Raw genomic sequence first — 41001 nt, forward strand, 5'->3', positions numbered from 1 at the left:
AAAACTATCTTTACATCTGTATCTACTATATCTTCTACTTCTATTTTTTCATTACTTACAAATGTTATTTCATATTCATATACTTTATTTACTCCACTTCTCCCTTCTAATGAATAGATTGAATAATTCCCATCTGTATTTTCATATAAATCATTACTATCTTTTAAATAATAGTTATTTGTTTTATAGTTTAATAGTTCTAATCTCGCTTTTATCTCTTGGGTTTGTTTATTATTATTTATTAAGTCTATTTGGAATTTATTCATGGAAAGCTCTTTATAAGATTTATATATTTAATATTTCAAATTAGAAAATTAAATAATTAAGAATATTAGTACAAAATAATTTATAAAGATATTAAATTTGAGATTTTTTTTGATAATTCAAAAAATTTAGCTTAAATCGATGATATTATTTATATCTTAACCCAAAGCTTTGCTTTGAGTTATCTTTTGTGATTATCGTAGTGTTTTGGTTTATAATGTGGTTGTGGTGGTCTATGATGGCTTGGCTTGTAGTTTGGTCTTGGTGCAAAATGATATGGCCTATAATATCCTCTATCATAAAATCCACCAACATAATTTATTGAAATTTGTGGATTTGCCCTATAATATGGGTCATTATAGTAGTAATTATTTACAACTGTATTGCTTCTTTCATACCCACCATCATAATAACCATTATTATATTGAACACTATTTGGGTTTCCATAATAGTTATTTGAAACATAGTTTTCATTTGCTCTTGTGCTATTTGCTACAACAGCCCCTAATATTCCACCAGCAACTTTTGCAGCATCTTTTCCACTTCCATGACCAATTTGGTTTCCAATAGCAACACCTAAAGTTGCACCTATTACAGTATCCAATCCTATTGAGTTATTATTTGCAAAAAGTAAAGAGCTTGAAATTAAAAATATTGATACAACTTTTTTCATAAACTATCCTTTAAAATTATAATTATGAAAGATTAGCTTTGATTTGTGAAAGTATTGTGTAAATTTATTTTAACTTTCCAAATAAATTATACTCTTCCCAGTAACTATCCAAAGCTTCTCTTAAAGCTTCATCACTTAATTTTGTCTTTTTCTTCAAACCAAATCTTTTTATAAGAGATTCAGACATCAAACTTTTTTCTAATGTTGGATTTTTTATAAATTGAAACATAGCCTCTTTTACATCATTTTCACTACTATATTCAAGTAAATATCTATAAAAATATTTATCAATACTAACAGGAATTTTATTGTGACAAGCTACACAATTTTTTTCATATATATTTTTTTGATTTGAAAATGAGAAACTAAATATTAAACATAAAAAAACTACTACTCTTGCCATTTTATTTTTATCCTTGTTCCTACATCTACTTTTGATATAACATCTATTTTAAAATCATACTCTTTTGCTATCATAGATACTATATTTAGCCCTATTCCAAAGCCACCTACACTTTTATCAAATCTTTTGTATCGTGTAAATAAGCTTTTTAAGTTCTCTTTACTAAGCCCTTTTCCGCTATCTTCTATAACTAAAAGCTTCTCTTTCAAACTAACTTTTATAAAACCTTGGAATTTATTATATTTTATTGCATTTGATAAAATATTATCTATTAATTTTGCTATCTTTTTTGCATCACAAACTATTTTAATATCATCTTTTATATCCAAAATGAACTCTATTTTCTTACTACTTGCTATTGATTTAAAAAAATCAACTCTTTGGTTTAAAATCAAAGATAAATTAAGCTCTTCATTATTTGAGATTATTTGATTATTTAAAGATATAAATGTCAAATCTTCATAGATATTTGATATAGTTTTAGCCCCTATTTCTATACGATTTATCTTTTTTGCTAATTTTTCATCTATACTATTTTTATCAATCATCTGTATATTTGACAAAATTGCAGCAACAGGAGTGTTAAGTTCGTGTGTTGTATCTTTTATAAATCTATCAAGCATTAAAATAGACTCTCTCATAGGTCTTAAAAATAGCTTTGCAATAAAATAGCCAATAAAAAGTAGAATAAAAAATGATAATAAAAACCAAAAAATTATTCTATATTTAATTTTAATAAACCAGATATTATCATCTTTTATTTCAACTATCACATATTTACTTCCCAAATAAAAGGCCTCTGGTTCTTTTATTAGATGAATATATCCATCTTTTAAATAGATAACTTCATCAAGTTTCACATCTCTCATATTTAAAGTTGAAAAAATCATCTTTTTTGAGCTATCGAAAATTGCTGAATTAAACTTTTCATCTCTTGGATAAATATCCGATTTATCAATATTTATATGTAATTCTTTTAAGTTTAATATTTGATGATTTGAGTAATTTTGTAAGGTTTGTCTTTTATCTTGAAGCATTAAATCTTTTTTAAATTGATAATATAAAAAAGAGATAACACCAAGTATAACTAAAACTAAAATTGAGTAGATTAAAGAAAACCCAATAATAGTTCTAGTTTCACTCTTGGATAAATCTATACCCGAGTTTTTTAAGGCTAACAATTGTATCTTTTCCTAAAATTTTTCTAAGATTTTTTATATAAGTTCTCAAAGAGTTATCACTATACTCTTCATCATAATCCCAAACAAAATCATAAATTCTATCGTGAGTTAAAAGTTCATTTGGGTGTTGTAAAAATAGTTTTAAAAGTTTTAGCTCTTTTAGATTTAATTTAATCTCTTCATTATCGCATTTTAGCTCACTTGAAATTGCATTAAAAGTGATATTTGGAGCAAGATGAATTAGTTCATTTTTCTTTGCAAACTCTTTTTTTATAAGTGTTTGAACTCTTAATTGAAGCTCTTTTAACTCAAATGGTTTTCTAATATAATCATCACAACCACTTAAAAACCCCTCTTCCAAAGAGTCCATTGAGTTTAATGATGTGATAAATATAGCAGGAGTTGTTTTTCCATTTTCTCTTGCTTCTTTTAAAACTTCAAAACCATTTTTATTTGGAACATTTACATCTAATAAAAATAAATCAAAAGTTTGCTCATAAATTTTGCTTATAGCATCTTCTCCATCATAAACACAAACTACATCAAAACCTTCATCTGTAAAATATTCAGCAACTGTTTCGCTTAAATTATAATCATCTTCAAGCAATAAAATTTTACTCTTCATCTTCAATTATCTTTCTTTCTGGAATCTCTTGTAATCTCTTTTCATATTGAATTTTCTCATTTAAAGTCATTTTTGGAACTCTAAATTCAAGCTCTTTTTGAAAAGCAACTCTATCTTTCTCATCAACGAAACCAATAATTTCAATTAGTTCTTGAGTACTCATTTGGCTAAAATTCTCTTTTGCAAAAGCCAAACCAAATAATAAAAAAATAACTAAAAAACCTTTTATCATAAAACCCACTTTTTTATTTTAATAGTATAAAAGAACTGTATAATAATTGTTTATTGTAGCAAAAAAACAAAATTATTAAAAGTGATTGATTTAAATCAATGAATTATTTAATTTTTTTGTTCTAATTTGTATTTAAATTAGAAATTTAATTAATCTTTAACATCAAATAAATTATTATTCTATATCTTAGCCTTAAAATACTATTATGGAGCTAATTTGAAGAATATTAAAAAATTATTTTTTATACTTATATCTATTGCTTTTATTGAAACATCTATATTTATTTTTTTAAATAATTTAAATTTACAAAAAGAAAATAGTGTAAAAGAAAAATATATAAATAGATTAAATACCCATATAAAGGCTATTTTAAACTCAAATGAAAGTATATCTTCTATTATTATAAATGAAATTATAAGTAAAAAAGAGATACAAAATATTTTAAATAATATAAATAGTGAAGATGAAAATGTACAAAATCAAACTAGAGAAATATTATTAGAAATAATCACACCAACATTTCATAGATTAGTTTTAGAAGGTTTTAATCAATTACATTTTCATAATAAACAAGGGAATAGTTTTTTAAGATTTTATGGGAAAGATACTTTTGGAGATAATGTAATAAATCTAAGAAATAGTATAAAAGAAGTACATAAGACAAAAAAACCTCAATTTGGTTTTGAAGCTGGACTAATGCAAAACGGTTTTAGAAATGTATTTCCAATTTTAATAGATAATAATTTTATAGGAACTATTGAACTTTCAAACTCTTTTGATAATATTCATCATACTTTACATAAAAATTTTCCATTTGAGTATAAATTTATAATTTTAAAAAGCTATTTAAATTCAAATATGGATGAAGCTCAAATTAAGAAAAATTACATAACTTCACTTATTAATGATAATTTTTATGAAGAAAAATTTAGTGATTGTAATATAAAAATAATAGATAAAAATATTTTAGATAAGATTAATACCAAAATGAAATTTGATATAAAAAATAGATTAAATAATTTTGAAGAGTTTGTTACAAATATCAAATTAGAAAATAATAACTATATATTAAGTTTTCTACCATTAGAAAGTTTTGATAAAACTACAAATATTTATATAGTTTCATATTTAAAAGACAATGAAATTGCTGAAATAAAAAATAATTTATATATAAACTTCTTTATAGTAAATTTAATTATTATCTCTTTAATAATTTTATATCTTTTAAGAATAAATTTTCTTGAGAAAAATATTTTTATAAAAAAGGCTTATACAGATGCTTTAACAAATCTTTTAAATAGAGCAAAATTTAATTTTGATATAAATGAAATAATAAATAATAGAAAATTAGAAAAATATAGCATAATCATGTATGACATTGATTTTTTTAAAAGAGTTAATGATAACTATGGTCATGATATTGGTGATATTGTTTTAAAAGAGTTCTCAAATATCACAAAAAATAGTTTAAGAAGTGATGATTTAGTTTATAGATGGGGAGGAGAAGAGTTTATTGCTCTTATTAAATCTACTTCAAAAGATGATTTATTTAAAATAGCTGAAAAGATTAGAGTTAATGTTGAAAATTATAATTTTACAGGTATAAAAAATATCACTAGTAGTTTTGGAATTACAATAGCATCTAAAAATGATTCTATAGATAGTTTAGTAAAAAAAGCTGATGATGCTTTATATAGAGCAAAACAAACTGGAAGAAATAAAGTTGTTTTCTACGAAGATTTATAAATTTAAAAAGTTTTAAAACTTTTTAAATTTTCTTGCTTTTTACAAAAACTTTAGTTATTAAAACTCCAAGAGGAACTATACTAAGCCCAATAATAAAGCTAAGAGGAAGAAGAAGTTTATTATTATTTAAAGCAAAAAAGCCAAAAATCAAAAATCCATATCCTAAAACTCTATAAATAGATACAAATCCCCCTGCACTAAAAACTGTATTTTTCAAAGAGTTTTGTTTTACTTTTCTCTTCTCATCATTTATTATCTCTTTTATCTTTTCAGGTGTTAGTTGTTCTTCTGGTATCTCTTCATATTCACTATATAAATCATAAGGATCATCTATTTCATCGATTTTATCTCGTTCATCTGCACTTATTTTGTTCTCTTCAATATTTTGTAATCTATTTTGAATATTTCTTTTATATGACAAAAAAGAAGCAAGAGTTACAAAAAGTGAAGAGAAAAATGCAACTTGAAGATTTAAAACCCAAATAGAGTTTTGGAAAACAAATCCATAAATAGTAAGGCAAAGGTTTAAAACTATAAAAACCTTTGCAAAAGATAAAATATCTCTATTTATCATCGTCTTCATCATCAAATGACTTATCCCCATATTTTGCTCTATGGGCATATCGTGGGTCATTTTCCATTCCGTCATAAACTTTTTGGGCTCTTTTATATGCTCTATATACATTTAGCCCTGCTGCTACAATTCCCCAAAAAATTCCAAGCCAAAGTGTCCATGTATAACCTGTAAGATGTTTAAGACCTAAGCCAATTGCTACTCCAATAACAATAGCAGCAACCATAGAGATACCAACAGATAAGCTATCAAGTGCTTCTATTTTATCTCTATGTTTTGGTTTTTTTTCTAACTCTTCCATATAAGCCCTACTTTATATATGAGCAACAGTAATCTGTAAGCTCTAAAACTTTTATATCAAAACTTGAATTAGCAGGAACATCAAAAGAAGTTCCTGCTTCATATCTTTGCCAAGTGTCGCTATGCTTTAATCTAACTTCAACAATACCTGATATTATCTCCATATTTTCAGCCTCAACTGTACCAAAAACATACTCTCCAACATTCATAATTCCTAAGCTTTTTTTCTCACCATTTTCAATAAAAGTTCTACTTGTAACATTTCCATCAAAATAGATATTCGCTTTTTTTACTAATTCTACATTTTTGTAATTTTGCATCTTTTTTCCTATAAATTTTTCATAACTTCTTTAGCTGCTTTTAGACAAGCATCTATATCTTTGTTTGTAATTTTTGTGCAAATAAATCCTGCTTCATATTGGCTACAAGCAAAATAGAAACCTCTTTTAAGCATTTCATGGTGAAAAGTTGCAAATCTTTTAAAATCACAGTTTCCAACCTCTTTGAAGTTTTTTGGCTCATTTTCACAAAAGAAAAACCCAAACATACTTCCTCTTGAGTTTGTTTGAAAACCAATGTTGTTTTCATCTGCAATTTTTTTAAGACCGTTTAATAATCTTTTAGCTTTTTTATTTAAATCATCATAAATCTTTGGATTTTTCTTTAATTTTCTAAGACTTTCTAAACCTGCTGCCATAGCAACTGGATTTCCACTTAGAGTTCCTGCTTGATAGATTTTTCCCTCAGGTGAAAGATGACTCATAATCTCTTTTCTTGCTGCAAAAGCACCTACTGGCATTCCTGCACCTATTACTTTTCCAAAAGTTAAAATATCAGCTTTTATATCCAAAATCCCACTTGCACCTTTTAAAGATGCTCTAAATCCACTCATAACTTCATCAAAAATCAATAATGCTCCGTATTTATCACAAAGCTCTCTACAAGCTTTTAAAAACTCATTTGAAGCAGGTACAAGTCCCATATTTCCAGCAATTGGCTCAATAATAATACAAGCAATATCATTTGACTCTTCAAAACATTTTTCAAGTTGTTCAATATTATTGTATTCGCAAAGTAGTGTGTGTTTTGTTAAATCAGCTGGAACTCCTGGGCTACTAGGACTTCCAAAAGTTGCCATTCCGCTTCCTGCTTGAACAAGTAGTGAATCACTATGTCCATGATAACAACCCTCAAATTTAATAATATCATTTTTGTTTGTAACACCCCTTGCAAGTCTTATCGCACTCATAGTAGCTTCTGTTCCAGAACTTACAAATCGCACCTTATCGATATTATCAAACATCTCTACAATCTCAGAGGCAAGTTTTGTTTCAAGATTTGTAGGAGCTCCAAAACTTAAGCCTTTTTTTGCAGTTTTAATTACAGCTTTTTCAATATCTCTATCACAATGTCCAAAAATCAGTGGTCCCCAACTTTGTACAAAATCCACATATTTGTTTCCATCAATATCGTAAATATATGCACCTTTTCCTTTTTCTATAAAAGGAGGTGTTCCACCAACACTTTTAAATGCTCGAACTGGTGAATCAACTCCACCTGGAATTACTTCACAAGCTTTTTCATAAGCTTTAATAGACTTTTTAAACATTAATTTTCCTAATAATAATTTATTATTTATTGTACAATAAGATATATTAGCAATACTTTATCTACTTACTAATCACTATTTTAAATATTTTTACTATAATTCGAACTATGAAAAATATAGTTTTAGCATCTTTAGTATCATTGTTAATCCATCTTCTTTTTTTCTTAAATTTTAAATATGAAAAAAATGAACAACAAAATGAAGAGAAAAAGTTTGAAAAAACAGATATTAAATTTGTAAAACTTGAAGAGAAAAAAGTAGAAGTTCCTGTAGAAAAACCAAAAGAAGAGCCTATTTCAAAACCAACTCCACCACCAACTAAAAAAGAGATACAAAAACCTATTATTAAAGAAGAAAAAGTTGTTAAAAAAGTAGAAAAACCAAAAGTTTTAGAAACTCCTAAAAAACCAGTAAAAAAAGAGATTGAAAAAGCAAAAGAGTTTCAAAACAAAGTTTTAAAAGAGCAAGTTGTAACAGATAAACCAAACATTCAAGATAAAACTTTAGAAAATTTTTTATCTCAAAAAGAGCCTGTAAATAAAGAGGTATTAACTGAGTTAGAAAAACTTTATGGAAAAGAGTTTGATACTTTTACAAAGGTTCAAAAAGCATATTTGGAAAAAAATTTAAATAATTTTCAAATAATTACTCAAAGAGTTTTAAATCGTATGGGTTATCCAAAACTAGCTGCAAAACTTCAAATTGGTGGGGTTAATATTGTTGAGTTTATGTTTCATCCAGATGGAAGTATCACAGGGCTTAAAATCACTAATTCATCTGGATATACAATACTTGATGATTATAGTTTAGAGTTAATAGAAATAGCCTATAAAGACTATCCAAAACCTACAGAAAAAACAAAAATTAAGTTTCAAGTTTTTTATAGAATCTTTTAAAATAGCTACAATTTCCTATCATAGCTATACAAATCCATATATCTAAAAGCTATTAAATTTTCCAATATAGCAATAGTTACAACAAAATTTATAAAAGAGCTTCCACCATAAGAAAATAGTGGCAAAGGAATACCAACAACAGGGGCAAAACCAATAACCATTAAAATATTTACACTCATATTTAAAAAAATAAGTAAGGCTAAACCACTTGCAAAAACTTTGACTACAAAATCTTCTTTAAAAAAATAATTTATAGACAAAAGATGAAATATCAAAAGAGAGTATATTACTATCAAAGTAATAGCTCCCAAAAACCCATATCTTTCAACTAAATAAGCAAAGATAAAATCGCTAGTTGAAATTGGCAAAAATTTTAGTTGAGTTTGTGTAGCTTCATTGCTATCTTTACCTGTAAGCCCACCTGAACCAATGGCAATAACACTTTGCTGAACATGATAACTAGGTTTTTCAGCAACAATAAAATCATGAATTCTCTTTTTTTGATAATCTTTAATCCCATAACTATAAATAAAAGGAGAACTAACTCCTAAAAAAATAATAATTGTAGCCCAAATTTTCCAATTTACTCCAACTAAAAAAAGTATTCCATAACCAACTAAAAGTAAAACTAATGCTGTTCCTAAATCTGGCTCTTTTGCAATCAATACAAAAGGTAATAAAATATAAAAAGAAAAATATAAAAAATCTTTAAATCCATAGCCATTTTCAGGTGGTTGTCTTACTTGGATTAAATAACCTAACATTAAAATAAAAATAGGTTTTATAAGTTCTGAGGGCTGAATTGTGGCATGAACAAATGGCAATTCTATCCATCTTTTAGCACCCAATTTTGAAACACCAAAAAGTTCAACAGCTACAAGCAAAATAATTCCAATCCAATATAAAAATGGAATAATTCTAAGTCTTCTTCTAATTGGTAAAAAAAATACAATTATAAAAACTATCAAAGAGAGTGAATAGTACATTAGCTGTTTATTAGCTAGTAATTCGTTTGTTTCACTAATTAAATGATATGATAATAGTATCAAAGGTAAAACAAACATTATTAACAAAAAGTCAAAGTGTGAAATAATTCTTTTATCTAGTAAATGCATAACAAAAGAGTATCATAATATGTATAAATATTTTATTGCAACAAATATAGAAAGACTTGATAAATTTCTAGCTTTAAATATAGAAGCATCAAGAAATCAAATAGAGCAATTAATCAAAAAAGAGTTTGTAAAAGTTGATGAAAAAATCGTAAATAAAACTGGCTTTAAATTAAAAGAAAATCAAAAAATTGAGGTTTTTTTACCACAAAAAGAGCTTTCAAATACAAAAGATGAAGAGTTTATAAAAGAGTCTTTAAAAGATAAAAATGTAGAGATAATTTATGAAGATGATGATATTTTAGTCTTAAATAAACCTTATAATTTAACTGTTCACGATGCTCCTAGTGTAAAAGATGCAACTTTAGTTGATTGGCTAAAACTAAAAAATATTTCACTATCTACAATAAGTGGCGAAGAAAGACATGGAATTGTCCATAGACTTGATAAAGGAACAAGTGGTTTAATAGTAATTGCAAAAACAAATGAAGCACACACCTCTTTAGCAAAGCAGTTAGAAGACAAAAGTATGGGAAGATATTATCTAGCTCTTATTGATATGCCGTTAAAAGATAATTTAATTGTGGAAAAACCAATAGCAAGAAACCCAAATAATAGATTAAAAATGGATATTATAGAAAATGGAAGATATGCAAAATCTGCATTTTATAAAATATTTTTAAGTGATAATGAAAAATATGAGCTAATATCTTGTAAACTTTTTACAGGTAGAACTCATCAAATTAGAGTTCATCTAAACTCACTAAATAGGCATATTATAGGAGATACTTTATATGGATTTAAGGGCGAATTAAATAAAATAAATAGATTTTTTTTGCACGCATATATCTTATATCTTACTCATCCAACAAAAAATATAAAGATGAGCTTTTGTGCAAATTTACCAGATGATATGAGTAATTTTTTAAAAACTAATTTTTCTAAGGATTTTATAGATGAAAAAATTGATACAAGCAACATCATTAACAACTTTTCTAATCTTAGCTAGTGGTGGTTGTAGTAACCCATTAGCCTCATTAAACAGCCCAACTACACCAACTGTAAACCAATCAGTTCCAACTGTAAACTACTCTTCAATCAAATCTCTACCTGATATGATTTCAATTGGTTTTGAGTGGCAAAAAGTAGATGATCCAAGAGTTGTTGGATATAACTTTTATAGAACAGAGATAAGTAAAGGTGAAACAACTTTAAAACTTATAGCAAAAATTGATAGTAAACATGCAACTCACTATGTTGATAAAGGCTTAGAGCCAAAAACAAAATATGCTTATCAAATATCTTCAAGATTAAGCGATGGAAGTGAATCACCTACAACTGATGCCTATATAGCTGAAACTCTACCAAGAATTAAACCAGTAGCTTTTGCTCAAGCTGTTTCAAATCTTCCAAAAAAAGTAAAACTTCTTTGGGAGCCACATCCTGATCAAAGAGTAAGTTATTATAGAATTGAGAAATATAACACAACTTTAAATGAATGGATATATTTAACAACAATAAATCAAAGATTATCAGCTGAATATATTGATACTGGACTTAGTAATGCAACAGCTCATAAATATAGAGTAAAATCATTTACTTTTGATGATGTAGAATCTGCCCCAACAAAAGTTTTAGAAGCAACAACAAAACCAGCTCCAAAACCTGTAACTGGGGTAAAGGCTTCAAATAATATTCCAAAAAAAGTATTTTTAACTTGGAATGCTTCAGCAACTTCTGATGTAGTTCAATATGAGATTCATAGAAGCTCTTATGAGTCATTTGGTTATAAAAAAGTAGGAACAGTTCAAGCCCTAGAATATACAGATAATATCGATTCAGATGGGAAAACTTACTACTATAAAATAATTCCTATTGATAAAGATGGCTTAGAAGGTGATTTTGATTACACTCCTACAAAAGGAGAGAGCTTAGGAAAACCTGCGAAACCTACACTATCTCAAGCAACACTACAAGGTGGAGTTGCTGTTTTAAATTGGTCTAGTGTTTCAAAAGCAGTTTCATACACTGTTGTAAAAAAGACTAAACAAAATTTCTTTCAATACAAAACAACAAAATTTGACAATATAAGTGGAACAAGCTTTCAAGATAGTGATATTATAGATGGAGTAGAGTATAAATATAGTGTTAAATCTGTAGATGAGTTTGGATTAGCTTCTGATGAATCAAACGAAATAAGTTTAACAAAAAAATAATTATACAAGAGAAAGAATGCCACATATACTATTTGAAAAAAAAGAGTTAATATCTACACCCTCATCTATTGATGGTGTAGATTTTGAGTTTATAGCAAAATCCTTAAATTTTATATCAAATGATAGAAAAATTGAGTACAAAGTTGCAACAAAATATAAAGAAAAAGAGTTTTTATTAGCAATTAAAGAAAAAGATGAAAACTATATTATAAAGTCAGATAAAGTTACAAGACTTTCACCTGTTGGATTGATAAAAGATGGTTTAAATGCCTATGTAAAAGAAAATGGTGCAAAAGTTCTATTTTCAAATACAAATAGTTTTAAACAAGATAACAATGAAGAAGAGAAGCATAAATATTTAAAAGATATTAACTATTTTGTAGATGAGTTTAAGACACAAAAAGAGATAAATATAGAGATTGGTTTTGGAAGTGGAAGACATCTTTTATATCAAGCAAAACAAAATCCAAATATTCAGTTTATTGGGCTTGAAATTCACTATCCATCAATTGAACAACTTTTAAAACAACTTGAACTTCAAAATATAACAAATGTTTTGGTTGTAAATTATGATGCAAGACTTTTTATGGAGTTTATAGAATCAAATCAAGTTGGAAAAATCTTTGTTCATTTTCCTGTTCCTTGGGATAAAAAACCACATAGAAGAATTTACTCAAATGAGTTTGTAAATGAGGCTTTAAGGGTTTTAAAAATTGGTGGAACACTAGAGCTTAGAAGTGATAGTAGAAACTATTTTGATTTTTGTTTAGGATTACTTACAAACTTACCAAAAGGAAAAATAAGTATTGATATAAACAAAGATTTAGAGGTTTCTAGTAAATATGAAGATAGATGGAAAAAACAGGGGAAAAATATCTATGATTTAGTTTTAACTTCGCATGAATTTGATGAAAATATAGATTTATCTTATGATTTTTCTTTTGAGAATAGTTTAGATTTAAAAGAGATTATCACAAAAATTCCACAAAAAGCAGTTATATTTAATAACTTTTTTGTACATATTGAAGAGTTGTATGAAATAATAGGAAAAAATAACTCATATTTAATAAAAGTAACTATGGGGAATTTTGATAGACCAGTTACAAAATACATTATAATACAAGAGAAAAAAGCATCATATTATCAAGGAAACCCGCTTCCTACAAGCTCAAATATAGATGCACATAAAAAATTAAAAGAGATTTTATTTAAATGATTGAAGCGACAAATATCTATTTAACTTATGATGACAATAAATATATTATAAAAAAAGGAAATTTCTCTATAAAACCAAAAGAGTTTATCTTTATTGGTGGAAACTCTGGAAGTGGAAAATCTACACTTTTAAAATCTTTTTATGGAGAAATTCCTATAAAACACGGAAATTTAAAAATAGCAGGACAAGAAGTTTTTGGAATTGGTGGAAAAAAATTAAGACTTCTTAGAAAAAATATTGGAATAATTTTTCAAGATTATAAACTTGTAAATGAGTTTACAATTGAAGAAAATATTATGATTCCACTAAAAATAAATGGTTACTCAAACGAAGTTTCAAAAGAACAAGCAAATAAACTTTTAGCTCATGTAAGACTTAGCCACAGAGCTGGTTATTATCCAAATGAACTAAGTGGTGGAGAGCAACAAAGAGTTGCAGTTGCAAGAGCTTTGGCACATAATCCAAAAATTATTATTGCCGATGAACCAACTGGAAACCTAGATGATTATTCAGCTGATTTAGTATGGAATTTATTAAAAGGTGCAAATGAACAGTTAGGAATTACTGTTGTAGTTGTAACACACCGAGTTCCTAGAAATTTAGGTATAAAATTTAGACAATTATCAATAGATGATGGGATTATTTATGAAGTCTCTTAAAAATATTTTTGCATTCTTAATTCCACTATTATCAATGTTAATAGCATTTTCAATATATTTATTAATAAATAATGTAGTTACAAACTATCAAAGTAAGATTTCAAAAGATTACTCAATAATAGTAGTTTCATCTTCTGTTTTAACTAAAGAAGCTATGCCAAAATTAGCTGGTATAAATATAGATTCTATTGTAGCTTTACCAAATGATAAGATTATTGAAAATATAAAAACAAATCTTTCAGATAACTCTATTGAGTTATTAAAACAAAAACTACCAAATTTTTACCAAATACACTTGGAAATTTTTCCAACAAGTAGTGAATTAGAAGAGATAAAAAATATTCTTTTAAAAAATAAAGATATAAAAAAAGTAGAAGTTTTTTATAAAAATCATAATCAAATCTATCTACTTTTACTATTAATAAATAGTGTATCTTTTATATTATTTTTTATTATTACAATATTCGCAATAATTATTATTGCAAAACAGATAAAACTTTGGTTTCACGAACATAATATTAAAATATCTATTTTAAGGCTTCATGGAGCTTCAATAATTTATAGTGCTACTTCTATTTTAAATTATGCAATGCTTAGTGCTTTTTTATCTTTTATTATTAGCTCTATTTTCTTGATTTATGTTTCAAATAATATAGGTGTTTTGTTTCCTCAAGAGTTGCAAGAGATTGTTGATATAAAAATAAATTTATCTATAGAGATTATTAAACTATTTTTACTATCATTTTGTATCTCAATTTTTACCATTTTTGGTGTTTTATTAAAGTATAAGATTAGCAATGATTAGAATATTTTTTACACTAATTTTCTCTTTTTATTTGTTACAAGCATCAACTATTGATAAAAAAATACAACAAAATAAAAAACAGCTAGATAGTACAAAAAAAGAAGAAGAGACAAAAAGTATAAAAATCAAAGAACTTGCTGATAAAATAGAGTCTCAAAATAGTAATATTTCAAATCTTGAAAGAGATATAAAACAGGTAAATAGTGATATTGATGAGCATCAAAAACTACTTGAAGAGTCAAAAAATAAGCTAACAGAATTAAAATCTAAATCAAATAAACTAATACAAGAAAAAACTACAAGTGAAAGCCAAATTGTAGATACTATTGTAGAAGAATTTTCTATTTCAATTGCTTTAAAACTAGCTTCAGAGGACTCTTTACAAGAGTTAATAGATAATGAAATATATACTCTTTTAGCACAACACTCTAAGGATAAGATTTCTAAAATCAATAATAATTATAATGTAATTACAAATGATTCAACAACAAACCAAAAAGATATAGAAAAAATTTCATCTTACATAAATGATAGACAAAAAACAAAAGATAAATTAACAAGCTTAAAGAAACAGCACTCTAGCTCTTTAGGAGATTTAGAAAAACAACACAAAGCTTATCAAGAAGAGTTGAATAAAGTGGTAAAAAACCAAGAAAGTATTAAAGATCTTCTTTCTCAACTAAATATTTTAAAAGCAGAAGAGATAAAAAAAGCTGAAGAGTTAGCCAAAGCAAAAGAGGAAGCAGAGAGAAAAAGAAAACTTGAAGCTTTAATGAAAAGCAAAAAAAATGAACCAACAAAAGAAGAAGATTCTACTGTTAGCGAAACTAAACCAGAAGTTCAAACAGCAGAAACTAGAAACCAAAAGTTTGCAAAAAATTTAAATCTTGATGTAAAAAAAGTTGGTTCATCAACAGATGGTATTAAAATTACAAAATACAAAGGTTCAAAAACAATAGCTCCTTTAAAATCTTTTAAAGTTGAAAAAAATTTTGGTACATATTATGACCCTGTTTATAAAATAAAATTATTTAATGAATCTATTGTTTTAAGAAGTACAGAACCTCAAGCAAAAGTAGTATCAGTTTTAAGTGGTAAAGTTGTTTATGCAAAGAAAAATGTTGGAATGCTAGATAATGTTGTAATCATTCAACACGAAGGTGGGCTTCATACAATATACTCTCACTTAGATGATATAGCCCCTACTTTAGTTGTTGGAAAATGGGTTCAACAAGGCTCTGTTGTTGGAAGGGTAAATGAGAGTTTATCTTTTCAAGTTACAAAAGATTCAGCACATATAGACCCAAAAGATTTGTTTAAGATATGATTTTAAAAAAAATTATTATAAAAGACCAAAAAGAGCTTTATAGACATAAGAACTATCTTCTTTCTTTGGATTTAGAGTTTGATAGTGTAAAAAAAGAGTACTCAAACAATAGTGAATTAGAGCTAAATATAGAACTTGAATTAATCGATTTTCTAAAACATCATGAGTTTAAATTTAGCTTTGTAGAAGATGAAATAAATGATTCTAATAAAATTATTTTAGCTTCATACAAAACAGTAAATATAGATGAAAATAGCATTTTTATAATAGAAAAAAAAAGCAATAAAAAACTATATCTAATTCATAAAGATGAAGATAAAATTTTAATTATAGATTTAGTAAATGAACTTGTAAAATCATATAAAAGTAGCAGAGAAACAAACAAATTATCTATTGAAACACTTAGAATTTTGGCTTCAAATCAAGATGATTTTAAAGAACTTTTTTCAATATTTTCTATCTTAGAAAATCAAAATAAAGAGGATTTATTACTTCTTGATAGATTAAAAAAATTTAAATATTTTTGTATTTCTAAAGTAAAAGAGCAACAAAAAGATATGTTTTTATGCAACTGTGTAACTGGTTTTTTCCCAGAAACTAGCTTTTATATAAAAGGTGATAGGATTTTTTCTGATTATACAGGATTTTTACTACCTTTTGATTTAGAATTTAAAGTTTGGAAATATCTATATCATAATAGAAATTTTATTGGTATTTACAAAGAGCCAAGCTTACAAGAGCTATTTTTTGGAAGAAAAATCTATACTTTAGATGAGTTCTCTCAAAAAGTTAAAAGATTAATAGTAAATGCAAGATTTACACAAAATAATCTAATCCAAATTACACTATCAAATGGAATTACAACACAAAAAGTTTCAAAAGAGTTTACAAAAGAAGAACTTCTAAAAAGAGTTATTGAAGCTAGAGATTAAGCACTTAATTTATAAAAGAGCTTTGAACTCTTTTTCTATTTGTCTATAATTTGGCGAGTATTTTTCAACCAATCTCCAAAAATCTTTTGAGTGATTTTTATGTTTAATATGAGCTAGTTCGTGAACAACTATATACTCCATAATATACATTGGATATTTCATAAGTAAAATATTAAAATTCAACTCATTTTTATAATTACAAGATCCCCAAGTTCTTTTATTTTTTCTATATGAAATTTTTGTAGGAAATAGTTGCATAAGATTTGAGTATTTTTCTACTAATAGGGGAATTATTTTTTGAATTTCATTCTTATAAAAATTGTCTAAATTTTTTATTTTAAAATTTTTCAATTCTTTTTTTTCACCTAAATATAAAAAGAATCCTTCCTCAATTGTTTTATTTTCAACTCTTTTTATATTTTCTAAAATCCACTCTTTTTTTCTATTAATTAAATCTTTTGCATCATAAATTGTGAAATATCTATTTGCTTTTATTTGCAATAAATTTTTAGATAGGATTCTCAAATAACAGTGTTTTATATGCTTTTTATTTTGTAATTCAACACTTATTACATTTTCATTTAAACTAATTTGAAAATTCAAAAAAAAACCTTTAAGTAAATTTTAGATAAAATCCGCACGATTATACCATAAGTGTAATGATAATTAAATTTTAGGAAGACTATTATGAAAATTGCAGATAGAATGGAGAAACTAGCTCCTTCACTTACTTTATCTATAACAGCTTTAGCAAATGATTTAAAAGCTCAAGGTAAAGATATTCTAAGTTTTAGTGCAGGTGAACCTGATTTTGATACGCCACAAGTTGTAAAAGATGCAGCTATTAAAGCAATTAATGAAGGAAAAACTAAATACACAGCTGTTGAAGGTATTAAGCAAACTAAGCAAGCAATTATCAATAAATTAAAGAAAGACCACAATTTAGATTATAAGTTAGATGGTATTGTAATAAGTAATGGAGCAAAACATTCACTATTCAATTTAGCACAAGCATTAATTGATGAAGGTGATGAAGTAATTATCCCAAGTCCATATTGGGTTACTTACCCAGAATTAGTTGTTTATAGTGGAGGAATTCCTGTATTTATTGAAACAGATGAACATACAGATTTTAAAATTACTGCTAAACAATTAAAAGAAGCAATTACTCCTAAAACAAAAATATTAATGTTAAACTCTCCTTCTAATCCAACTGGCTCAGTTTATTCAAAAGAAGAGTTATTAGAATTAGCAGAAGTTTTAAAAGGAACTAATATCATCGTTTTATCTGATGAAATGTATGAAAAACTAATCTACAAAGGTAAAAAATTTACTGCTACTGCTGAAGTTTCAGAAGATATGTATAATAGAACTGTAACTATAAATGGTCTTAGTAAATCTGTTGCAATGACTGGTTGGAGATTTGGATATGTTGCATGTCCAGATGCAAAATTAGCAAAAGCTATGTCAAAACTTCAAGGTCAAGTAACTTCAAATATAAACTCTATGACTCAATATGCAGCTATTGTAGCTCTAGAGGGTGATGCTGATAAAGATATCGAAATGATGAGAATCGAATTTGAAAAAAGAAAAGATTATGCAGTAAAAGCAATAAACGATATTGAAAAATTATCATGTTTTGATCCAGATGGTGCTTTTTATTTATTCATCAACATTAAAAAGTTTTCAAATGATTCTATGAAATTCTGTGCTGATTTACTAGAAAGTAAAGGAGTAGCACTTGTTCCTGGCCTTGCTTTTGGAATGGAAGGATATGTTAGACTATCTTTTGCCACAAGCATGGAAAATATTAAAGATGGAATAAACAGAATTAAAGATTTTGTAGAAAATAATTAATATGTCTCCTCAAAAAAAAGCAACCGTTGTATCTTCTACCGTTGCAGCAATTCTTACTATTATAAAATTAGCAGTAGGGCTATTTAGTGGCTCTGTTGCTGTTTTAGCCTCTGCCATTGATTCAATTTTAGATATGTTTGTATCAATTTTCAACTATTTTGCTATTTCAAAATCAGAGAAACCAGCTGATAAAACTTTTAACTATGGTAAAGGAAAGATTGAAGCTTTAGCATCTGTAATTGAAGGAACAATTATTTCAATGTCAGGGCTTTTTTTATTATATCAAGCATTTTCAAAATATAAAAATGGAGAAGTATCAAGCTACCTAGAAATTTCAATTTATGTAATGATAGCTTCTTTAGTAATTACAATTGGACTTGTTTTATACTTAAACTACATAGCTAAAAAAACTCATAGCATGGTAATAAAAGCTGATGCTCTTCATTACAAAACAGATGTTTTCAGTAGTATTGCAGTTTTATTGTCACTTTTATTAGTGTCTTTAACAGGATATGAACTTTTCGATGTAATAATTGGTAGTTTAATAGCCTTATATATCATCTATTCAGCTTATAATTTAATTCATAGTGGAATCATGGTATTACTTGATAGAGCGTTGGATGAAGAAATGGTAATAAATATTATTTCAATATTTATGAGTCATAAAGATGTTCATAGTTTTCATCATCTAAAAACTAGAGAAGCTGCAAATAAGATTTTTGTAGAAGCTCATTTAGTTTTTTCGGATACATCAATCTCTTTAGTAAAAGCACATAAAATTAGTGATTTAATTGAAGATGAAATAGAAAAATTAAATGACAAAAAAGAGTGGCATATTACAATACATTTAGATCCTTATGACGATTCAAAAGTTCAAAGTAAATAAGTTTTAATACTTTTTATTTTGAATTACCTCTTCAAATAAACAATCCACATTATTATTTTATATATTTATAAAACATAATTAATATACATCGACTAATAATAGAAAACTTTACAAATAAAAAAGCCCAAGATTAAAAATCTTGGGCTTCAAATTCTTTTAATATATAGAAATTATCTAGAAGTTAAAAGAGTTGTTAAGTGGTCTGCAGTTACTTGATGGAAGTTTAAGTATTTATAAACTCCATCTTTGTTGCTCTCATTGATTTTTTTAGCAACAATATCTAAATACTCTTGAACATTTGGAAGTCTTCCTAAAAGTGCAGCAACAGCAGCAACTTCAGCAGAACCTAAATAAACTTTAGAATCTTTTCCAAGTCTGTTATCAAAGTTTCTAGTACTTGTACTAAATACAGTTGAACCAACACCAACTTGTGCTTGGTTACCCATACATAAAGAACACCCTGGAATTTCTATTCTAGCACCTGCAGCTGCAAATGTTGCATAGTATCCCTCTTGAGTTAATTGTGCTTCGTCCATTTTAGTTGGTGGTGCAACCCATAGTTTTGCTTTAGCAACACCCTCACCTTTTAATACTTCTCCTAAAGCTCTAAATAATCCAATATTTGTCATACAAGAACCTACGAATACTTCATCAATATTTTTTGGTCTGTTATCATCAGCTAAGATTTCAGATAAAGTAGCAACATCATCTGGATCATTTGGACAAGCTAAAATTGGTTCTTTAATTTCATCTAAGTTAATTTCAATTGTAGCTAAATATTCAGCATCTGCATCTGGCTCTAATAATTGAGGGTTTTTAATCCACTCTTTCATTTTATCAGCTCTTCTTTGAAGAGTTTTAGAATCTTCATAACCTTCTTCAATCATTTTTTCAATTAATGCAATATTTGAAGATAAGTACTCAATAATTGGTTCTTTGTTTAATTGAACAGAACAAGCTGCTGCAGATCTTTCAGCAGATGCATCTGATAATTCGAATGCTTGCTCAACTTTTAAATCTGGTAAACCTTGAATTTCAATAATTGTTCCAGCAAAAATATTTTTCTTATTTTTCTTAGGAACTGTTAAAAGTCCTTGTTTAATTGCATAGTATGGAATAGCATTTACTAAATCTCTTAAAGTAATACCTGGTTGCATTTTACCTGTAAATTTAACTAAAACAGATTCTGGCATAGTTAAAGGCATCATACCTGTAACACCTGCAAATGCAATAAGTCCTGATCCAGCTGGGAATGAAATACCAATTGGGAATCTTGTATGAGAATCTCCACCAGTTCCAACAGTATCTGGTAAACATAATCTATTTAACCATGAGTGAATAACACCGTCACCTGGCTTAAGTGTAACTCCACCTCTTGAATTAATGAAATCTGGTAAAGTATGTCTTAATTTAATATCTGCTGGTTTTGGATAAGCAGCTGTATGACAGAATGATTGCATAACCATATCAGCACCAAAAGATAATGCAGCAAGTTCTTTAATCTCATCTCTTGTCATTGGTCCAGTTGTATCTTGTGATCCTACAGTTGTAGCGATTGGCTCAACATACATTCCTGGTTTAACACCCTCAACACCACAAGCACGTCCTACCATTTTTTGTGCTTGAGTATAACCTTTTCCATTATTTGCTGGTTGCTCAGGAGCAATAAATGCTGTTGAAACACTTAATCCTAAAGCTTCTCTAGCTTTTGCAGTTAAACCTTTTCCAATAATTAATGGAATTCTTCCACCTGCTCTCATCTCATCTGTTAAAGTATTTGGGCTTAATTTAAAAGTAGAAACAACTTTTCCATCTTTTAAGATTTCACCAGCATATGGTTTTAATGTAATAACATCTCCTGTTTCAATACTATCAACATTTGCTTCAATTGGTAAACATCCTGAATCTTCTGCTGTGTTAAAGAAAATTGGTGCGATAATTGAACCAATTACAACTCCACCTGTTCTTTTATTTGGAACACCAGCAATATCTCTTCCCATATGCCATTGAACAGAGTTGATACCTGATTTTCTTGAACTTCCAGTTCCAACAACATCTCCAACATATGCAAGTGGGTGTCCTTTTGCTTTTAATTCAGCCATTTTATCAAGTGGTTTTTCCATTCTTGATTGTAACATTGCAGTTGCGTGTAATGGAATATCTGCTCTTGTAAATGCAACAGTTGCAGGAGATAAATCATCTGTATTTGTTTCACCTGGAATTTTATATACAGTTAAAGTAATCTCTTCTTCAAGTGCTGGTTTATTTGTAAACCACTCAGCATTTGCCCATGATTCAATAACTTCTTTAGCTTTTGCATTTCCAGAATCCATTAATGATTTTACATCATTAAATGAGTTATAAACAAGAATTGTATTTTTTAACTCTTTAGCAGCTGCATCAGCAACTTCTGCAACTTTTAGTGCTTCAACAAGTGGTGGTACATTATATCCTCCCATCATTGTTCCTAAAATTTCAATAGCTTCAACTTTTGAAATAACAGAACATGCAACTTTACCTTGAACTATATCATTTAAAAAAGCAGCTTTAACATAAGCAGCATCATCAACACCTGGGTTGATTTTGTTTTTAAAAAGATTTAATGCATATTGTGCATCTTCAACTTTGCTAGCTTTTAAAAGCTCCACTAAATCAGCAGTTTGAGCAGCTGTAAGAGCAAGACCTGGTAATCCACCTTCACTTGTTCTTTGTGCTTCGTGTGCTTTATACTCTTGTAATAAACTCATTTTTTCTCCTATTAGATTTTAGAATTTGAAAAAATTATAGCACAAAGAGTTTAATTATATTGTACAGTTTCTGTAAAGATTTGTACAAGTTTATATTTTGTAAATAAAAGTTACATATTGCAACTAATAAAGCTTTTTAATCAATATCAAATATCAAAAAGGAAATTCGTATATTTAAACTATGTACAAGATTTGTACAATAATATATATTTTTGTTCATTTATTTTTTTGAGATAATTTAAGAGTTTACTTATTAAAAGTAGAATAAGATAATAAAATTTATTATACAAAGGAAGTTGATGAGTAAATTTAAACAAAGCATCTTATTTTTAGCTACTATTTTTATCTTAACTGGATGTACAAGTAAAACTCCATATACAAACCGTTCTCAAATGATATTTGTATCAAGTAGTGAAGAGATGGCTCTTGGAGAAAAATCTTATAAAGAAGCTTTAAGTGAAGCAAAAGTTATAAATAACACACAAGATTCAAAAAGAGTTAAAACAATTGGTCAAAGAATTGCACAAGTTTCCCAAAGAAGTGATTTTAAATGGGAATTCAACTTAGTTGAAGATAGTCAAGCAAATGCTTTTTGCCTTCCAGGTGGAAAAGTTGTAGTTTATACTGGAATTTTAAAATTTGCAAAAAATGATGACCAACTTGCAACTGTAATTTCTCATGAAATAGCTCATGCACTTGCCCGTCATGGAGCTGAAAGAATGAGTCAAGGAATGATACAACAAGGTGTTGGAATGGTTGGAAATGTTGTTTTAGGTGCAACTGCTCCTCAATATCAAAATGCTTTTAACCAAGCTTATGGTTTAGGAACAAACTTAGGTGTTATGCTTCCTTATGGAAGAATGCAAGAAAGCGAAGCTGATGAAATTGGAATACATCTAATGTATAAAGCTGGTTATAATATAAATGAAGCGGTAAATTTTTGGAAAAATATGAGTGAAGGCAAAAGTGGTGGAAGTGATTTCTTTTCAACACATCCAAGCTCATCTACAAGAATAAGTGATATTCAAAAAGTTATAAATAAAATTCAAAGTAAAAAATAAGAGAGCCTAAAAACTCTCTTGCTTTGATATATACATACTTTTATCTGCTTTATCGAGTAGCTCTTCTACACTAAGACCATCATAAGGATAAATACTAAGTCCTAAACTAAAAGAGAAATTAATAACTATATTAGAACTATAAAGTAGCGGTATTTTATTTGAAAGCTCTTTTATCCTCGAAATTGTTTTATCTAAGTACTCAATAGACTCTATATTTTCAAGTAAAATAACAAACTCATCCCCACCCAATCTTGCAACTGTATCATGCTCTCTTAATGCATTTTTTAAAACTTCTGCAACATGTTTTAAAAGCATATCTCCTATATGATGTCCAAAATTATCGTTTACAGCCTTAAATTTATTTAAATCTATAAAACATAAGGCAAATATTGAGTTAAACTCTTTTGATTTTCTAATATTATCTTCAATTTTTTGTAGTAAATATTTTCTATTTGGTAAACCTGTTAAACTATCGTGATTTACAGCATATTCAAGCTCTGATTCTATTTTTTTAAGATAAGTTATATCTTGGCAAATTATAATTTTATTTGAGTCTTCATTTCCTAAAGATATTACATCAGCATGAAAAAAAACTTCATTATTTTCAAAGTTTCTTGCTCTAAAAATACTACTTATTGAGTTTAGATTTGATCTATTTTCTCTTGAATGAAAAAATTCCGAAAAGTGCTTTCCAAGTAATGCACTCTCATCTAAACCAAAGAAACTAGTACACGCACTATTTACATCTATTAAAATTCCTAATTTATCAATCTTAAAACTTATTAGTTTTTTATTAATTGCATTATAATACTCTTGCGATTTATCTTTATTTTGATATTTTCTTAAATTATCTTGGTTTATTTTTTGCATAGTTTCAAGATAATTAATTGAACTATTTAACTGTTTTGTAAACATTGCAATATAATATTTCTCTTTGTTTATTTCACAAAGCTCAATATTAACATCATAAAAAATCTCATTTCTTGAAATCATAGGAATATGGATATAAGTTCTAAGATTTTTATAAACTTCTTCTAAAGACTCTTCTAATCCTATAAACTCCCAAAAAATATCTCTTATTTCAATATCTTTTTCTATTACAACATCTTCTTCTACAAAAATAGTCATATTTTTTGTAAATTCAAAAACCTTAAAATCTCTATCAAAAATAATATATGAAATATTATATTTATTGCAAACTATTGGTAGAACTAAATCTTTATTTATCATTTTAAACTACCTTTTATAACTTCAGAATTTAGAAGTTCAAAAATATCTTGTACACAAATATCATCTTTTGCTGAAGTTTTATAGATTTTTACAATATTTAATGATAAATTTTTAAACTCATCTTCATTTATAGGCTCATATTCTAAATCACTTTTATTTAATGCTATAAAAATTGGAGATTTTGCTGATGATTTTTCACATATTTTTATATGTTCAGCTATTGATTCAATACTCTCTTGTCTAGTTATATCAGCAACAACAATAAATGCTTTAGCACCATTTAAATGGTGTGAAAATATTGGCTTAAACTCTGTTTTTCCTTCAATATCCCAAATCATCATTGTTGAAGTATGTTCAATATCATCTATTTTTTGATTTAAAACTTTTTTAGAAATTGCAACTCCAATACTACTTTTATAATCTTCGCTAAAACTATTATCAACAAATCTTCTAATAAGACTTGTTTTCCCTGTACCAAAATCACCAACTAAAACTATTTTATAACTAAACATTTTTTATTTCTTCCATTTAAAAATAACTTGTCTTCCTTGTTCAGGATACTCTTCTTCTATCTCTTTTGGAATCTCATTTTTACCAATATCTATTAGTTTTTGAGAAACATTTCCTTTCAATTTGAGATATTTCATAATAGATTTTGCTCTTTGTGAAACTAAAATTTCATTTCTTTCATCTGTTCCTGTAAAATCTCTGAAAGCATATATTTCTAAAACCAAATCATCATCAAGTTTATGAAGTAAATTTGTAATATTTATAAGTTTGTACTCTTGATTTGGCAAAATCTCCGCTGAATTTAAATCAAAATGTATAACTTCATCTATATTTGGTGGAACAATTTTTATATCAAACTCAATATTTTCAAGACCTTCAACCAATGAAAACTGATTCTCGACATATTTTTTTTCTGCTTTACTTATCACTGAACCAAGAATCTTTAAGTTTGGATAAGTATAACTATACTCTATTTTATTTCCATCTTTTTGATTTAGTGCCATTCGTAAATATGTTATTTTATCATAAATATCTTTTGGATTATTTATATAATCAATAACTTGAATATTATTTTTTATATTCTTTGTATTTTCTAACTTATAAATCTCATTTTCTGCCATATCTTTATAAATAGTGTTTGGTACAACTCCATTTATAAAAATATCTCCATTTTTTACATTTGCATCAAGTCTATATATTGTTAAAGCTGGATTTTTATATAAAAGCTCATTTGCTTTTTTCTCTAAGCTATTATCAACTATATACAAATAGATAAAATATGCTAAAAATGACAAAATAGCAAGTGGAACTAAATATATTATAGGATGAATACTACTATCTTCTTCTATATACTCTTCATAATCTAAAAGTGGCAAAAGTATCTTATTAATACCTTCGAGTGGTAAATCTTCTAAATTTCCTTCAAATTCTCTTATTTTAGAACCATATTTAGAAACAACTAAAGCTAAAGTTTCTTCAATTTTTCTATATGTATTTTTTGTAATAGCACCATCAACAATAGCAGCCAAATAACAAGTAGAGCTACTCTCAATTATAATCTTACTTCCACCATAATCAATAGTATTTAACTCTTTATTTTCATCATTTTGTAAAACCCAATCATTTACAAAACTTCTAATTGCTGTAAGCATCGATGCAACCATTTCAGGCTCATTTATAGTACTATTTGAATTTTCCAAAGTTGTCATTACAACTCCACTATTTTTATCAATTAAAAAAAGTGTTTTAATATATGATTTATTGCTCTCTTGTATTAAAAGTTCTGTTTCACTAATACCTTTTATTTTTGCTCTAAATTTTCTACTAATTACTTTAAAAGAAAATCTATTTTTTATTCGCTTATTGATTGAATTTATTAAGTCTTCAAAAGTTCTGGATACATATTTTGTAAGCATATTTCCAATAATTGGATATAAACTATCAACAACATCATCTTTTGAAGATTTAATACTCTCTTTTATAGCACTTGTTACAACAGGAGATACTCTTTTTTTTATATGTTCACTACTATTGTGTTCATATTCCAGTTTCTCAAACCGTTTTTTTAGTTCATTTAAGTCTTTAATCTCATCTTTTAATAAAAGTTCTTTTAACTTTTGTAATTCATTCATCTACAAACTACTCTTGTATTTTTGTTTCTTCTATTAGATTTAATTGACTTCCTATATTATTACCTTTAATTCTTAAAGCTGCTTCCATCATAATTTCAGCTGCATCATCTCTTGAAAGTTTAACACTATTCATTTGAGCTAGTTTTTCTTCAATAAACTCAAATAATTCTAACTTAAGGAAATTTAACTCTTCACTTAAAGATTTCTTACTATCATTTTGGTCTTTTGTTAGTTGCTCTATTTTCACACCTATCTCTTCATTTAGTAAATCAATATTGTGTTGAGTTCTTTTCTCTTGTTTTAAATTAGCATCTTTTATATCTGCTAATTCATCTTGCTGAGTTGTTGTTAAATTTTTAATTCTTTTAGAGATTAATTCAACTTCATTTTCAAGTTTCTGATTAAACTCTTTTTGACTAAACTCAATTTTAGATTTTAAATCATCAAAAGACCTTTTAATATCAAGCTCAAGTTTTTCAAATCTTTTATTTAGCTCTCTTGATTGAGAACCAAATAAAATTTCTCTAATTTGATCCACATTTCCTAATTCGCTAGTTTCATTCGATACTTTTTTATTATCTTGCATTTTAACTCCTTAAAATTTCAACTTATGCTATATTTGTATAAACAGCCTGAACATCATCGTCATCTTCAAGTTTCTCTATTAATTTTCCTATATCTTCTTGTTGAGCTTCACTAAACTCCTGAGGATTATTTGGTATTCTTTTTAATTCAGCTTTTGTAAGCTCAATTCCTAACTCTTCAAATTTACTATTCATATTCCCAAAATCTGTATAATTTGCATAAGCTAGACAAAGCCCATCTTCTTCTTCAAGCTCTTCAAGTCCAGCATCTATTAATTCCATTTCTAAATCTTCTAACTCATAATTTGCTGGTTTATTAAACTCAAAAATAGCTTTTCTATCAAAGAAAAATTCTAGTGAACCTGTAGGTACAACTTGACCTTGAGTTTTATTAAAGTACATTTTTATATTCGCAACTGTTCTTGTGTTGTTATCTGTTGCAGTTTCTACAAAAATTAAAACACCATGAGGTCCTTTTCCTTCAAAATTTACTTCAGAAAAGTTCGCTGCATCTTTTCCTGTTGCTCTTTTAATTGCTGCATCTATATTTGCTTTTGGCATATTTTCAGCTTTTGCATTTAAAATTGCAGTTCTAAGTGCTGAATTCATCTCAGGATCAGGAACTCCGCTTTTTGCTGCAACTTCAATAGCCCTTGCTAGTTTTGGAAATACTCTACTCATATTTCCCCATCTTTTCATCTTTGCCGCTTTTCTATATTCAAAGGCTCTTCCCATAAAATAACTCCATTATAATATTCATAAAAATAGGCATAGATTATAGCAAGATTTTAATAATTTTTTAGTAAAGCATTTTATAATAAAAACTCCATTAAAGTTTATTTGTACTAATTTTATATATAATGCTTATTTTATTTTAAAGGATTTTAATGAAAAAACTTATTTTTGTAATACTATTTACACTTTCAAGTTTTGCTACTGAAGGAAATTTTCCTGAAGATATAGAAGATGAATTTAAGCCTGTAAATAGTGTAGTTTTTGACCCTTTAAGTGGCTACAATAGAGCTATGACATCTTTTAATGATGGCTTTTATACAAATATTGCTTCTCCTGTTGCAAAAGGTTATGCTTATGTTGTGCCTGAAGTTGCAAGAACAGGAATTAACAACTTTTTTACAAACCTTATGTTTCCGATTAGATTTGTAAATAATATACTACAATTCAAATTTGAAAATGCAGGAAAAGAGCTAGGAAGATTTTTGACTAATACTGTTTTTGGACTTGGTGGTTTTATGGATCAAGCTACAAATACTTTAGGAATGAAAATTTATAAAGAAGATTTTGGACAAACATTAGGATATTGGGGAGTTGGAGATGGTTTTCATATAGTTTTACCATTTTTAGGACCTTCAAACTTAAGAGATGTTATAGGACTTAGTGCTGATTTAGCATTAGCACCTACAAGTCAATTAGGTCATAATACAATACCTTATAAAATCCCTCAAGATAATCTTCAAGAGCTTGGAATTGATATTTTATATAAAACAAATGATTACTCTTTTAACCCTGATTTTTATGAGATAATCAAAAAAGATGCAATTGATTTATATCCTTATTTAAGAGATGCTTATAATCAAAAAAGAGATAAAGAGATAAAGGAATAGTATGTTTAAAGGTAATTTTTTAAAATTTTTAATAATTTTTTCACTAATAATTTCTAGTGCAAATGCACTTCAAAAAGATGAAATACAAAATGAAATGCAAAAAAGAATTGATAAAGTTTTACTTGTATTAAAAGATAAAAATATATCAAAAGAAGATAAGAAAAAAGATATTATAAATATAGTAAATGATGCTTTTGATTTTGAACTTATGGCAAAAATTGCTTTAGGTAAAGAGGCATGGGCTAATTTGGATGAAGAGAAACAAAAAGAGTTTAGTACAGTTTTTGAAGAGAAAATCAAAAAATCATATAGTGATAAATTAGAACTTTATAATGACCAAAAGGTAAAAATTTTATCACTAGACCCATACAATAATACAAGACTTCAATTAAAAACAGAACTTGTAGGGAAAGAGGGAAACTATAGTATAAATTACAACTTTTATGAAAAAAATGGAGAGTGGTATATTTATGATATAGATTTAATTGGTGTTAGCATAATTCAAACTTATAGACAACAGTTTGCAGGGCTTCTAAAAGAGAAATCTTTTGATGATATGTTTGCACAGTTTCAAAAACAGTAATTTATGTATAAAAAAATCTACGATACTTTAATCTTTAAGTATCCCTTCTTATTTTTGGTCATTGCTACACTTTTTGTAGGCTATTTGTCATATAACTCAAAAAATATGCAAATAGATGCAAGTGCTGAAACACTTCTTTTGGAAGATGATGAAGATTTAAGATTTTTTAGAGAAAGTTTTAAAAAGTATGAAAATTCAAATTTTTTAATAGTTACTTTCTCTCCAAAAAAATCTCTTCTTGATGATGAAACTCTACAAATAATCAAAAATATATCCGATGACTTTTTAAAAGTAGAGAATATTGCAAAAGTTGATTCTATTTTGACTGTTCCACTTTTGCAATCTCCTATTCGCCCTATTTCTGATTTGGTTGCGGGAGTTGATAGCTTAAGCTCAAAAGAGTTTGATAAAACTTTAGTTGAAAAAGAGTTTTTAAACTCTCCACTATATAAAAATGCTCTTGTAAGTAGTGATTTTAAAACAACTGCAATAATTCTACACCTAAAAGATGATAAAGAGTACTTTAACTTTATAGAAAAAAGAGAGAAACTTCTAGCAAAAGAGAGTTTAAATGCAAAAGAGAAAGAAGAGCTTGAAGAAAATAGTATAAAATTTAAAGAGTACAGAGAGCTTTCAAGACAAAAAGAGACAAAAGATATAGAAGAGATTAGAGAGATTATCAAAAACTATGAAAATGATGCTAGAATATTTTTAGGTGGGGTTAGTATGATTGCAAATGATGCAGTTCATTTTGTAAAAAACGACCTAATTATCTATGGTTTTAGCCTTGTTTTTATCTTTATTTTTATTTTATACTATATTTTTAAAAGTCTTAGATGGGTTTTTATAGTTTTATTTATCTGTTTTATCTCTATTTTAAGTACAGCTGGAATTTTAGGAATATTTAACTGGGAAGTTACAGTTATATCTTCAAACTTTGTGGCTCTTCAACTAATTATTACTATGTCTGTTGTTGTGCATTTAATTGAAAGATATAAAGAGTTATATTTTAAATATCCAAAAGCTAGTCAATATAAACTTACTATTAATACAGTTTTATCAAAACTAATACCATCTTTTTTTGCAATTATTACTACTGTTGTAGGGTTTTCATCTTTGGTTTTATCAAATATTGAGCCTGTTATTAATTTAGGGCTTATGATGAGTGTTGGAATTTTAGTATCTTTGGTTTTGGCTTTTATCTATTTTCCTATTTTTCTAATACTAATTGGTAAAAAAACTGAAGTAGAGAAAAAAGAGAAGTTAGTATCTTTTATTCCAAAATTACCAAATGTAGTTTTAAATCACGGTGGAAAAATTATTTTTGTAGCTATTTTGACTACAATTTTTTCTGTTGTAGGAAGTTCTAAAATCTTTGTTGAGAACTCTTTTATAAACTATTTTAAATCTAGTACAGAGATTTATAAAGGGATGAAAGTAATTGATGAGAGTTTAGGTGGTACAACTCCACTTGATGTAATAATCAAATTCAAAGATGAAACAAAAGAGCAAGAAAATACAAAATCTGATTTTGATGATTTTGAAGATGAGTTTGTTCTAAAAAAAGATGATAAACAATATTGGTTCTCTCAAGATAAAATGGAGCTTATTACAAAAATTCACGACTATTTAGAGAGTATTCCTGAAATCGGGAAAGTTCAATCTTTGGCAACTTTACTTAAAATTGGAAAAATTCTAAACAATAATCAAGATTTAGATGGAATAACCTTGGCTTTAATTTATAATCAGTTACCAACTGATTATAAAAAGCTTATTTTAAGTCCTTTTGTAAATATTGAAGCTTCTGAGGCTAGAATAAATATGAGAATTATAGACTCAAATGATAATTTACGAAGAAATGAGCTAATAAAAAAGATAAACCACGATATAAACGAGATTATAGTAAATAAAGATACAACTTTTAGACTTACAAATCTTATGATTTTATATAATAATATGCTTCAATCTTTATTTGATTCACAAATAGCAACAGCTGGAGCTTCTTTGCTTGTTTTAGGAATTATGTTTATGATTTTATTTAGAAATATAAAAATGGTTTTTATAGCTTTAAGTGTAAATTTAATTCCTATTTCATTGGTTTTTGGAATTATGGGATGGCTTAGTATTCCACTTGATATTATGACTATCACAATTGCTGCAATTGCCTTAGGAATTGCAGTTGATGATACAATTCACTTTATGCATAGATTTGATTTTGAATATAAACAAAGTCACGGAGATTATGCAATTTCAATAAATAAAGCTTTAAACACTGTAGGACATCCAATGTACCACACAACTATTATAGTTGTAATTGGTTTTTCAATTTTAATGTTATCAAATTTAGTTCCAACTATATATTTTGGACTTTTAACAGCTGTTGTAATGATAAGTGTTTTAATAGCAAATCTGATTTTACTTCCAAAATTATTGATTATTTTAAAACCATTTAAAAAGGATAAGAAATTATGAATGTAGCAATTTATTGTGGTTCTGCTTTTGGAAATAAAAATATTTATGAAGAGAAAACTATAGAATTAGCAAAAAAACTAGCACTTAACAGTATAAATATTGTTTATGGTGGAAGTAAGCAAGGACTTATGGGAATTGTCTCAAATGAATCGCTAAAAGCCAATAACAAAGTTATTGGTGTTATTACTTATGACTTAGCTTCAAAAGAGATTGAGAATATGGATATTACAACTATTTATAAAGTAGAAACTATAAATCAAAGAAAAGCAAAAATGGAAGAATTAAGTGATGCTTTTATAGCACTTCCAGGTGGTTATGGAACTTTTGATGAGATTTTTGATGTAATAAACTCTGCACAAATTGGTTATCATCAAAAACCTTCCGTTTTCTTCAATGTAGATGGATATTACAATAAACTAATAGAGTTTTTACACTCTTGTGTTGAAAATGGATTTATAGCCCAACGATTTGTAGATATGTTAATTGTTAGTGATAATGTGGATGAGATTATTGAAAAAATAAAAAACTATGAAGCTCCCAAGTCAAAATGGAGTAAATAAAAAGATTGAAAAAATTTATTCTTTTTGATAATGATGGAGTTCTAGTAGAAACTGAAAAATGGTATTTCGAAGCAAATAAAAAAGCTCTTAAACTTTTAGGATTAAATCTTACTATGGATTTTTATCAAAATATTATGGTAAAAGGTGGAAGTGCTTTTGAACTTGCACTTCTTCATAATATTGATAAAAATATTATAGAGAAACATAGAAGTTTAAGAGATAGCTTTTATCAGGAGTTTTTACAAACAAAAGATATAACAATTACAAATGTACAAAAAATTTTAAAAGAACTTTCAAAAAAATATAAAATGGCAATAGTTACAACATCAAGAAGAGTTGATTTTGAGCTAATACATAATAATCGTGGGATTGTTGATTTTATGGATTTTGTTCTTTGTGTAGAAGATTACAAAAGAGCAAAACCACATCCTGAACCATATTTAAAAGGATTAGAAATATTTGCTGCAAAAGATTTCGAAACTATAGTTGTTGAAGATTCTCAAAGAGGTTTGGAAAGTGCAAAAAAAGCAAATATTGATTGTATAGTTGTAAAAAATGAGTTTACAAAAAATCAAGATTTTAAAAAAGCTGATTTTTTTATAAATAATTTAGAAGAATTAGTAAGTTTACTTTAACTTAGCAATTTTGAGAAACTTAATTCTCAATTGCTATTTTTAGGTATTTTTCAAGCTCTTCTTGTGGTACTTTTCCAACAAATCTATGTACAAATTTCCCACTTTTAGAAAATAAAAACATTTCAGGAACTTTTTTTACATTTAACTCATCTGCTAATCTTTGATTATCACTTCCCATTGTAATAGGATAATTTATTTGATGCTCTTTTATAAAATCTTTTATCTCTTCAAGAGTTTTTGGGTCTTGAAAAAGAACTGAAACTATCTCTAAATCATCTTTATTTTTCTCTTTAGTCTCTTTTAACATTGGTAAAGATTCAATACAAGGTGGACACCAAGTAGCAAAAATATCTATAATAACAGCTTTTTTATCTTTAAACTCATCAAAATCCAAGCCCTCTTCTGTGCTTGTAAAACCTATGATTTTTTCATCTGTTGTAATTAAGCTATAAGTTTGTGATTCAAATTTTTCTACTTCTTCATTTACTTTTGTTTTTGAAACTGCACTTGAAGTTATTGGTGTTTTAGAATCACAAGCTGTAAAAAACAGCCCCACAAAAGCCAAAGTGCTAAAAACTATTTTCTTCATTCATACTCCATTTTTGATAACTCTTCTAAAACAAATTTAATTTCATATTGCTCAAAAAATATATTTCTTGATAATTCATCATTAACTTTTTTTAGAAACTCTATTTTATTATTTCTTTGTAAATCTTTATTATCTTTTGACTCTTTTAAAACTTGCAAAAGAGCCGATTTATATCTGTTTATTATATCTAATTTAGTCTGTGATTTTTTTAATATATTTTTATTATTTATATATAAAAAAACAACAACTAGAATAATTGTCAAAATAATAGTAGCTAAATAATCCATTATTTATAAATCTCTTTTTCTACTAAATCAAATAATGCTTTTTGAGATAGTTTTTCAAGTAAAACACCATTTACAAAAAGTGTTGGAGTACCTGTAACTCCCAAAGAATTAGCATCTTTTCTATCTTGTGCAATAATTTCAACAATTTTTGGATTATTCATATCTTGTTTTAGCTTTTCCAAATCTAAAGATGGAATTTCACTTAAAAATGTCCATAAAAGTTCTGGCTTATCAACATTTGAGTAATGAGATGCCCATAAAGCGTGTTTTTCAAACATCATATTTAAAACTTCTTCATATTTTCCTTGAACTCTTGCGGCTTCAAGCATTTGAATAGTAAGTCTTGAATTTTTATGATTATCCAAATATTTTATAACAATTTGAATATCATCACTATACTCTTTGTAAAGTTTTTTAACAACTTGGCTAAATATAGCACATGATTCACACTCTGGGTCTAAAAATTCAACAACATAAATGCCTTTTTTATTATCTCCCATTTTAAAGGAGTAATCTCTTAAAAGCATCTCATCTTTATTTTCTATTGAAGAAATATTATTTGTTGTATTATTTTTATAAAAAAATATAGCTAAAACAAATAAAATAATAACAATAACCAATGAGCCAAAAACAATCTTTTTATTTTGCATCTCTTTCCTTTTTATAATTTTTTTGTACTTTAACCAAAAAAGAATAACAGAAGATTAAAGAGAACTTCCCTTTTTATAGATAATCAAGGCTATAAAAATACTCAAGAATGCTACAAAAGACATCAAAGGTATAGTAATAAATCCAAAATAATTTAAATAATCAACACTACAAGGAACACCATTAACACAAGGAGATAGAGTTTCTGGAATTATTTTTAATATCAAAAGATTATGATAAATTGAGATTAAAAGCCCAACACAAGCCAATGGAAAACTATATTTAAATACATTTTTGTCAGGATATAAAAGGTTTAATAAAAATATAAAAACAAGTGGATACATAAAGATTCTTTGATACCAACACAAAGAACAAGGGACAAAATTCATTATTTCTGAAAAGAATAAGCTACCAAGAGTAGCTACAAGAGAAAGTAAAAAAGCAAAAAAAATCAAAACAATAATCCTTATATCGATATTTAATAAGTTTCATTGTAACAAAAAAATGTTAATATTCGCCATTATTTTTAAAAAAGGAAAACGAGTTGAGATATATTATCTTAGGTCTTATTATGGCTGGACTTTTTCAAGTCTTTTTTTGGATTACACAAGACAATCTTGTAACAATAAAAGACAGCTCTATGGACAAAATAGAGTCTCTTTCTTACTCTCCATATGAAGGGTATGAAAAAAAACTTTTGTCGAAACAACAAATTTCAAATGATGTAGATTTACTACAAAACTTTACAACAAAAATTAGAACTTATGCTACAAAAGAGGCTTTTGAAATATTGGAAGCTTCAAAAGATAGTACAATGCCTATAGATTTAGGTCTTTGGATTAGTGGTGATCATCAAGAAAACTACTTAGAAATAAAAAGAGCTTTACAAATTTTGGAAAAGTATCCTACTAGAGTTGAAAATGTAATCGTAGGAAATGAGGTTCTTTTAAGAGCTGATATAAAAGAAGAAGAACTTTTTGCTTATGTTGATTTTATGAGAAGCTTTACAAAAAAACCAATTACAGTTGCTGAAACTTGGGATGTTTGGGAAAGAGTTCCAGACTTAGCAAAACATGTTGATTTTTTAACTATTCACATCTTACCTTATTGGGAAAAAATTCCAATTGATAGATATAATGATTTTTTATTAGAAAAATACTCAATAGTTGAAAAAACTCATCCAAATAGAAAGATAGTAATTGGTGAAACAGGATGGCCTAGCCACGGATACAACAACAATAAAGCTGTACCAAATATAAAAAATCAAGCTCAAGCAATTAGAAGTTTTATAAATTTAGCTCATGAAAAAAATTGGCACTACAATATAATCGAAGCCTTTGATCAACCTTGGAAAGGTTATGATGAGGGAAATGTAGGACAATATTGGGGAATATTTGATACAAATAGAACTTTAAAATTCCAATTGATTGGAAAAGTTGAGCTAAACCAATATTGGTTATATCAGATGATTGCTGCTATTATAATTGGTGCATTACTTACAATTTTCGGGCTTAGAAACCAAAAAATAAATATTAGCCATGCTTTTGCTTATGCAATTGCTGCACAAGGAATGGCATTTGGTATAGTAATGGCTGCAATTTATCCATTTATCAACTATATGAACTTCGGTATGTGGGTTATGTGGGGAATGGGAAGTTTTCTAATGATTCCTCTTGTAATTATAACTTTAGCAAAAGCAAATGAGTTATTTCGTTCAACTATTGGAGTTACTCCAACAAGACTTGTTCCACTTGATTTAAAATCACAAAATGCACCACTTGTTTCAATTCATGTTCCTGCATATAAAGAGCAACCTCATGTTTTAGCTGAAACTTTAGAGAGCCTTTCAAAACTTACTTATCCAAATTTTGAAGTTTTAGTTATCATAAATAATACTCCAGAAGATTTTTATAAAACTCCAATAAAAGAGCTTTGTGAAAAATTAGGAGATAAGTTTAAATATCTTGATATAAAATGTACTGGATTTAAAGCAGGTGCTTTAAATATGGCACTTGATTATACAGATAAAAATGCAGAAATTATTGCCGTTATTGATGCAGATTATAAAGTAGAATCTCCTTGGCTTGTTGATTTAGTTCCACTTTTTGATGATCCAAAAGTGGCTATCGTTCAAGCTCCACAAGATCATAGAGATGGAGATGAAAGTATCATAAAAGCTGCAATGAATGCAGAATATGCTGGTTTCTTTGATATTGGAATGGTTGATAGAAATGAAGAAAATGCCATAGTTGTTCACGGAACAATGGTGATGGTTAGACTTAGTGCTATGATGGAAGTTGGTGGTTGGGGAACTGATACAATAGTTGAAGATAGTGAACTAGGACTTAGACTTTTTGAAGCTGGTTATATAGCTCACTATACAAATAGAAGATATGGTTACGGGCTACTTCCTGATACTGTTGAAGCCTTTAAAACTCAAAGACATAGATGGGCTTATGGTGCTATTCAAATTCTTAAAAAACATTGGAGAGAGTTTAAACCAAGTTCAACAAAACTTAGTCCTAGACAAAAAAATAAGTTTGTTACAGGGTGGTTTTTCTGGTTAAGTGATGCTATGGGTCCAATTATGGCTGTTATGAATATTATTTGGGTTCCTGTAATAATCTTTGTTGGAGTTACTATTCCTACAATTCCACTTACAATCCCGATTATCACAGCATTTATAGTAAATATTTTACACACATTTATTTTATATAGAACAAAAGTAAAAGCTACTTTTAAAGATATTTTCTTAAGCTCAATTGCATCTATGAGTCTGCAACTAATCATTTTTAAAGCCGTATTTGACGGATTTATAAAAGATGGATTACCATTTAAACGAACAGAAAAAGGTGGAAAAGCAAAAAAAGGTTCAAGCCCTATAAAATATGAGATGATTTTAGGGTTTTTACTTTTAGTTGCATTCTTTGCTCTAATCTTCACAAATCATACAGGTATTATAGAGATTTATGTATTTGCTGCAACAATCTTTATTCAAACTATACCTTACTTAAGTGCCATTATTATGAGATGGTTAGAACTTTACTCTTTAAAAAATCAGAAATCTTAAAAGGTTTCTGATAAAACTACATATACTATTAAAACAAAATATCCAAAGTTATAAATACTTTTTTAGTAGAATACAAAACTAAAAAAAGGAAATATTATGAATATATTATCAAATAAAACAAATTTAAAAAAAGCTTTAAGACAACAACAAAACGAGATAAACGATTACACTATTTATAAAGCCTTGAGCCTTCATCAAAAGGATGAAAACAACAAAAAAATATTTAACATAATTGCAAATGAAGAGAAAAGCCATTATGATTTTTGGGTAAAGATTACAAAAAAAGAGTTAAAAGCTCAAAAAATTGTGGTTTTATTTTATATTTTTCTTGTAAAGATATTTGGAACTTCTTTTGCACTAAAAACTTTGGAAAGAAGAGAAGCTGGTGCTGAAGAGTTTTATAAAGAACTTTTTCATATATATCCAGAAGCAAAAACTATATATAAGCAAGAAACAGAACATGAATTTGCCTTAATTGATATGTTGCACGATAAAAAGTTAGTTTATGCAGGGGCTATAGTTTTAGGAATGAATGATGCTTTAGTTGAACTTACAGGAACTTTAAGTGGTATTGCCTTTGCCTTTGACAAAAGCCTAGTTGTAGGACTTACAGGGCTTATTATGGGAATTGCAGCTTCACTATCAATGGCTGGTTCAGCTTATCTTGAAGCAAAAGAAAATCCAAGTGAACTTATAAAACCTTTGACTTATTCACTTTATACAGGAGTTTCATATATCCTTACAACTGCTATTTTAGTAGCACCATTTTTTATTTTTGATTCAATTTTAAAGTCAATTATAATGATGTTTATTTGTGCATTTTTGGCAATTGTCTCTTACAATTTTTATATAAGTGTTGCAAAAGATTTAAGCTTTACAAAAAGAGTTTTACAAATGTCAGCTATTACTTTTGGGGTTGCAATTATCTCTTTTTTGATTGGATATTTAGTAAAACACTATTTTGGAATAGAGATTTAAAAAATAGGCTTTATATAAAAAGCCTATTTAATCATATTTATATAATTTTAAATCACAACAATTTGTTGCTTCTTCTACAAGTAACTTTCCAATTTCAGCATGAGCATGAACAAACTTTTTAATCCTTAAATCACTTAAAAGATGTTTTTCATCTAAGGATTCATATTTCAAAATAATATTTGCTTCTGGGCAATATTTAAGTATTGCATCACAAATTAAAATTTTATTATAAGTTTCATTTATTGTCATAATAATACTTGATGACCGTTCAACTCTTAAAGCTTCCAAAACAGAGTGTTTCTCTAAATCTCCAAAAAATGCTCTATATCCAAGCTTTGTTGCTAATTGAACTTGTCTTAAGTCATTTGAAACAATAACAAAAGGTAATTTTCTATCTTCTAAATCTTTTGCAACAACTCTTCCTAATATAGAAAAACCACAAACTATAATATGTTGGCTCTCTCTAATAGGTTCAATATTATCACTTTCATATAAATCTTTTGCCAAAGCACCAGAAATTTTGTAAATATTATTCAAGAAAAATGGAGTTAAAATCATAGACATTACAGATATTAATACCAAAAAGTTAGCTGTTTCGTGTGGTATTACACCTTGATTTGAAGCTAAAGTAAAAATAGCAAATGAAAACTCCCCTACTTGACAAAGAGCAATAGCTGTTTTTATAGAAGTATTTTTATCTGATTTTCGTCTTATTATTACATATACAGCTAATGCTTTTAAAAGCATTACAAGTAAAAATAGCCCTACAACTATATGGATGTTTTGTAAAAAATATACAATATCAATTTTTGCACCCACAGTAAAAAAGAAAGTTCCTAAAAGTAAATCTTTGAAGTTTAAAATATCTGACTCAACTTTTATTTTAAATTTTGTATCAGCAATAATCATTCCAGCCAAAAAAGCACCCAAAGAGTAAGTAAAACCTAAATATTCAGCCAAAAGTGAAGCACCAACAACAATAGATAAAACTGCTCCTATAAAAAGCTCTTCTAGTCTTGTATTTGCAGAAAATCGAAGTAACCAAGTAATAATTCTTTTACCAAAAATAAACATAAAAAATAGAATTATAGCTGCACTCACAGTAGTTTTAATTAATACTTCTGTTATAGATAAAGTATCATTTGTCATAAATGAGATTAAAAGTAAAATTGGAATTACTGCTAAATCTTGAAATATTAAAATTGCTGTACTTTTTTCTCCATAAGGTGTATAAATATCTCTTGATTGTTTTAAATATGGTAAAACAATAGCTGTCGAAGATAGAGAAAATGCTAGTGAAACTATCAAAGATATTTCAATTGTCAAAGCAAAAACTAAATGAGCTACAACAAAGATTAAAATTGCACTTATTACTACTTGTAAAAAACCATTTAAAAGCAAAATCTCTTTCATTTTTTTAATTTTATCTATACTGATTTCAAGTCCAATAGTAAACATCAAAAAAACAATTCCAAACTCTGATATTGCATCAAGAGAACTCATATTTACTCCCTTAAAATGAAAGCCATAAGAGATTATAATTCCTGTTAATATATATCCTATAATTTGAGAAACTCCAAATCTCTTAAGAATAATATTTATAACTGTAGCTAAAAAGATAGCCAAAAAAAGGGTTAATAAAAAGTGTTCCATGCTACTTCTTTGTGTAAGATTTCAAGATTATAACAAAAAAACTCTTGATTTTTTTAAATCAAATAATTTTTTATTTATCTTTGCTATAATCTTTTTTTAAAAGGATAATAAAATGAAAAAACAGTTTTTAATAAACATAGGCAATAAAACAAGAGATAGGCAAGTTGATAGCATAAAGAATGAGATTAGAAAATATATAAAAAGAGAGAAAAGTAAAAAACTTCCTGAAGGTTTTAATACTTGGTTTTTTAATTGTAGATTTGGAAAAACACAAGAAGAATCAAAAGAGATAAATTTTGCAGAGATTATTAAAAGTGTAGATTTTGCACAAAATGAAAACTATGAAAGCTTTTATTTGGAGATTATTTCAAAAGCGATTTATAAAGAGAAAAAAGCTTCAAATGAAAATGAAGAAGAAATTTTAGAAAATTAAAATTTAGCAATTTTTGGATTGCTTAGAAATTTAATTTTTGTTAATATTAAAAAATTTAAAACCCAAAAAATAAAAAGGAAAAAAGATGAACTACATAACAAAAGATAATTTGAAAACAGCTGATATTGAGGTATTTGATATTGTTGAAGCAGAGCTTGTAAGACAAACAACTCACCTTGAGATGATTGCTAGTGA

43 protein-coding genes are annotated in these 41001 nt (G+C 27.0%); 20 read left to right on the top strand and 23 right to left on the bottom strand.

Annotated features, from left to right (window positions below):
• From IQC44_RS09440 to IQC44_RS09465, 6 genes are all read right to left on the bottom strand, one after another.
• The coding region (locus IQC44_RS09440) for a hypothetical protein (RefSeq protein ID WP_198306117.1) at positions 1-266 on the bottom strand (266 nt) is incomplete at its 3' end.
• Positions 267-445: 179 nt separating this feature from the next.
• Complete coding sequence (locus IQC44_RS09445) at positions 446-937, bottom strand: glycine zipper 2TM domain-containing protein (protein WP_198306118.1); 492 nt, start codon at positions 935-937, stop codon at positions 446-448.
• A gap of 64 nt (positions 938-1001) precedes the next feature.
• Entirely contained in the window at positions 1002-1340 is a 339-nt protein-coding gene (locus tag IQC44_RS09450; protein WP_198306119.1) for a hypothetical protein, read from the bottom strand.
• Positions 1328-2521: a sensor histidine kinase gene (locus IQC44_RS09455; RefSeq protein ID WP_198306120.1), complete on the bottom strand. Its 1194-nt coding sequence runs from the start codon at positions 2519-2521 to the stop codon at positions 1328-1330. The genes IQC44_RS09450 and IQC44_RS09455 overlap by 13 nt, the downstream gene beginning before the upstream one ends.
• Positions 2478-3146, bottom strand: coding sequence for a response regulator transcription factor (locus IQC44_RS09460; protein ID WP_198306121.1), 669 nt, complete (start codon positions 3144-3146; stop codon positions 2478-2480). Before IQC44_RS09460 ends, IQC44_RS09455 begins: the two co-directional genes overlap by 44 nt.
• Positions 3136-3378, bottom strand: a complete 243-nt coding sequence (locus IQC44_RS09465) for a DUF1104 domain-containing protein (RefSeq protein WP_198306122.1) — start codon at positions 3376-3378, stop codon at positions 3136-3138. Before IQC44_RS09465 ends, IQC44_RS09460 begins: the two co-directional genes overlap by 11 nt.
• Positions 3379-3594: 216 nt before the next feature.
• Between IQC44_RS09465 and IQC44_RS09470 the strand changes: the two genes are divergently transcribed.
• Positions 3595-5124 carry a sensor domain-containing diguanylate cyclase gene (locus tag IQC44_RS09470; RefSeq protein WP_198306123.1) on the top strand — a complete coding sequence of 510 codons (1530 nt, stop codon included), beginning with the start codon at positions 3595-3597 and terminating at the stop codon, positions 5122-5124.
• A 22-nt stretch (positions 5125-5146) separates the two neighbouring features.
• On the opposite strand, the gene IQC44_RS09475 is transcribed toward IQC44_RS09470, so the two are convergent.
• From IQC44_RS09475 to hemL, 4 genes are read right to left on the bottom strand one after another with little or no spacing between them, the layout of a single operon-like run.
• Positions 5147-5728: a hypothetical protein gene (locus tag IQC44_RS09475; protein WP_228286319.1), complete on the bottom strand. Its 582-nt coding sequence runs from the start codon at positions 5726-5728 to the stop codon at positions 5147-5149.
• A complete protein-coding gene (locus tag IQC44_RS09480; RefSeq protein ID WP_198306124.1) occupies positions 5688-5999 on the bottom strand; it encodes an AtpZ/AtpI family protein in 312 nt (103 codons plus the stop codon). The genes IQC44_RS09475 and IQC44_RS09480 overlap by 41 nt, the downstream gene beginning before the upstream one ends.
• A gap of 7 nt (positions 6000-6006) precedes the next feature.
• Positions 6007-6318 carry a pyrimidine/purine nucleoside phosphorylase gene (gene ppnP / locus IQC44_RS09485; RefSeq protein ID WP_198306125.1) on the bottom strand — a complete coding sequence of 104 codons (312 nt, stop codon included), beginning with the start codon at positions 6316-6318 and terminating at the stop codon, positions 6007-6009.
• 8 nt (positions 6319-6326) lie between these two features.
• A complete protein-coding gene (gene hemL / locus IQC44_RS09490) occupies positions 6327-7607 on the bottom strand; it encodes a glutamate-1-semialdehyde 2,1-aminomutase (RefSeq protein ID WP_198306126.1) in 1281 nt (426 codons plus the stop codon).
• Positions 7608-7714: 107 nt separating this feature from the next.
• Here hemL and IQC44_RS09495 point away from each other — a divergent pair, with 107 nt between their 5' ends.
• Positions 7715-8503, top strand: a complete 789-nt coding sequence (locus IQC44_RS09495; RefSeq protein ID WP_198306127.1) for an energy transducer TonB — start codon at positions 7715-7717, stop codon at positions 8501-8503.
• A 5-nt stretch (positions 8504-8508) separates the two neighbouring features.
• Here IQC44_RS09495 and IQC44_RS09500 read toward each other — a convergent pair whose 3' ends face one another.
• Complete coding sequence (locus tag IQC44_RS09500; protein ID WP_198306128.1) at positions 8509-9618, bottom strand: FtsW/RodA/SpoVE family cell cycle protein; 1110 nt, start codon at positions 9616-9618, stop codon at positions 8509-8511.
• A 19-nt stretch (positions 9619-9637) separates the two neighbouring features.
• On the opposite strand from IQC44_RS09500, the gene IQC44_RS09505 reads away from it, so the two are divergent.
• From IQC44_RS09505 to IQC44_RS09535, 7 genes are read left to right on the top strand one after another with little or no spacing between them, the layout of a single operon-like run.
• Positions 9638-10624: an RluA family pseudouridine synthase gene (locus tag IQC44_RS09505; protein ID WP_198306129.1), complete on the top strand. Its 987-nt coding sequence runs from the start codon at positions 9638-9640 to the stop codon at positions 10622-10624.
• Entirely contained in the window at positions 10572-11831 is a 1260-nt protein-coding gene (locus IQC44_RS09510; protein WP_198306130.1) for a fibronectin type III domain-containing protein, read from the top strand. Before IQC44_RS09505 ends, IQC44_RS09510 begins: the two co-directional genes overlap by 53 nt.
• 16 nt (positions 11832-11847) lie before the next feature.
• On the top strand, positions 11848-13047 hold the full coding sequence (gene trmB / locus IQC44_RS09515) for a tRNA (guanosine(46)-N7)-methyltransferase TrmB (protein ID WP_198306131.1): 1200 nt from the start codon (positions 11848-11850) through the stop codon (positions 13045-13047).
• Positions 13044-13706: a cell division ATP-binding protein FtsE gene (locus IQC44_RS09520; protein ID WP_024775299.1), complete on the top strand. Its 663-nt coding sequence runs from the start codon at positions 13044-13046 to the stop codon at positions 13704-13706. The genes trmB and IQC44_RS09520 overlap by 4 nt, the downstream gene beginning before the upstream one ends.
• A complete protein-coding gene (locus IQC44_RS09525; protein WP_198306132.1) occupies positions 13693-14511 on the top strand; it encodes a cell division protein FtsX in 819 nt (272 codons plus the stop codon). Before IQC44_RS09520 ends, IQC44_RS09525 begins: the two co-directional genes overlap by 14 nt.
• Entirely contained in the window at positions 14504-15838 is a 1335-nt protein-coding gene (locus tag IQC44_RS09530) for a murein hydrolase activator EnvC family protein (RefSeq protein ID WP_198306133.1), read from the top strand. The genes IQC44_RS09525 and IQC44_RS09530 overlap by 8 nt, the downstream gene beginning before the upstream one ends.
• Complete coding sequence (locus tag IQC44_RS09535; protein ID WP_198306134.1) at positions 15835-16770, top strand: hypothetical protein; 936 nt, start codon at positions 15835-15837, stop codon at positions 16768-16770. Before IQC44_RS09530 ends, IQC44_RS09535 begins: the two co-directional genes overlap by 4 nt.
• 9 nt (positions 16771-16779) lie before the next feature.
• On the opposite strand, the gene IQC44_RS09540 is transcribed toward IQC44_RS09535, so the two are convergent.
• On the bottom strand, positions 16780-17373 hold the full coding sequence (locus tag IQC44_RS09540) for a M48 family metallopeptidase (RefSeq protein ID WP_198306135.1): 594 nt from the start codon (positions 17371-17373) through the stop codon (positions 16780-16782).
• 84 nt (positions 17374-17457) lie between these two features.
• Here IQC44_RS09540 and IQC44_RS09545 point away from each other — a divergent pair, with 84 nt between their 5' ends.
• Positions 17458-18627, top strand: a complete 1170-nt coding sequence (locus tag IQC44_RS09545; protein WP_198306136.1) for a pyridoxal phosphate-dependent aminotransferase — start codon at positions 17458-17460, stop codon at positions 18625-18627.
• Between the two features lies 1 nt (position 18628).
• Entirely contained in the window at positions 18629-19513 is an 885-nt protein-coding gene (locus IQC44_RS09550) for a cation diffusion facilitator family transporter (protein ID WP_198306137.1), read from the top strand.
• Positions 19514-19683: 170 nt separating this feature from the next.
• Here the strand turns inward: IQC44_RS09550 and IQC44_RS09555 are convergent, their stop codons facing one another.
• Positions 19684-22260, bottom strand: a complete 2577-nt coding sequence (locus IQC44_RS09555; RefSeq protein ID WP_198306138.1) for a bifunctional aconitate hydratase 2/2-methylisocitrate dehydratase — start codon at positions 22258-22260, stop codon at positions 19684-19686.
• A 299-nt stretch (positions 22261-22559) separates the two neighbouring features.
• On the opposite strand from IQC44_RS09555, the gene IQC44_RS09560 reads away from it, so the two are divergent.
• Positions 22560-23321 (top strand): M48 family metallopeptidase, encoded by a 762-nt coding sequence (locus tag IQC44_RS09560; RefSeq protein WP_198306139.1) that lies wholly within the window; start codon positions 22560-22562, stop codon positions 23319-23321.
• Positions 23322-23327: 6 nt separating this feature from the next.
• Here IQC44_RS09560 and IQC44_RS09565 read toward each other — a convergent pair whose 3' ends face one another.
• The 5 genes from IQC44_RS09565 to IQC44_RS09585 are packed head-to-tail and all read right to left on the bottom strand — an operon-like array spanning position 23328 to position 28011.
• The gene (locus tag IQC44_RS09565; RefSeq protein WP_198306140.1) at positions 23328-24551 is read right to left on the bottom strand and encodes a sensor domain-containing diguanylate cyclase; all 1224 of its coding nucleotides are present in this window, start codon (positions 24549-24551) and stop codon (positions 23328-23330) included.
• The gene (locus tag IQC44_RS09570; RefSeq protein WP_198306141.1) at positions 24548-25063 is read right to left on the bottom strand and encodes a Rab family GTPase; all 516 of its coding nucleotides are present in this window, start codon (positions 25061-25063) and stop codon (positions 24548-24550) included. Before IQC44_RS09570 ends, IQC44_RS09565 begins: the two co-directional genes overlap by 4 nt.
• A 3-nt stretch (positions 25064-25066) precedes the next feature.
• Positions 25067-26692 carry an OmpA family protein gene (locus IQC44_RS09575; RefSeq protein WP_198306142.1) on the bottom strand — a complete coding sequence of 542 codons (1626 nt, stop codon included), beginning with the start codon at positions 26690-26692 and terminating at the stop codon, positions 25067-25069.
• Positions 26693-26699: 7 nt separating this feature from the next.
• Positions 26700-27278 carry a hypothetical protein gene (locus IQC44_RS09580; protein WP_198306143.1) on the bottom strand — a complete coding sequence of 193 codons (579 nt, stop codon included), beginning with the start codon at positions 27276-27278 and terminating at the stop codon, positions 26700-26702.
• A 22-nt stretch (positions 27279-27300) separates the two neighbouring features.
• Positions 27301-28011, bottom strand: coding sequence for a YebC/PmpR family DNA-binding transcriptional regulator (locus IQC44_RS09585; RefSeq protein WP_198306144.1), 711 nt, complete (start codon positions 28009-28011; stop codon positions 27301-27303).
• A gap of 152 nt (positions 28012-28163) precedes the next feature.
• On the opposite strand from IQC44_RS09585, the gene IQC44_RS09590 reads away from it, so the two are divergent.
• The 5 genes from IQC44_RS09590 (at position 28164) to IQC44_RS09610 (ending at position 33148) form a co-directional block, all read left to right on the top strand.
• Positions 28164-28898, top strand: coding sequence for an MlaA family lipoprotein (locus IQC44_RS09590; protein WP_198306145.1), 735 nt, complete (start codon positions 28164-28166; stop codon positions 28896-28898).
• A 1-nt stretch (position 28899) separates the two neighbouring features.
• Positions 28900-29481, top strand: coding sequence for a Tgt2/MlaC family protein (locus IQC44_RS09595; RefSeq protein WP_198306146.1), 582 nt, complete (start codon positions 28900-28902; stop codon positions 29479-29481).
• Positions 29482-29586: 105 nt separating this feature from the next.
• Positions 29587-31953 carry an efflux RND transporter permease subunit gene (locus IQC44_RS09600; RefSeq protein WP_228286320.1) on the top strand — a complete coding sequence of 789 codons (2367 nt, stop codon included), beginning with the start codon at positions 29587-29589 and terminating at the stop codon, positions 31951-31953.
• Complete coding sequence (locus IQC44_RS09605) at positions 31950-32513, top strand: LOG family protein (RefSeq protein WP_198306148.1); 564 nt, start codon at positions 31950-31952, stop codon at positions 32511-32513. Before IQC44_RS09600 ends, IQC44_RS09605 begins: the two co-directional genes overlap by 4 nt.
• A gap of 5 nt (positions 32514-32518) precedes the next feature.
• On the top strand, positions 32519-33148 hold the full coding sequence (locus IQC44_RS09610; RefSeq protein ID WP_198306149.1) for an HAD family hydrolase: 630 nt from the start codon (positions 32519-32521) through the stop codon (positions 33146-33148).
• Between the two features lie 19 nt (positions 33149-33167).
• Here the strand turns inward: IQC44_RS09610 and IQC44_RS09615 are convergent, their stop codons facing one another.
• From IQC44_RS09615 to IQC44_RS09630, 4 genes are read right to left on the bottom strand one after another with little or no spacing between them, the layout of a single operon-like run.
• Positions 33168-33737, bottom strand: a complete 570-nt coding sequence (locus IQC44_RS09615) for a TlpA family protein disulfide reductase (RefSeq protein WP_198306150.1) — start codon at positions 33735-33737, stop codon at positions 33168-33170.
• Positions 33734-34024 carry a hypothetical protein gene (locus IQC44_RS09620; protein WP_198306151.1) on the bottom strand — a complete coding sequence of 97 codons (291 nt, stop codon included), beginning with the start codon at positions 34022-34024 and terminating at the stop codon, positions 33734-33736. The genes IQC44_RS09615 and IQC44_RS09620 overlap by 4 nt, the downstream gene beginning before the upstream one ends.
• Positions 34024-34674: a DsbA family protein gene (locus IQC44_RS09625; RefSeq protein WP_198306152.1), complete on the bottom strand. Its 651-nt coding sequence runs from the start codon at positions 34672-34674 to the stop codon at positions 34024-34026. The genes IQC44_RS09620 and IQC44_RS09625 overlap by 1 nt, the downstream gene beginning before the upstream one ends.
• 54 nt (positions 34675-34728) lie before the next feature.
• Entirely contained in the window at positions 34729-35127 is a 399-nt protein-coding gene (locus IQC44_RS09630) for a disulfide oxidoreductase (protein ID WP_228286321.1), read from the bottom strand.
• Between the two features lie 89 nt (positions 35128-35216).
• Here IQC44_RS09630 and IQC44_RS09635 point away from each other — a divergent pair, with 89 nt between their 5' ends.
• Positions 35217-37742 (top strand): glycosyltransferase family 2 protein, encoded by a 2526-nt coding sequence (locus tag IQC44_RS09635; RefSeq protein WP_198306153.1) that lies wholly within the window; start codon positions 35217-35219, stop codon positions 37740-37742.
• Positions 37743-37838: 96 nt separating this feature from the next.
• Positions 37839-38720, top strand: a complete 882-nt coding sequence (locus IQC44_RS09640; RefSeq protein WP_198306154.1) for a VIT1/CCC1 transporter family protein — start codon at positions 37839-37841, stop codon at positions 38718-38720.
• A 27-nt stretch (positions 38721-38747) separates the two neighbouring features.
• Here IQC44_RS09640 and IQC44_RS09645 read toward each other — a convergent pair whose 3' ends face one another.
• Positions 38748-40373, bottom strand: a complete 1626-nt coding sequence (locus IQC44_RS09645; RefSeq protein WP_198306155.1) for a cation:proton antiporter domain-containing protein — start codon at positions 40371-40373, stop codon at positions 38748-38750.
• Positions 40374-40485: 112 nt separating this feature from the next.
• Here IQC44_RS09645 and IQC44_RS09650 point away from each other — a divergent pair, with 112 nt between their 5' ends.
• Positions 40486-40806, top strand: coding sequence for a DUF6172 family protein (locus IQC44_RS09650; protein ID WP_198306156.1), 321 nt, complete (start codon positions 40486-40488; stop codon positions 40804-40806).
• Positions 40807-41001: the final 195 nt, after the last annotated feature.

It is taken from the genome of Arcobacter vandammei (genome assembly GCF_016106035.1).
GTDB lineage: Bacteria > Campylobacterota > Campylobacteria > Campylobacterales > Arcobacteraceae > Aliarcobacter > Aliarcobacter vandammei.

Excerpts from the sequence above, each read along its gene's own strand:
- IQC44_RS09570 (WP_198306141.1), bottom strand. The coding sequence starts at position 25,063 with ATGTTTAGTTATAAAATAGTTTTAGTTGGTGATTTTGGTACAGGGAAA.
- IQC44_RS09605 (WP_198306148.1), top strand. The coding sequence starts at position 31,950 with ATGAATGTAGCAATTTATTGTGGTTCTGCTTTTGGAAATAAAAATATT.
- IQC44_RS09645 (WP_198306155.1), bottom strand. The coding sequence starts at position 40,373 with ATGGAACACTTTTTATTAACCCTTTTTTTGGCTATCTTTTTAGCTACA.
- IQC44_RS09520 (WP_024775299.1), top strand. The coding sequence starts at position 13,044 with ATGATTGAAGCGACAAATATCTATTTAACTTATGATGACAATAAATAT.
- IQC44_RS09505 (WP_198306129.1), top strand. The coding sequence starts at position 9,638 with ATGTATAAATATTTTATTGCAACAAATATAGAAAGACTTGATAAATTT.
- hemL (WP_198306126.1), bottom strand. The coding sequence starts at position 7,607 with ATGTTTAAAAAGTCTATTAAAGCTTATGAAAAAGCTTGTGAAGTAATT.
- IQC44_RS09590 (WP_198306145.1), top strand. The coding sequence starts at position 28,164 with ATGAAAAAACTTATTTTTGTAATACTATTTACACTTTCAAGTTTTGCT.
- IQC44_RS09575 (WP_198306142.1), bottom strand. The coding sequence starts at position 26,692 with ATGAATGAATTACAAAAGTTAAAAGAACTTTTATTAAAAGATGAGATT.
- IQC44_RS09565 (WP_198306140.1), bottom strand. The coding sequence starts at position 24,551 with ATGATAAATAAAGATTTAGTTCTACCAATAGTTTGCAATAAATATAAT.
- IQC44_RS09500 (WP_198306128.1), bottom strand. The coding sequence starts at position 9,618 with ATGCATTTACTAGATAAAAGAATTATTTCACACTTTGACTTTTTGTTA.
- IQC44_RS09530 (WP_198306133.1), top strand. The coding sequence starts at position 14,504 with ATGATTAGAATATTTTTTACACTAATTTTCTCTTTTTATTTGTTACAA.
- IQC44_RS09535 (WP_198306134.1), top strand. The coding sequence starts at position 15,835 with ATGATTTTAAAAAAAATTATTATAAAAGACCAAAAAGAGCTTTATAGA.
- IQC44_RS09450 (WP_198306119.1), bottom strand. The coding sequence starts at position 1,340 with ATGGCAAGAGTAGTAGTTTTTTTATGTTTAATATTTAGTTTCTCATTT.
- IQC44_RS09445 (WP_198306118.1), bottom strand. The coding sequence starts at position 937 with ATGAAAAAAGTTGTATCAATATTTTTAATTTCAAGCTCTTTACTTTTT.
- ppnP (WP_198306125.1), bottom strand. The coding sequence starts at position 6,318 with ATGCAAAATTACAAAAATGTAGAATTAGTAAAAAAAGCGAATATCTAT.
- IQC44_RS09640 (WP_198306154.1), top strand. The coding sequence starts at position 37,839 with ATGAATATATTATCAAATAAAACAAATTTAAAAAAAGCTTTAAGACAA.
- IQC44_RS09555 (WP_198306138.1), bottom strand. The coding sequence starts at position 22,260 with ATGAGTTTATTACAAGAGTATAAAGCACACGAAGCACAAAGAACAAGT.
- IQC44_RS09550 (WP_198306137.1), top strand. The coding sequence starts at position 18,629 with ATGTCTCCTCAAAAAAAAGCAACCGTTGTATCTTCTACCGTTGCAGCA.
- IQC44_RS09585 (WP_198306144.1), bottom strand. The coding sequence starts at position 28,011 with ATGGGAAGAGCCTTTGAATATAGAAAAGCGGCAAAGATGAAAAGATGG.
- IQC44_RS09510 (WP_198306130.1), top strand. The coding sequence starts at position 10,572 with ATGAAAAAATTGATACAAGCAACATCATTAACAACTTTTCTAATCTTA.
- IQC44_RS09650 (WP_198306156.1), top strand. The coding sequence starts at position 40,486 with ATGAAAAAACAGTTTTTAATAAACATAGGCAATAAAACAAGAGATAGG.
- IQC44_RS09595 (WP_198306146.1), top strand. The coding sequence starts at position 28,900 with ATGTTTAAAGGTAATTTTTTAAAATTTTTAATAATTTTTTCACTAATA.
- trmB (WP_198306131.1), top strand. The coding sequence starts at position 11,848 with ATGCCACATATACTATTTGAAAAAAAAGAGTTAATATCTACACCCTCA.
- IQC44_RS09465 (WP_198306122.1), bottom strand. The coding sequence starts at position 3,378 with ATGATAAAAGGTTTTTTAGTTATTTTTTTATTATTTGGTTTGGCTTTT.
- IQC44_RS09580 (WP_198306143.1), bottom strand. The coding sequence starts at position 27,278 with ATGCAAGATAATAAAAAAGTATCGAATGAAACTAGCGAATTAGGAAAT.
- IQC44_RS09625 (WP_198306152.1), bottom strand. The coding sequence starts at position 34,674 with ATGCAAAATAAAAAGATTGTTTTTGGCTCATTGGTTATTGTTATTATT.
- IQC44_RS09475 (WP_228286319.1), bottom strand. The coding sequence starts at position 5,728 with ATGGGGATAAGTCATTTGATGATGAAGACGATGATAAATAGAGATATT.
- IQC44_RS09545 (WP_198306136.1), top strand. The coding sequence starts at position 17,458 with ATGAAAATTGCAGATAGAATGGAGAAACTAGCTCCTTCACTTACTTTA.
- IQC44_RS09480 (WP_198306124.1), bottom strand. The coding sequence starts at position 5,999 with ATGGAAGAGTTAGAAAAAAAACCAAAACATAGAGATAAAATAGAAGCA.
- IQC44_RS09460 (WP_198306121.1), bottom strand. The coding sequence starts at position 3,146 with ATGAAGAGTAAAATTTTATTGCTTGAAGATGATTATAATTTAAGCGAA.
- IQC44_RS09615 (WP_198306150.1), bottom strand. The coding sequence starts at position 33,737 with ATGAAGAAAATAGTTTTTAGCACTTTGGCTTTTGTGGGGCTGTTTTTT.
- IQC44_RS09560 (WP_198306139.1), top strand. The coding sequence starts at position 22,560 with ATGAGTAAATTTAAACAAAGCATCTTATTTTTAGCTACTATTTTTATC.
- IQC44_RS09620 (WP_198306151.1), bottom strand. The coding sequence starts at position 34,024 with ATGGATTATTTAGCTACTATTATTTTGACAATTATTCTAGTTGTTGTT.
- IQC44_RS09495 (WP_198306127.1), top strand. The coding sequence starts at position 7,715 with ATGAAAAATATAGTTTTAGCATCTTTAGTATCATTGTTAATCCATCTT.
- IQC44_RS09600 (WP_228286320.1), top strand. The coding sequence starts at position 29,587 with ATGCAAATAGATGCAAGTGCTGAAACACTTCTTTTGGAAGATGATGAA.
- IQC44_RS09525 (WP_198306132.1), top strand. The coding sequence starts at position 13,693 with ATGAAGTCTCTTAAAAATATTTTTGCATTCTTAATTCCACTATTATCA.